Below are 56,569 nucleotides of genomic sequence, written 5' to 3'. Positions count from 1 at the left end.
GATCGCGCGCCCGCAACTGCAAACCCGGCGGCCGTGGCGCACACTGTGGGAACGCATCCAAGAGGCCGACCGGTTGCTCTATGCGGAGATCGCCGACCGTCGCGCCGACCCGCATCTCGAGGAGCGCACCGATGTGTTGGCGATGCTGGTGCGCGCCACCGACGAAGACGGCCGCACGCTCAGCGACCGCGAGCTGCGTGACCAGTTGATGACGCTGCTCGTCGCGGGCCACGACACCACCGCGACCGCACTGTCGTGGGCATTGGAACGGCTCACCCGCCACCCGGGCGCCCTCGAAAAGGCGGTCCGTGCGGCCGATTCCGGCGACGACGAGTACCTCGACGCGGTGGCCAAGGAGACGCTGCGGATCCGTCCGGTCGTCTACGACGTGGGCAGGGTTCTCAAGAAACCGGTGGAATTGGCGGGCTACCGCTTACCCGCCGGCGTGATGGTGGTTCCGGGAATCGGATTGGTGCACAGCGACTCCGAGGTGTACCCGGACGCGGATCGGTTCGATCCCGACCGGATGATCGGTGCGACGCTGAGCCCGACGACCTGGTTCCCGTTCGGTGGCGGCAACCGTCGCTGCCTGGGTGCGACGTTCGCGATGGTCGAGATGCGCGTGGTGCTGCGCGAGGTGCTGCGCCGGGTCGAGCTGGCGACGACGACGGCGGCCGCGGAGTCGCAGAAGGTCAAGCATGTGATCATGATCCCGCGCAACGGTGCCCGCATCCGGGTTCAGGCTCTGCGGCCCGCGCATGTTGCCGCTACTCAGCCAACAGGTTGACCACACCAGCGAACGCCCCCGGAAAGCGTTCTGCGGCAGGCACAACCCGCGACCGTAACGGCGACCCGCTGGCCTCCAGCGCCGCCGCCGTCAACAACCGGTAGCGCCGCGACATCCGGCGCCAACGTCGGTCGTACTGCTGCGGCTGTTGCGCCACAACGCATTCCACCACGAGCGCCGCCGCGCCGAACGCGATGCCGAGGCCCTCACCGGTCAACGCGTCGACATACCCCGCGGCGTCACCCACCAGCATCACCCGGCCTGCCGTCCTGCTGCGCACCCGCTGCCGCAGCGGGCCCGCCGCGCGGTCAGGGCCGTGCGCTCGTTGCCGCACCCGCTGCCGCAGATCGGGAAACGCCGACAGATGCGCGTCGAAACCCCCTCTGCGCGACGTGAGCACCGCGACCCCGACGCAGTCGGCGGCCACGGGCGTGACATACGCCTCCGCATCGTGCGACCAGTACACCTCGACGCAGTCGCTCCACGGCGCCATCACATGATGACGGCGGATACCCCAGCGCCGCCGTCCGCGCGACGGCTGCGCCAACCCCAACGCACTGCGGATCGGGGAGTGCAAACCGTCGGCGGCGGCCAGATACCGCGACTCGAAGCCGCTGCAGCGCACTGAGGTAGCGGTCTGGCTGACCGGCCCGATCTCGCCGTGCACGATGGGCACCCCGGCCGCCGTCGCCGCCTCGAGCAACGCACCGTGCAACGCGGTGCGACGCACCCCGCGACCGGCGCCCGCACGGAATCGGCCGGTGACGCGGTGTCCGCCGTCGATGTAGGTGATGCCGTGAAACGGTGCGCCGGGCGGATCCACACCGAGGTCACCCAACAGCGCGACGGCGTGCGGCATCAACCCCTCACCGCACGCCTTGTCGACGGGCCCGACGCGGCGCTCGACCACGACGACCTCGAGCCCAGCGCGGGCGCCGAGGATCGCGGTGGCCAGCCCTGCCGGACCGCCGCCCGCGACCAACAGGTCGATCACCGCAGAGTCTCCAGTGCGGCGTTCTCGACGCCGATGCGGGTGCGCAGCAGCAACGCGTTGAGCGCCGTGAACATCACCGCCGTCACCCACGCCGTGTGCACCAATGGCAACGCGATCCCTTCGGCGACGACCGCGACGTAATTGGGGTGTGAGATAAACCGGTACGGGCCGCCGGTCACCCGCGACCCGTCGGGAATGACGACGACCCGGGTGTTCCACTGGTGCCCCAGTGTCCTGATGCACCACCAGCGCAGCCCCTGAGCGGCGAGCACCACCACCAGCATCGGCCAGCCCAGCGCAGGCGCCCAAGGGCGGTGCGCCGCCTCCACCAGACACCCGACCAGCAATGCGGTGTGCAGTGCCACCATCACCGGATAGTGCCGCGCGCCGAACTCGAGACCGCCGCGCGCCCGACTCCACGCCAGATTACGTTGGGCGACAACCAGTTCGACGATCCGTTCGGCCGCCACCGCGGCGATCAGCAGCGAATACCACACCATGCTCAGTGCCAGCGCAACAACACGAGTTCAGCGCAGAACCCCGGTCCCATCGCCATCAACAGACCGGGCGTGCCCGGCGCCGGTGGCTTCGCACGCGCGTCGCGCAGGATGTGCAGCACCGACGCCGACGACAGATTGCCGATCTCGCTGAGCGACCGCCACGACAGTTCGAGCGCGTCGTCGTCGAGGTCCAGCGCGGTGGTGATCGACTCGAGAACCCTTGGGCCGCCGGGATGTGACACCCACGAGCCGACGTCGTCGACGGTGAGATCGTGTTCTGCCAAGAAGCCGGTGACATCGTCGGCGAAATGGCGTTCGATCAGATCGGGCAGATCGGGCGACAACACCAGCTGGAAGCCGGAAGCGTCGACGTGCCAACCCATTATCCCCAGCGAGTCGGGGTACATCCGGCTGCGCGTGGCAACCACATCGGGCCCTGCGACCCCGTCGTGCAGGCCGCGCCGATCCCCTACTGCGACCACCGCTGCCGCACCGTCGGCGAACAGTGCGCTGCCGACCAGTGTGGCCATCGTCGGTTCGGCCGCCGCGTACATCAACGAACACAATTCGACCGACACCAGCACCGCGACTTCGTCTGGCGCGCCGCGCAGATAGTCGTGCAGACGTGCGACACCCGCCGCGCCCGCCACGCAACCGAGGCCGAAGATCGGCACCCGGCGGACGTCGGATCGCAGTCCGAGGCGTTCGGCGATGCGGGCGTCCAACGACGGCACCGCGATGCCGGTGACCGTGGTCGTCATGATCAGGTCGACATCGGTGGGCCGCAATCCGGCGTCTTCCAGCGCGCCGGAAAGGGCCGCGCACCCCAACTCGACGGCCTGCTCGATGAACAGGTCGTTGGTCTCGCCGAAGTCACTCAACGTCGCATACCGTTCGAGCGGAAGGACGAGATGCCTGGCGTCGACCTTCGCGCTCTTGTGCAGGCTGCGGATGATCCGCTCATGTCCGGCGAAGGCAGGGTCAGCGATGAACGTGTCGGTGATCTCGTCCTGGCGGTACCGATTCGGGGGGACGATGCCGTTTACGGCCGCGATAACACTCACTACCTAGACACGGGGCCCGGGTCCGGTGGGTTCGATTGCATCTCTGTGCTGTTGCTGTGCAGGTGTGTCACCCTCGCTGAATCCGAGCCGCCGATGCACCGCGACCAGCCAGCGGGGCGCCCACCAATTCCATTGCCCCATAACGTGCATGAACGCCGGCACCAGCACCATCCGCACCAGGGTCGCATCGACCAGTATCGCCAGCGTCAAACCGAGGCCGAACAACTTCATCACCGCGACCTCGGCGGCGATCAACGCCGCGAACGAGATCGACATGATCAGTGCGGCAGCGGTGATGATCCGACCGGTGTGGGCGATGCCGCGCGCCACGCTCTCGTCGTTGTCGGCGCGGGTCTGCCCCGACGCCAGCCAGAATTCGCGAATTCGGGAGACCAGGAACACCTCGTAGTCCATCGACAACCCGAACGCGATGCAGAACAGCAGCACCGGAATGTTGGCCACCAGCGTTCCGGTGGGCGTGGTGCCGAGCGCGCCGAAATGGCCCTCCTGGAATATCCAAACCATCGCGCCGAACGCCGCGGTCAGCGAAAGTACGTTGAGGATCAACGCTTTCAACGGCATCACGACGCTGCCGGTCAGCAGGAACAGCAGCACGAGCATGATGACGGCGATGAGCCCGAGCACCAGGGGCAGCCGTGACGTGATGGCGTCGACGCTGTCGCGGTTGGTCTGCGCCAGGCCGGTCATGTCAACGGCTTTGCCCGCGGGCCCCGGCACGGCGTGCAACCGGTCGAGCTGGGTCTCCGACGCGTCGGAGAACAGCGGAGCCGAACTGTCGACGGTCAAAAAGGCGCTGTTGGCGTTCAGCCCGGTGGGCGACGATGGCGGGCCGACCCACTTACCGTCGATGAACGTCCCGGTCGGCGCCGATACAGCGGATACGTCAGGCACGCGGGACAACTCGGCGGCGTACCGGCCGATCTCGGTGGGGCCGACGCCGGTCATGTCGCCGACGACGACGGTCACCGCGGCGTCGGAGTTGTGTAGGAAGTCCTGGCGTACCTGGTCACCGACTTGATGCGACGACGCCGACTTCGGCAGCACGCGGTCGTCGGGGAATCCCCACCGAACGTTGAAAAACGGTGCGCCTAGGAACAGCAGCAGCGCCACCCCCGCCAAGCCGAGCGGAATCGCCTTGTGCATAACGCAACTCGCCGACCGGTACCAGAACCTCTGCTCGACGGGCACGGGTCGGGTCTTGACGCGACCGCGCATGCGATCGCCCAGCAGCACCAGCGCGGCGGGTGTGACGACGATCGCCGCCAGCGCCGCGAACGTCACGGTCGCCACCCCCGCGTAGGCGAACGACTTCAGGAAGTGCATCGGGAAGAGCACCATGACAGCCATCGACAGCGCGACGATCGTCGCGGAGAACGCGACGGTGCGGCCCGCCGACACCATCGTGCGCAGCACGGCGTCGTCGCGACTGGCGCCCTCAGCCATTTCGTCGCGGAACCGGCTGATCATCAGCAGCGTGTAGTCGATCGCCAACGCCAGCCCCATCGCGGTGGTGAGGTTGAGCGCGAAGATCGACACGTCGGTGGCAAACGCGATCAGGCGCAGCACGGCGAGCGCGCCGAGGATCGACATCACCCCCACCGCCACGGGCAGCGCGGCCCCGACCAGCCCGCCGAACGCCCAGACCAGCACCAGGAAGCTGAGCGGTATCGCCAGCGACTCCATCACCAGTAGGTCACGCTGCGACTGTTCGGTGATCTGCACGTTCACCATCGCGGTCCCACCTGTCCGGACGGTGACGCCGGGGAGGGCGGAGTGGTCGGCCGCCACCTGGTCGGACAGTTCCTTGGCGTAACGCTGCTGGTCATTTTCGTTGCCGATGATGCCTGCGACGATCAAACCCGAGGTGCGGTCGCGGCTGACCAGGTCGGCGGCGGCCGACGGCGGCGCGGTCCACGGAGACGTCACCTGCGCGACGTGTGGCGAACTTCGGAGTTGGTCGACGATGCGGTTGGCTGCCGCGTGAGCTGGTGCGCTGTCCATACCCTCGGGTGTGGAGACGACGATCAGCAATTGCACGTCGCCCTGATGGAATTGGTCGGTCAGGATGCGCGTCGCGCGCGTCGACTCCGACGTCGGATCCTGGAATCCGCTGGCGGACAGGCTCTTAGCAACCGGCACGCCGAAAATGCCGAGCGCGACGGTCAGCAGCACCGCACACGTGATCACCCGTCGCGGTGCGGTGATGGCCACTACGGCGATCCGGCGCAGCAGGGCGTCTCCTCCGCTCAGTCTTCTCGCCCTTAACACGAAAGACGGTCGGCAAGCGTTCAATGTGGCGGGACATGCGGCACCGGTCAGGTGTCCGTAGTGTGGTGTCCACGTGGCGCCGAAGCCAGTTGCTTTGCTGCGCTTTGATTTCGGCAACGTTATGCGTGCATCCAATGTGGGAACACGGGTGTAACACTGCGCGTCGGGGTTCGAAATGGTTAGGACCGAAAGGATGAGCATGACCTCCGCACACGGTGGCTCGCGCCTGGGCACCCGTTTCGGGCCCTACGAGCTCAACGCCCTGATCGGAGTCGGCGGGATGGGCGAGGTGTACCGCGCCTACGACACGGTGAAGGAGCGCACGGTGGCGGTGAAGGTGCTGCGCGCCGAGATGGCCGCGGACCCGAACTATCAGGAGCGATTCCGGCGGGAGTCCCGCGTGGCCGCGCGACTGCAGGAGCCGCACGTCATCCCCGTGCACGACTTCGGCGACATCGACGGCGTGCTGTACATCGACATGCGGCTGGTCGAGGGTGGCAGCCTGAAGGACGAACTGCGGGCGAACGGGCCGATCGAGCCAGGGCGGGCGACTCGGATCATCTCGCAGGTGGCCGCCGCCCTGGATGCGGCACACGCCGACGGCCTGGTCCATCGCGACATCAAGCCGGAAAACGTGCTACTCACGCCCGACGACTTCGCCTACCTGGTGGACTTCGGGATCGCGCACGGCGGCGGCGATGCGAGCATGACGATGACGGGGCTGATCATCGGCTCGTGCGCGTACATGTCCGCGGAGCGGTTCAGCGGCGGGCAGGTCGGGCCGTCGGCGGACGTGTACTCGCTGACCTGCCTGCTCTACGAGATGTTGACCGGACGTCCTCCGTTCGAGACCGGCGACCTGCGGCAGCTGATGACCGCGCACATGTTCTCGCCGCCGCCGAGGCCGAGCATCATGCGCCGGGGGATCCCGCGCGCGTTCGACGACGTGATCGCCAAGGGCATGGCCAAGAAGCCCGGCGACCGGTTCTCGTCGGCGGGGGAGATGGCCAAGGCCGCGACGGCCGCGCTGTCCGGCGGCCCGGTGCCGCCCGCGCCGGCGCCCGTGCCTGCGGCTGCGCCCGGCGCGCCGCCATCGACCATGCAGTTCTCGGCGATGTACGCCAATCCAGCTGGGACGGGATACACGCCGTACCCGCCGCCCGCGCTTCCGGCGCCCGAACCGGTGGCCCGCACGTCGCGGTTCCGAGCCGGTCAGGTGGCGTTGGTGGTGGCGACCATCCTGTTGTTCGGTGTCGCAGTGGTGCTGGCGATGCAGCTGTTCGACGGCGACAGGCAGACCGCGGCGCCACCACCGACGACGACCATGGCGGTGCCGCCGCCTTCGACCACCACACAGACCGAGACGGTGTCGCCGTCCACCACGACGACCACCCCGCCCACCACCACGACGTCGACGACTCCCACCACCAGCGGGACACCGCTGCCCGGCGTTTCGGGCAGCGACGCGCAGGGCTTCGTCGGACACGCCGCCCGGTGCGACGCGGGCAGCACGCCTACCGCGGCGATCAGGACCGCGCAGTCACTGGCCGTGATCTGCCAGACACCGTCGGGCAGCTACTACTACCACGGCGAACGACTGCGCGACGGCGCGAACGTCCGGCTGGCCAACGCCGTGCCCAACGGCGGCGGCTTCGATGTCGTCAATCCAGAGGACGGGGCGAGCTACGAGGTGCGACCCGATCACCTGACCATCCGCAGCAACGGTCATGTGGATTCCAACGAGCCGGCGTTGGAGTACTCGTCGGGCAACGGTTAGGCCCTCGCCCAGTAGTGCGTTCGGCCATCGCCGCCACGTCGTCGGCCCGGCCCATGGACGTGTCGCGTGACGCCTGACGAATGCGGCGTCATCAATACATTCGGCAGCTGCGCAGCGCGTTCAACTGCGCAGCACCGATCATGCCCGTGGTCTTCTCACGTCGGCGGCCCACGCCAAGCCGCAGTCAGGCACCCGACCCGAGCCCGTCACCGCTGACCTGCAGAACCGAAGGCGCGGAACAGGTTCCACGCACACCGTCCGATGTGCCCGAACCCGACGAACCCGATACGCGTGCCGCCCAGGGACCGTTATGTGCGGGCGGGTCGGTGGTCGGTGGACGGGAACTACCCGCTGACGCATCAAGTGAGCAACAAAAGAGTGGGCGTCATCGGCCTGGGTCGGATCGGCAGCGCAATTGCGAAGCGGCTCAGCGCATTTGGATGTGTGATCTGGTATCACAATCGGCACGCAGTCGAGGGTTCGTCTACACCTATGTGGGGTCGCCGGTGGAGCTGGCGGCAGCCGTCGATGTGCTGATCGTCGCGGCGGCCGGGGGCTCCGGCACTACGGGGTTGGTGAGCCGCGAGGTGATCGATGCGCTGGGACTCGACGTGTTCATCGATGAGCCCAAACTGCCGGAGGTGTTGCTGACGATGGACAACGTCGTGGTGCTGCCGCACGTGGCGAGCGGAACGGTGGAAACCCGTGCGGCGATGGAGAAATTGACGCTGCGCAACCTCGACAGCTTCTTGCGGACCGGCACGCTGGTCACGCCGGCTCCGATACCTGCGGCCACGTCGGGGTGACCCTGAACACCCTGTCCAGCAACCTCAGTACTTGTTGCAGGAATTGGCTACCTGCAGAACAAGCCCAGTGTATGGCCCCGCGGCCGGGATACTCTGCACTTGCTGAATCATCTGCTGGCGTTGATCACGAGGTGCGCCGAGAAATGAATGCAACCACCCCACCGCGACGGGGCTGCTCGTGAACTGAGCGGCATCGCCCGGTGAGTTGGCGTTGAGCGCCGCGATGACTTGATCGTAGGTGCATGTCGTGTTCACAACCGAGGTCACGTCGGGTTGCGCCGAGGCGATCCCGGTTCCGAGGCCGAGCGGCAGCGCGATACTGGCAGCGGCTACAACCACTTTCATCCTCGACAGCATGAATTCACGCTAGCACGGCGTGGACGTGCGCAACGAGTGAAGACCGCACCGCCTCGACGGGATCCCCGATCGTTCATTTTCGTTGAGAGAGAACAACTCTCATGGCGTCGGCTCGAAACCGGCGTTAGTTGTCATTTCAAGCAAAGTCCAAAGAACCCACTGAACGGCGAAATAAACGATCCCAGCAACGTTCGAGGGCATACAATCAGCGAGGCTTGCGCAACGGGGGGCGAACCATGACGCACGTACACGCTTTCACCGACGACGCTCTCGGCGAACTCGACGCGGTCGCTCTGGCCGAGGCTGTCAAAGCCGGGCGGGTGACCGGGTCCGAGGTAGTGGACGCCGCCATCGCGCGCACCGAGTCGGTCAATCCGGCGCTGGGCGGCTTGGCGTGTCAGGCGTTCGACCAGGCACGCGCCAAGGTATCGGAGCGAGGTCGGGATGGCGGATTCTTCGCCGGTGTACCGACTTTCATCAAGGACTGTGTCGGTGTGGCGGGGCTGCCGACGAAGTCGGGCTCGGATGCCTGGGTGCCGCACCGGCCCGCGGCCGACAGCAAGTGCACCCGGCTCTACCTGGCCTCCGGGCTGATATCGCTGGGCAAAACCCAGATGCCGGAACTCGGGCTGGCCGGAACCGCCGAACATCCTCGACTGGGCGCGGTCCGCAACCCGTGGCACACCGAATACACCGCAGGCGGTTCCTCATCGGGCTCGGCCGCACTCGTCGCCGCCGGTGCGGTGCCGATCGCGCACGGTAACGACGGCGGTGGCTCGGTCCGGCTGCCGGCCTCCTGCACCGGCCTGGTGGGCTTGAAGCCGTCGCGGGGCAGACTGCCGCTGGACGACAGGGCACGCATTCCGGTTCATCTGCTCGTCAACGGCGTGCTGACCCGGTCGGTGCGTGACACCGCGGCCTTCTACCGCGAGATTGAACGCGACTGGCGCCATCCAACACTGCCGCCGATCGGCGACGTGAAGCATCCAGGCAGGCAACGGTTGCGGATCGGCGTCGTCACCCGTTCGGACAAGCGCGAGTGCAGCCCCGAAGTACGTGAGCTGACGATGAAAACCGCCAGCCTGCTCGAACAGCTCGGCCACCGCGTCGACCACGTCGAAAAGCTTCCGATTCCTTCCACTGTGACCGACGACTTCGTGCTGTATTGGGCCCTGCTCGCCCGGTGGCAGGTGAAGGGCATCCAGCGCGCGTTCGGCGACACGTTCGATCGCAACCGGTTGACCAACCTGACGCGCGGCCTGGACCACTACGCCCGTCACAACCTGCACCGCCTCCCTGCCGCGATACTGCGTTTGCGCGCCGTCCGGCGGCGCACCGCACGGTTCTTCGAGGGCTATGACGTGGTGCTGAGCCCGACGACGGCCGACGCGACGCCGCGCCTCGGCTGCCCCGGCCCGACCGCCGACGCCGCCCATATCATCGACCGAGGGATCAGCTGGAACGCGTTCGCACCGCTGGCCAACATCACCGGCGAACCCGCTATCTCGCTGCCGCTCGCCGAAACCGCGAACGGAATGCCGATCGGTATGATGCTCTCCGCCGACCTCGGACGCGAAGCGCTTCTGCTGGAGTTGGCGCTCGAACTCGAGGAGGCCCGGCCCTTCACCCGAATCGCGGACGGCTAGCCAACCACGTCCTCGACCAGGTCGTCCGTCGTCCATTCCCGCTGCGGCAGAACATCTCTCAACAGCCGCAGCAGCGCGGGATTCGGACTGTCCCCCCGCCACACCGCGTCCAATTCGACGGGCCGCTCCCGGAACGCGCCGATGGAGCGGAATACCACCCCGTCGGGATGCGGCGTCGCCGCCGACGCGGGCACCAGCGCGATACCGATGCCCGAGCGCACCAACACCAGCATCGTGTGCACCTGCGTCACGTACTGCACATAGCGCGGGGTCGCCCCAGCGATCGTGAACGTGCTGATGAGCAACTCATTGAAATACCGCGCCTGCACCGGCGAGTACATGATGACGTCCTGGCCGTCGAGATCGTTGAGCGTCAACTGCCGGCCCAGCGACGCCATCGGATGCGCCTCCGGCAGCGCCGCGATCAACTGTTCGTGCAGCAGCGGCCGCGACACCAGGCCCGGTCGCTTCACCGGCGGCCGCGCCATCCCCAGGTCCAGCTCGCCGGCCATCAGCCCCTCGAGCTGTACCGCCGTCACCATCTCCCGTAGATCCAATTTCACGTCGGGCAGCTTCTCCCGCGCCGCGCCGAGCAGGCGGGGCAGCACGACATGAGCCGTCGCCGCGGTGAACCCGACGACGACGGTGCCCAGGTCCCCTTCGGGGATCCGCTTCACCGTCTGCGCTGCGCCCTCCGCGAGCTGCAGGATGCGCCGGGCATCGGGCAAAAACGCCAGCCCCGCCGGTGTCAGCGTTACGGTCCGCGTCGTGCGATCGATGAGTTGCACTCCGAGCTCGTTCTCCAGCTGCTGGATCTGCCTGCTCAGTGGCGGCTGCGTCATGCGGAGTCGCTCGGCGGCCCGCCCGAAGTGCAGCTCCTCAGCGACGGCGACGAAACAGGACAGCCGGGCAAGCGAAAACACCGATGCACTCCTCGCATCACTGCACGCCAATCGCGTGCCCATTCTGCATCAGTCTAGGCTCCGTCGACCGCCGAGTGTGGGCTCAACGCACGTCTCAGGCACCCGAAGCGTGCGGGTAACCCACGTTCGGCGATATCGCTACCAGCGTGAGCTGAGCGTCTCGAACTGCGGATCGACAGCGGTCCGGACCACGCGGCCGAACTCCTCGGCTTCAAGAGCACGGAATTCGCCTGTGCCGCACGCGATGAACACACCGCCGGGGCCGGCGTCGACGCCGCTGCCGACATGTCGCGCCAGCAGGTCGAGATCGACCTCGCCGGTCTCGTTGATCGGTGTCACGGGTCAGTCTTGTGTGAGTCGGCCGTCGATGCGCCGCCACAGGTGGTCGGGGTTGCCGTCGGCAATTGCGCTCGGCAGCAGCGCCTTCGGCGCGTTCTGGTATGCGACCGGGCGCAGGAAGCGCTCGATCGCGCGCGACCCGACGGACGTGGTGCGCGAGTCCGACGTCGCAGGGTATGGGCCACCGTGCACCATGGCGTGGCCGACCTCGACACCGGTGGGCCAGCCGTCGAACAGGATTCGGCCTGCTTTGAGCTCGAGCAGAGGGACCAGCTGACGAGCCTCGTCGTAGTCGGATTCGTCGGCGTGCACGGTGGCAGTCAGCTGGCCCTCGATGTTCTCCGCGACGGTGCGCATCTCGGCCGCGTCGGCGCAGCGCACGATCAAGCTGGACGAGCCGAAGACCTCGGCCTGCAGGGCCTCGGTCGACAGGAAGCTTTTCGCATCGGTCGCGAACAGGGCAGCGCGGCAGGTGGTTTGGTTATCGTCGGCGCCGCCGCGCACGACGAGATCGGCCGCGCCGCTGAGCGCATCGACACCGGCGGCGTAGTTCGACGCGATGCCCGGCGTGAGCATCGGCGTCGCGGGCGCTTGCGCCACCGCGTCGCGGGCCGCACCAAGGAACGTGTCGAGGCCGGGGCCGTTGACAGCGATCACCAGGCCGGGGTTGGTGCAGAACTGGCCGGAGCCCATGGTCAGGGACGCGACGAATGCCCGGCCGAGGTCCGCGCCATGGGTCGCCAGCGCGCCGTCGAGCAGGAACACCGGGTTGATGGAGCTCATCTCGGCGTACACCGGGATGGGTTCGGGACGGCCCGCGGCCGCGGCGACGAGAGCCATTCCAGCGGTACGGGAACCGGTGAAGCCGACGGCCTTGATGCGCGGGTCGGTCACGAGCGCGATACCCAGCCCGGGTCCGGAACCGTACAGCAACGAGAACGTGCCTGCGGGCAGTCCGCTGTCGGTGACGGCTTCGGTGATCGCGCGGCCGATCAACTCCGAGGTGCCCGGGTGGGCGTCGTGCGCCTTGACGACGACGGGGCAGCCTGCGGCCAACGCCGACGCAGTGTCGCCTCCTGCAACCGAGAACGCCAACGGGAAATTGCTGGCGCCGAATACGGCCACCGGTCCGATGGCGATGGAGCGTTGCCGAACATCAGGGCGGGGCAATGGCTTCCGGTCCGGAAGCGCGGGGTCGATGCGGGCCTCGTTCCAGCTGCCTTCACGCAGCACGTCGGCGAACAGCCGCAGCTGACCGGTGGTACGGCCGACCTCGCCGGTGATCCGGGCTTCGGCGAGTCCGGATTCAGCGACGGCGCGGGCGATGACGTCGTCGCGGATGGCCTCGATATTCGCCGCGATCGCCTCGAGGAACCCCGCGCGCTGCTCCGACGATGTCGAACGGTAGGCCGCGAAGGCCGCAGCGGCGGCCGCACAAGCGGCGTCGACATGGGACTCATCGCCGTACGCGTAGGCGGGCTCGAGGTCCTGGCCGGTGCTCGGGTTGAACCCGCGGATCGGCGTGCCGGCGCCGCGCACAGTTGAACCGGCGATCAGCATCTGACCAGTCAGGCGCGAGGTGTCGGACATCGTTGCAGTCATATCAGCAACGGTAGGAGGCATATCAATGCTTGTCCAAAACCGATATAGGCCCGAATAATGCAACGCATGCATTAATGGCTCGACCACCGCGCGACGCGCGGTTTCGCCTGGCGCGACGCGGGGTATCGAGCAAACCTGACGGCAAGGTCACCCGACGAACAGCTGAGGTGAAGGACTGTCGGCTCCCGCCGAAGACTTTAATCTGGTGTGGAGCACCCGAAGACGGTCGGCAAGCGAAGGAATCCAGCAGGCATGGCACCGTTGAGTACCGGCGATGGGTTCGCCGACGTTGTCGTCACCGCGATAACGTCGACCACATCGCTTGCGTCGGACGCAGAAAAGACGTGGCAGTTATTGCTCGAAGGGCACAGCGGCATTCGCGAACTGGACAAGCCGTTCGTGCCCGAGTTCGAATCGCCGGTGCGCATCGGCGGTTCGCTGCAGGAGAACTTCGACGAGCACCTGAGCCGTGTCGAACTGCGACGGCTCGCGTACATGCAGAAGATGTCGCTGGTCTTGGGCAGGCGGCTGTGGGAGCTCGCAGGAACTCCCGACGTCGATACCCGGCGGTTGATGATCTCCATCGGCCTGGCACTGGGCAGCACGCAGGAGATCGCGGAGCAGTACGACATGTGGAAGGAAAAAGGGCTGCGCGCGGTGTCGCCGCTGGCGGTGCAGATGTACATGCCCAACGCGCCCGCCGCCGCCGTCGGACTCGATCGCGAGGCCAAGGCGGGCATCATCTCGCCGGTGATGGCGGACACGTCGGGCGCCGCGGCAGTCGCGGAGGCGTGGCGGCAGATTGTGCTCGGTGAGGCTGACGTCGCGATTTGTGGTGGCGTGGAAACGCATATCGAGGCGGTCCCGGTCGCGTCGTTCTGGCAGATGGGGCTGTTGTCCACCAACAACGACGATCCGGAAGGGGCCTGCCGGCCGTTCGACAAGGACCGCGACGGCATGGTGCTCGGCGAGGGCGGCGCGCTAATGCTGATCGAGACGGAGGAGCACGCGAAGGCCCGCAACGCGCCGATCCTGGCTCGGGTGATGGGTGCGGCCATGACGTCGGACGGCTACGACAACGTCGAGCCGGACCCGACCGGCGAACAGGCCGCCGCGGCCATCACCCGCGCCATCGAACTGGCCGGGTTGACGCCGTCCGACATCGACCACGTCAAAGCGCACGCCACCGGAACGGCGCTCGGTGACCTGGCCGAGGCGCGCGCGATCAGCCGGGCGTTCGGCGACCACAAGCCCGCGGTCTACGCCCCCAAGGCCGCGCTCGGTCACTCACTCGGCGCGGCAGGGGCGGTGGAGGCCGTGCTGACGGTGCAGGCGCTGCGCGACGGCGTCGTGCCGCCGACGCGCAATGTGAAGCAACTCGATCCCGAGATCGACCTCGACGTCGTCACCGGCGACGCGCGGCGCGCCGATTACCGCTACGCGGTGGCCAATTCATTCGGGATGGGCGGCAACAACGTCGCGCTGGTCTTCGGTGCCGCGTGAGCATGCTCAGGGCTTGACGAGCGTGAACTGTCCCAACTCGCTGATACCGCGGTTGAAGAAGTCCGAGCATCCGGTCAGGTAGCGCATGTAGCGCTGATAAACCTCTTCGGACGTGGCGGCCACGGCCTCGTCGTGCGCGGCCTCCAGATTGGCCGCCCATGTGTCGAGGGTCCGCACGTAATGCTCGTTCAGGTACTGCGTGTGCTCCAGCGAAAGCCCGGCGGCGCCTGAGTATTCGGCGATGTCTTCGTCGCACGGGATGGCGCCGCCGGGGAAGATCTCCTTGGCGATGAAGCGCATGAACTTCAAGTCCGACATGGTGATCGGAATGCCCATGTCGGGCCAGCGCTTCAGCGGATGCCCCAGGATCGTCTGCAGGACCATCCGGCCGCCGGACGGCAGACTGCGGAAGCAGGTTTCGAAGAAGGCGGCGTAGCGGTCCTTCGGGAAGGCCTCGAACGCCTCGATGCTGACGATGCGGTCGACAGAGCCGCTGAACTCCTCCCAGCCCTGCAGGGACACGTTGCGCGAGCGCTCCGATTCCATCTCCTGCAGCAGGTGCTGGCAGTACACGCATTGGTTCTTGCTCAGCGTCAGGCCGATCACGTTGACGTCGTACTTCTCGACGGCGCGTTTGAGCACCGAGCCCCAGCCGCATCCGACATCCAGCAGCGTCATCCCCGGCTGCAGGTCGAGTTTGTCCAGTGCGAGATCGATCTTGGCCATCTGCGCGTCTTCGAGCGACATGTCGTCGCGCTCGAAGTAGGCGCAACTGTACGTCCGCGAGGGGTCCTGGAAGGTCCCGAAGAAATCGTCGGAAAGGTCGTAGTGGGCTTGTATTTCCTCGAAGTGCGGACGCAACGGTGTCGAACTCGCGTTGCTATTGGCCACTGTTATCGACCTCCTCCGGACAGATCGCTGTGCGATCGCTGACGGACCGACCCCCCCTTTGTTCTACCTCAGGGTTCGTTCATCGGCCCAATCAACCCTTCTCGCATGTGAACTGGCAAACATCGGTGTAGCCGTTGCGGAAGAGATCGGCGCAGCCGGTCAGGTACTTCATGAAGCGTTCGTAGATCTGTTCGGACGTGATCGCGATGGCCTCGTCCTTCTTCGATTCGAGATTAGCCGCCCAGGTGTCGAGCGTCCGAACATAGTGCGGCTGAAGGTGTTGCTCACGTGTCACGGTGTAGCCGGCCGCCGCCGCGTGCTCCTTCACCATCGACGCCAGCGGCAGCCGGCCCCCCGGGTAGATCTCGTCCATGATGAACTTGATGAAGCGAACGTTGGACATCGTCAGCGGCAATTTCTTGGCTTTGATCTCCTCGTCGCTCGGAATGATGATCGTGTGCAGCAGCATCACTCCGTCGTCGGGCAGCCAACTGAACGTGTTCTTGAAGTAGTCGTCGTACTTGTTGAAGCCGAAGTGCTCGAAGGCGCCGATCGACACGATCCGATCGACCTGGCCCTCGAACTCCTCCCACGGCTGTAGCCGGACTTCCATCTTGCGGTCGCTCTTGAGGTTGGCGAACCAGTAGTCCTCGATGTGGCGCTTCTGGTTCTCCGACAGCGTCAGACCGATGACGTTGACGTCGTATTTCTCCACGGCGCGGGCGATGGTCGACCCCCAACCGCAGCCGATGTCGAGAAGCGTCATCCCGGGCTGCAAACCGAGCTTGCCGAGAGAAAGGTCGACCTTGGCCATTTGCGCCTGCTCGAGCGTCATGTCGTCGCGCTCGAAGTATGCGCAGCTATACGTCTGCGTGGGGTCCTGCCACAATTTGAAGAAGTCGTTCGAAATGTCGTAGTGGAACTGGACTTCCTTCTTGTCCGAGCCGCGGGTCTGCGCCGCTGACTTGGACAGCCACTTGGACTGTGCGGGTGAGACCGGTTTGACCTGGGTTTCACGGCTGGTTTCTGCCACTGTGCATCCTGTCCGGCGGTCGAAACGGGCGGTTGGTTTCAGTGTCAGCTGCTTGGACACTTGAGCCGAGATTACGCCTGTCGTTCAAGATCGTTGGCACTCAACCGAAGTGAGTCCTGAATTGAGGTTGCGGAGCAAATACTCTCTAATCCTGGACGGCTTTTGCCAGCGCAACATACTTCGTCAGCGCGGCGGCGTCGGAGAGTTCGCGCACGGCCTGGTGTACGACTCGGACGAGCACCCAGGCGCGGGCTTTGTCCTCGTCGAAGCCTGCCGCGTCGACCAGCGTGTAGAAGCGTCGTCGCAGGCCGTCGCGGACGCCGCCAGCGAGCTCGTCCCACCGGTGGGAGAGCATCGGCGCGAGCTCGTAGTGTGGATCGCCGTTCGCGGGCCGCGGCGCGATCGCCAGCCACGGTTCCCGATCGGCGGCAAGGACGTTCGCGTAGTGAAGGTTGCCGTGGACGACGGTGTCGGCCGGCTGGCCGACCAGCTCGCGGCTCAGCGAAACCGCCTGCTCGACGAGGCGGTGCGGGATCGGCGCGCTGCGCGGCAAGGCCTCGAATTCGCCGAGCCACTGCTCGAGAGATGACGTGATGGTGGGCAGTTGGGGCAGGGCGGCGACGTGGAGCCGACGGTAGAGGCCGGCCACCACCTCGCACGCCTCGATGTCGGGCAAGGTTTCCAGGCTGTCCGGATGCAGCCGCTCCAGCAGCACGGCGTGCTGTCGCGGATCTGCGGACAGTAGCCGCACCGCGCCGGCGCCGCCCCATCGCCGCAACACCAGGTGCTCGTGCTCGGAGCCGCCGCCGATCTTGAGGACGGCGGGCACGCCGTCGGACGTCGTCACGGGCAACACCACCGAACCGGGCCTGCTGGTCGGTTCCCCGTCGCTGCGCAGCCGCCACTGCTCCAAGAGGTCGGTCACCGGGCGGCTACTGACCCGTCTCGCCCTCGACTTGGCACCGGATCCACTCGAGATTGGCCGCCATGTTCTCCTGCCATTCGGATAGCCGCCGGGAGATGATCCTGGCCTCCTTGTCCGGCTGCGCGGCGATGCCGGGCGTCAACCCCGACGGTCCGGGACCCATCCGGCCCCACTGCCGGATCAGCGCACCGTCGCTGGTGGGCTCCACCTCGAAACCCCATGTGGCGCTGACTCCCTCGGGGCCGACGACGTTCCACACCCACCGGCGCTGGTCGTCTACCTCGACGACCTCGCAGACCGTTTCCCACTCGCCGAACGCGTCGTGGGTGCTGCGGCCGCGGAAGCGGGCGCCGACTTCGACGCGATGGGGGCCGTCGACCCATTCGGTGGACTGCAGTTCGTTGGAGCACCGCTCGGACAGCGTGATGTCGGTGACGTAGCTCCAGGCCGTCGCCGGATCGCACCGCACGCGCTGCGTCACTTCTATGGTGGGCTGATCACGGTAACGCACCGTTGCAGCATGCCACGGTCGGAAAGCGAGGCACCCGGGTGAAGGTCGGCGCAATCATCGAACCCCGGTTGCCGGGCGCAATGGAGTTCGCGGTCGAGGCGGAGCGGCTCGGCGTCGACTCGTTGTGGACGCCCGAGGTGTGGGGCTATGACGCCTTGACCGGGCTGGCGTACGTCGCCGCCAAGACGTCGACGATCAAACTGGGAACCTTTGTGGTGCAACTGGGTTCGCGAAGCCCCGCGATGCTGGCGACGTCGGCGCTGAGCCTGCAGGAGTTGTCGGACGGCAGGTTCCTGCTGGGCGTCGGCACGTCGGGACCGCGGGTGATGGAGGGTTGGCATGGCGTGCGGTTCCACAAGCCGGTGGAGACCACCAGGGAAACCATCGAGATCGTCAGGATCGTCAGCCGCGGGGACCGACTCGAGCATCCCGGCGAGATCTACCCGCTACCGCTGCCGGACAGCAGCGGGGCGGCGCTGAGGCCGCAGGTCCGGCCCAGGCACGTGCCGGTGTTCGTGGCGGCGATGGGCCCGCGCAACCTGCGCCTGACCGGCGAGATGGCCGACGGGTGGCTGGGCAACGCGTTCATCCCGGAAGCCGCGGAGGTGTTCTTTTCTCCGCTGCGCGAGGGCGCGCGGAAGGCGGGACGGAGGTTGGCGGATCTCGATCTGGTGGCGCCGGTCGCGGTCGAGTTCCACGACGACGAAGCCGCCGCTTCGGCCGCGGCGCGCAGGCATGCGGACGGTTATGCGTTCACGATCGGGGCGATGGGCGCCAAGGGCCGCAACTTCTACAACGACGCGTTCACGCGGTTGGGTTACGGCGACGAGGTCGCCAGGGTCGCCCAGCTGTGGCAGAGCGGAGACCGCGACGAGGCGCGTCGGGCGGTACCGCTCGACCTCGGCCGGCTGACGAATCTGGTTGGCACACAAGAGCAGATCGAGCAGCGACTGAAATTGTATCGAGAAGCGGGCATCAGCACCCTGCTGGCGAAGATCGAAGGTGACTATGAGTCGCACCTCGCGACGTTGGAGCGGTTGCTCGCCGCAGTCGGCTAGATGGCCATCGGTTGGCCGTCGGTGCCGTGCCAGGCGTCGGCGGCCTCCTGCAGCGGCAGGCCGAGGGCGTTGCACAGGCCGATCACGGTGCCGAAGCTCGGGCTCGGCAGCCGTCCGACCTCGATCTTGCGCAGCGTCTCGGGGGAGATGCCCGCGTTGCGCGCGATGGTCTCCGGGTCGCGTCCGGCCCTGGCCGTCCTCATCAGCGCGCCGAGGCGTTGGCCGGCTCGCACCTGCTCGGGGCTCAGCGGTACGCGCACCATGCCGGTTAGCATAGCGGTATAAAAATACCGATGCTGGATGGATGTGGCACATGATCGAACTGAAGACGGCGGCCGAGATCGACAAGATGGCAGTCACCGGGGCATTCGTCGCGGAGACGCTGGCGATGCTGTCGTCGGAGGCTGAGCCCGGGGTGAACCTGATGCAGCTCGAGCATCACGCCCGCGAGCTGATCGCCGCGCGCGGTGCGACGTCGTGCTACTGGGATTACGCGCCGTCGTTCGGGCGTGGCCCGTTCAAGAACGTCATCTGCCTGTCGGTCAATGATGCTGTGCTGCATGGGCTTCCGCGCGATTACGTGTTGCGCGACGGCGACGTGTTGAGCCTTGACTTCGCGGTGTCGATTGACGGTTGGGTGGCCGATGCCGCGGTGACCGTGATCGTCGGCGAGGCGGCCGACGCGGAGGACAAGGCGCTGGTCTCCTCGACGCGCAGAGCGTTGGACGCGGCGGTGGCGGCGGCGGTGCCGGGCGGTCGACTCGGCGACATCTCGGCGGCCATCGGTGAGGTCGCTGCCGATGCCGGTTATCGGGTCAACACCGAATTCGGCGGGCATGGCCTTGGCCGCACCATGCACGAGGATCCGCACGTGCCCAACCTCGGGAGGCGCGGGCGTGGGCTGCTGCTGCAGCCGGGGATGACTCTGGCGCTCGAGCCGTGGTGGGCGCGCGGCAGCAACCGGCTGGTGATGGATCCCGACGGGTGGACGCTGCGCTCGGCGGACGGGTCGAACACCGCGCACTGCGAGCACACCATCGCGATCACCGAATCCGGCCCACGTGTGCTCACCGCGGCGTACGCCCGCGAATCCCAGTAGCGGGCCTGGTCGATCGCGTCAGAGCCCGCCGAGATCGTCGGGCACATCGACGGCATGCTCCCGAAGCGCATCCAACGGCACCACGTCCAGCGTGCGCTCATGGGTGCTGGCCAGCACCACCGGAGCGGCGCATCCGTCCTGATAGGCGCGGAACCAATTGGCCGCGGTGACGCACCAGCGGTCGCCCGGCGTCAGGCCGGGAAAGCGGTACTCGTGCCGAGGTGTCGACAGATCGTTGCCGATCGACCGCTGATGTTCCAGGAACTCCGCGGTCACCACGGCACAGATCGTGTGCCTGCCGATGTCCTCCGGACCCGTCGAGCAGCAGCCGTCGCGGTAGAAACCGGTCATCGGCTCGGTCCCGCACGGCTGAAGCGGTTCACCGAGCACATTGATCTCAGGGGTCTCGGACATCAGGCAGGCGTCAGCTTCACCGCCACCAGCGGCTCCCGTTTGGCCGCTTCCCTGAACTCGTCGACCGTGGGGATCCGACCGTCCCGGAACTGCAGCCCCATCATCCGCTGCGCGCGCTTGACGCCGTAGTTCTCGGCGACCTTGTGCGCCAATTCCGCGACGGCCCCGGGGTCTTCGATGAGCTCACCGTGCATGACCTTCGTCGTGCCGTCGAGCAGCACTTCGGCCGGCGCCCCGTTGCGGAAGTTCTTCGTCCACGTCGCGCCGGCAAGCGCATAGAGCGTGCTGTCGATTCGGTGCGCGCTCACCGGAATCGAGTACCGATTGCCCGACTTGCGGCCCGTGAAGCTCAGCACCATCAACTGCTTGCGGGCGGCGCCGGCAAGCGGGGTGCGCAGCAAGAACTTCAGCGCGGGGTTGACCGCGCGGAGAAGCCGCTCAGGCGGATGCGATGACGTAACCGCTGGTGACTGTTCTGGCATGAGCCCACGGTAGGACTACCGCGGCGCGTGTGGGGCGCGATTCACCGGCGACCGGTTCGGCCGTCCTCCCGGACCAAATCGACGATCTCGCGGTTCCAGGCGTTGTACCGCGCATGCCTCAAGCCGCCGCGGACCAGCGCGACCACCAGGGCTGCGATGCCAGCAGCGCACAACCAGAGTCCGACCGCGGCGACCACGGCGTCGGCGCCTGCTTGCCACGACTGCGCGGGCGGGCTGACCTGCCGGCCGTCCTTGTCGACCCAGATGTCAACCTGCGAACCGTCTTTCACCGGTGCGCGGTAAGTGACCAACCCGGCGGTCTCGATGTCACCCGCTTGCCAGCGGGCTTCCACGCGCGCCGCGGTGCCCCGAGGGTTCGGCTTGCTGTCGGCCGTCGCGGTGGCGGCGACCCGATGCCGGTCAAGGTTCTGCTCGGCGTACATCTTGGCGTGTTCGTCGTGAACCGCGGTGCCGACCGCACCCGCGAATGGAATGACGGCCAGCAAAGCCACGACGGCGACGGCCAGCACAGCGACCTCGACGCGGTCAGAAGAGCGAACAAGCGGGTTACGGCCTCGCGCCTGGGCTAACCGCCACCGCCACCAGGACACTGTCAACCACTGCATGACACACCCTCCTCGGTCAGTCGCGCACCAGGGTGTGGATAGACCAGTCTGGGAAACTCAAACCCATACCGCGCCGCCGCTGTGAGACGTGGACACAGCCAGCTTAGCGTTGACTAACTTCGAATTGGCCTGTATATGACGAGCGCCACGACTTTCCGGCAAACGTGATGTAGCTTCAAACGGCACAGCGGGGACAGCCGCTGCCTAGGAGTAAGCGGTGGATGCGACACCATTCGGGCACTATCAGCTGCAAAAGCTGATCGGCCGGGGCGGTATGGGAGAGGTCTACCGGGCCTATGACACCAAGACCGACCGGATCGTCGCGCTCAAGGTACTTCCCCATCATCTGGCCGAGGACGCCACGTTCCAGCAGCGGTTTCGCCGCGAATCGCAGGCTGCCGCCGGTCTGAGCGACCCGCACGTGGTGCCGATTCACGGCTACGGCGAGATCGACGGCAGGCTCTATCTGGACATGCGGCTGATCGAGGGCCGCAACCTCGGCACCATGCTCGAGGACTCCGAGGGCAAACCGCTCGGAGCGGCCTTCGCGGTCAACGTCGTCGAGCAGGTGGCCACGGCGTTGGACGCCGCGCACAGTGCCGGCCTGATCCACCGCGACGTCAAACCGTCGAACATCCTGATCACCGACCGCGACTTCGTGTACCTGATCGACTTCGGGCTGGCCCGCACCGCCGGGGAGAAAGGCCTGACGACAGCGGGCAACACGCTCGGCACGCTGGCCTACATGGCGCCGGAGCGGTTCGAGGGCGCTCAGATCGATCCGCGCGCCGACATCTACGCGTTGACGTGTGTGCTCTACGAGTGCATCACCGGGCAGCGACCGTATCCCGCGGAGAGCTACGAGCAGCAGATCAAGGGACACATGGTGGCACCGCCGCCGAAGCCTTCTGAGCTCGATCCGAAGTTGTCGGCGTTCGACGACGTGATCGCCAAGGGCATGGCCAAGAAGCCGGTGAAGCGCTATCAGACCGCGGGCGAGTTGGCGGCCGCGGCCCGGCGGGCGTTGGAGACGCCGGTGCGGTCGTCCGGACGCTCGGGCAGGCATTCCAAACAGCGGTCGGCGGGGGGCATGTCGCGACGCGCGTTGGTGATCGCCGCCGCGGTGGTGTTGGTCGCCGCGCTCGGCACGTTCGGGGTGCGGCAATGGACCGGTTCGCGCGGCGGTGACGCGCGGCCGGCCGGCGTTGCCGAGAGTTCGGCGACCCCGGCACCGGTGACCGGCGCGGTGCCCGAGCTCGCGGCGACGGTGCCCGAGGCGATCAAGTCGACCGGCCGTCTGGTGATCGGCGTCAACGTCCCCTATGCGCCAAATGAATTCAAGGACTCGTCGGGTCAGATCGTCGGCTTCGACGTGGACCTGATGAACGCGGTCGCCAAGACGCTGGGGCTCAAACCCGACTACCGCGAGACGGGTTTCGAGGCGATCATTCCCTCGATCCGCGCCGGCGACTTCAATGTCGGGATGTCGTCGTTCACCGACACCAAGGAACGTGAAGGCTCAGCGGACTTCGTCACCTACTTCCAGGCAGGCACGCTGTGGGCGCAAAAGGTCGGCGCAGGCGTGGATCCGGACAATGCGTGCGGGCTTCGCGTCGGCGTGCAGTACGCGACGATCCAAGAGACTGAAGAGATTCCGGCGAAGAGCCAGGCGTGCACCGAAGCGGGCAATGCGGCCATCGAGAAGGTCGTCTACGTCAGCCAGGACGACTTGAACGCCGCGCTGATCGGCGGGGAAGTCGATGCGATGTCGGCGGATTCACCGGCGACGGGTTTCGCCGTCAAGACGTCGGGCGGCGTGCTGGAGCCCGCGGGCGAGATCTTCGACACCGCCCCGTACGGATGGCCGGTGGCCAAGGAATCGGGGCTCGCGGAACCGCTGAAGCGGGCGCTGGAGCATGTGATCGAAACGGGGGAGTACCGCACGATCGCCACGATGTGGGGTGTCGAGAAGGGGATGATCACCTCGCCGGTGATCAACGGGGCGGTTCGCTGACAAATCGCCGGGGTGTAGATTGGTGGTAGGCCGCCGTTCGCCCGACGCACGATCTCGGCCGAACCGACATGGTTAAGGACCAGTATGGAATCGTCCGGTTTGTTTTCGCATCCCTATGTGCCCGAAGCGGTTTCGAACAAGGAGTCGTCTGCCGACCCGGTGCAGGCTCCCGTCTTCTCGGACCGCCCTGACTCGACTGCTGATACGCCGCCGTCGTCATGAACGGCTTGACCGGGACGCGGCGGTTGGCCCGTCCCGTCAGGCTGGCGCTCGCCCAACAACTGGGGCATGCCATCGATGGAGCGTGGTGGCCCTATACGTCCTCACTCGCCGACGAACTCCCTCAACTCATCAGCGCATTGCACAAACCGCTCGGCGAAATCGTTGACATCTGCATCAACTGGTCGGCCATGCAGGGGCCGCGGGAACTCTACGAAAGTGTGTCCGGACCCAAGGCGGCGCGCGTCGGCCATCCGGGACGTCAGCGCCTGATGGTCGTCGAGGGTCGCCTCGGCTGCGCGAATCTCCTTGTGGTGCCGCATATGACGTCGCAACCGCTGGGCATCATGGTGATGCGGCGCGCGGCCGCGAGGTCGTTCTCGAGCGCCGAACGCGGCACCGATCTGTTCGAGATCGCCGAATGCGTGATGCGCGCGGCGCAACTCGAAAGTGCTTCGTGGACAACGCGTATGCGCGCCGGTGCCCTTCCTCCGCAGGACGCCTAGAAACGCCAATGGGCTGGCACGGAGTTGATCCGTACCAGCCCATTGTGAAGTCTGGGTCGCTCACACGGTGGAGACGCGTACCGCCTGGGGGCCCTTGGCTCCCTGCTCGACCTCGAATTGGACGCGCTGGTTTTCCTCGAGGGTGCGGAAGCCGCTGCCCTGGATCTCGGAAAAGTGCACGAAGACATCCTTCGCGCCGTCGTCAGGCGTGATGAAGCCGAAGCCCTTGTCGCCGTTGAACCACTTCACAGTTCCCTGTGCCATTTACTTACTTCTCTCATTTCAATGCGGATGTACCAAAAACATCCGCGCATCACGGTAGCAGGGCCGGTCAGACGGCGCTGCGTTGTGAAGTTCTTGCGCCGGGATTACGGCGGCGTCGTGACCCTGATCGGCGCGGGCGCGTGGGATTGGGCGTGGGCGCCGCCGCCTTGGGTGCCGGCGCCCGATAAGGGGCGCGTTCGCCTGCCACCGCATCCACGGCGGCCGATTCGGCCGTCACTTCCTGCGGTGTGACGCGAATGCCTGCCCGGCGCAACAGGGCCTGCGTTTCGCGGCGTTGCTCGGGCAACACGACTGTGACGACATCGCCCGAATTGCCGGCCCGCGCAGTCCTGCCGGACCGGTGCAGATACGCCTTGTGCTCGGCGGGCGGATCGATGTGAACCACCAACTCGATCCCGTCGACGTGCACGCCTCGCGCGGCGATGTCGGTGGCAACCAGCACACGTACGTCGCCTGCGGAGAACGCGGCGAGGTTGCGGTCGCGCGCGGGCTGAGAAAGGTTGCCGTGCAAGTCAACTGCGGGCACCCCGGATTCGGTGAGTTGTTTGGCGAGCTTGCGCGCCTGATGTTTGGTGCGCATGAACAGGATTCGGCGTTCGCTGCCGGACGCCAGCCGGTGCACCAGTTCCTTCTTGGCCTGCACGCCGGCGACGTGGAACACGTGGTGTGTCATCGCGGGCACCGGTGACTCGGCAGTGTCGACAGAGTGCAGCACCTCGTTGCGCAGGAAACGCTTGACGAGTTTGTCGACGCCGTTGTCCAGGGTGGCGGAGAACAGCAACCGCTGCCCACCGCTCGGGGTCGCGGCCAGGATGCGGGTCACGCCGGGCAGGAACCCGAGGTCCGCCATGTGGTCGGCCTCGTCGATGACGGTGATCGCGATCGCGTCGAGGCTGATCAGGCGTTGCTTCATCAGGTCCTCGAGGCGGCCGGGGCAGGCCACCACGATGTCGACGCCGGATTTCAGCGCCGCCACCTGCTTGCCCTGCGGAACGCCGCCGAAGATGGTCGTCACCCGCATCCGGTAGGCGGCGGCCAGCGGTTCGAGGGTCGCGGTGATCTGGCTGGCCAATTCGCGGGTCGGAGCAAGCACCAGGCCCGACGGCTGTGACGCACGTCGCCTGGTGCCGGCCAGCCTGCTCACCAACGGAATGGAGAAGGCAAGCGTCTTGCCGCTGCCCGTCTTACCCCGGCCCAGCACATCGCGGCCGGCGAGGGTGTCGGGCAGGGTCTGGATCTGAATGGGAAACGGACTGGTGATGGCACGCGCAGCGAGCACATCGATCAGTGGTTCGGACACGCCGAGATCGGCAAAAGTGTTGGGAGTACTAATTTTTCGGTGTCTTTCAGTCAGCACAGGGTGGCGAGATTACCGGTGGGCAACATCGATCGCCGCGTTACGAATCGCGCTAGTGGGCGCGGGTGAGAAGAAGCGTTTCACGACGTGTCGGCCGTATTCGAGCGGCCGACGTTGACACCAGCCTAGCAGGTGATCGTCCGACGCTTGACCGTCGCACCTACGGGTACACCAGCGACCACCGTCGTCGACCGTCAGGAATTCGTTGTGAGTGACACAAATCAGCGCCATCTCGGCACGTCGGACAGCCCCATCGAGGACGCGTTGGAAGAAGCGTTCGGCCGCATGATCGACGAAGGCACGCAACGCCTGCATCGCACGTGGCGAGAGGTGTTGGTGACAGGGTTCTTCGGCGGCACCGAGGTCGCGATGGGGGTGTTGGCATACGTGTCGGTCCTGCGGGCCACCCATGACCCGCTGCTCGCCGGGCTGGCGTTCTCGATCGGATTCCTGGCGCTGATGCTGGGCCGCAGCGAGTTGTTCACCGAAGGCTTCCTGGTGCCCGTCACCACTGTGGTCGCCAAGCGCGCCAGCATCTGGCAGATGCTCAAGCTGTGGGCAGGCACCCTCGCCGCGAATCTCGCTGGCGGATGGGTGCTGATGTGGCTGATCATGCTCGCGTTCCCGCAGTTGCACGAGCAGGTCGTGGAGTCGGCGGCCCATTTCGCGACGGCGCCGATGACCATGCAGAACCTCGCGCTGGCGGTGCTCGGCGGGATGGTCATCACGTTGATGACCCGCATGCAGCATGGCACCGACGCGGTGATCGGCAAGATCGCGGCGGCCGTCGCCGCGGCCTTCCTGCTGGCGGGTCTGCAGTTGTTTCATTCGGTGCTCGACTCGCTGCTGATCTTCGGCGCACTCATCACGCAGGACGCGCCGTTCGGTTATCTCGATTGGCTGGCCTGGTTCGGCTACACGGTGGTCGGAAACGTGGTCGGCGGCTTGGTCCTCGTGACGTTGCTGCGCCTGCTGCGGAGTAAGGATCGTTTGGAGGAGGAGCGTGTCGCCGCCGACAACTAGTCGAAGGTGACCCGCACATGCTGAGATTCCTTGGCCCGCTCCGCTTTTGCGCGTCGCGCGTAGGTCTTGCGATCGGCGCGCGTCAACTCGACGTTGTCCGTGAATTGTGTCAGCAAGGCGCGGGGATGCAACCGGTCCACCCGCACCACGTTGACTTCGGCGCACAGCACCAATGTCACCGACACCAGGAACAGGAACGCGAGCATGCCCAGCACCAACGCGAATACGCCGTTGGTCGCACTCGCGGTCTTCACCGTGTGCGAGACGTAGCCCGCGCCGAACCATTGCAGCAGCTGCCAGATCACCGCGGCGGCCAGCGCGCCGGGCAGTACTTGTGTCCAGCCGAGACGGCGGGCGGTGGTGACCTTGAACAGCACCATACAAATTGCGGCGTTGATGACCACCGCGGCGACGACGAGTCCCGCTGAACTGACTATGCCGAAGGAGTCGGTCGCATGGCCGATCGACGAAATCGCGGTTGCGGCAATCGCCGCCGAGCCGAGCACCACCAACATCAGTAGACTCCGCAGCCGCGACCGGATCGGATCGGGCCGCTTGTGGCGCGGCACCGCCCACACCGAGTCCATCGCGTTCTGGATGGCCTGCCCCACCCCCAGCCCTCCGTACAGCGCACCCGCGATGCCGACGACAACGGCGCCGACGCCTCCGCTGAGCGCGTGCGGTTCCTGTAATTGGTCGCCGATGACGGGGAACTGGCTCAGCGCGGAGCTGAGCAGCTGGTGCTGCAACTCCGGGTGGCCGACGAGGATGACGCCCAATGTGGTGGTCGACAGCAGCAGGAGGGGGAACAACGACACGAAGGCGTAGTAGGTGATCAGCGCGGCGAGGTAGCCGCCCTGATCGTCGAGATACTTGTAGAGCACGGCGATGGTGAAGCCGACCGCGCGACTGTGCTGCTGTAGGCGATCCAGCCAGCGCACCATCACTTCACCTCGATGCCCGCCGTACCAAAGTGAACCGGTGATACCCACTGCAGCGGGCGGTCAACCAGGGGGATTGGTGCCGGACCGCTGCGTACGATTGCACCGTTCGCCGGCAGAATAGGACGCACGATGAAGACTCCGCTGACGCTGGCGTGGCTCGTCGTGCTGTTCATCACCACCCGCGTGCAGAGGTCGGCCGGTCGCAGGGGATCGCGTCGGCTGCAGCGCGAGCATTCCACCAACCTGCACCGGCTGCGGACCGAACCCCTGCGGGTGCTGGCGACGAGCATGTTCTGGCTCGACGACCGCAAGTGGTGGCCGTACCTGCCGGTGTTCGTTGGCATCGTCGCGCCTGCCGAGCACCGGTTACGTTGGTGGCGTTGGCTTTTCGTCGGTCTGACAGCGCACACCGTCGGCACCTACGCGGGCCAGGGCTATCTGCGGCTGATGATCCGACTCGGCAGGGCGCCGCGGCGGTTGGTCGCCGCCCGCGACGTTGGGGTGAGCTACTTCGTTTTCGGGGTGGCGGGTGCGCTGTCCGGGTACCTGCGGACGCCCTGGCGGCTACGTTGTCAGGCGACTACGGTCGCCGCCCTGACCGGCAATGTGGCGCTCAGACCGACGTTCACGGAAGTCGGGCACTTGACCGCGTTCGTCGTTGGCCTGGCGACCATTCCGCTAGCGCCGGACCGTGAACGTCTTGCCTATCCGGCTCTCAGGGCCGCAACGCAACCCGGACACACCCCTCGTCCTTCTTCTTGAAGAACTGACCTACTCCTTCGCGGTGTCCACCAGGCCCGTGAGGTTCGCTTGCGACTACCCGTCGGATCTGCCCCAAAACGTTTGTTCTCCAATCGTTCGGGAACTGCACCGCAATGTGTAAACGTTTGACGATCTTCGCGGCGACCGGCGTCATGGCCGTCACCGTCGCCGCCTGCAGCAGCGACGACTCGAACAAGGCGCCGCCGACGCCGACGAGCACGACGACGACGCAGTCGCCAACGCCAACGCCCACACCCGCGCCGACGACGGGTGGCCAGGCGCCCGCCACGTCGCCCGGTGGCGGTGGGGCTCCGGCTCAGACGCCGCAACAACCCGCCTCCGGTACCCGTGGGCCGAACGAGAGCGTTGCGCCCTCGGTCAGGGCGCCCGGTTCGGGTGCGCCGAACCAGGACAACAGCGGCAACCCCGGCGAGGGCCCCGCCGGTGGAGGCACGGGCGGCGCCGGAGGTGTCGGCGGTGGAGGCGGATAGCCTCAGCGCACCACGATCGTGTGTTCCCCTCGGGGGACAAGTTCACCAATCACCGGCGCGCCGGAAATCTCACCGGCGACCAACAATCCACCGGAGGTCTGCGCGTCGGCCAATAGGAGCGCCTCATCCTCACCGATATCCGACAGGTCCACATGCGGGCGCACCCATTCCAGGTTGCGCCGGGTTCCGCCGCTGACGTAGCCCTCCTTCAGCGCTTCTCGGGCACCGTCGATGTAGGGGACCGCGGTCGAGTCGATCACCGCCGTCACACCGCTGGCGCGGGCCAGCTTGTGCAGATGCCCTAGCAGGCCGAAACCCGTTATGTCGGTAGCGCATTCGGCGCCCGCGTCCAGTGCCGCCTGCGATGCCGCGGCGTTCAGCGTCGTCATCACCTCGATGGCTTCAGGACATACCTCACCGGTCGCCTTGTGCCTGCTGTTGAGCACCCCGATGCCTAGCGGCTTCGTCAACGACAACGGCGTCCCCACCTTACCGGAGTCGTTGCGCAGCAGCCGGTTCGGGTCCGCGATCCCGGTGACCGCCAGCCCGTACTTCGGTTCGGGATCGTCGACGCTGTGCCCACCGGCCAGGTGGCAACCTGCCGCGTTGCACACGTCCAGTCCCCCGCGCAGCGCCTCGGCGGCCAACTCGAACGGCAGCACGTCGCGTGGCCAGCCCAGCAGGTTGACCGCCACCACGGGGCGTCCGCCCATCGCATACACATCGGACAGCGCGTTGGTCGCGGCGATGCGTCCCCAGTCGTAGGCGTCGTCCACGACGGGGGTGAAGAAGTCCGTCGTCGCGATCAGCGCGCGGTCACCGTCGATGCGCACAGCAGCCGCGTCGTCACCGTCGTCCAGACCGACCAGCAGTTCGCCGAACGGCTCCCGTGGCCCCGCCGTCGTCAACCCGCGGACCACGTCTTCGAGCTCTCCCGGCGGGATTTTGCAGGCGCAACCGCCGCCGTGTGCGTACTGGGTCAACCGGTATGTCATGCCTCCAGTGTGCTGCCTGCAATGATGTCACCGATGGCCCGGGAGGCGTATTCGGTCTGGTGACCGGCGCGGTCTTCAAAATCGCTGAGCGGCAGGTCCTGTCGCTGGCGGGTTCGATTCCCGTCCGCCTCCGCCATCACGCCACCCAGACGATGTCGCCGTTCGCGCCCATTCGGGCGCCTTCGGAGGGCGGGTGGGCGACGAGTCGGCCGTCGTGCATCAAGTGGCGTACCTGCAGTGAACGGCGGAGCACTGCCACGTCGGCGACGATGCGCCGGTGACAGCGCCACCACACCGCCTCACTGCACATCATCGCGGTGTGCTGTCGCTGGGCCTGCTCCGCCAACTGGGCGAACGCCTCGGCGAACGGGGTGGTCCTGGTGTATGCCGCGTAGGCCGCGAACTGGCGGACTTTCCACCAGGTGTCCTCGGGCGGCGTGCCCGCGGGCAGCGTCCGGCGTCCACCCAGTCGGGGTTCCCACCGGTACGCCAGGCCTGCGTCGGCGGCCCACGCGGCGATCGCGGAGGTTTCCACGTCAGGGTTGTGTCTGCTGTTCGGGTAGCGGCGGATATCGACCAGCGCCTCGACGCCGGCCCCGCGTAGCAGCTTGACCAGCGCGTTTCTGTCGAGCGCGCCGTGGCCCACCGAAGTCAGCACCCCATCGGTATACCCCGCGTCCCGCGACGAGTAGAACGGTGTGATGGACGACCGCCGTCGGCGTGTGCCCCGCACCGATGTGCTGCTCGCCGATCCTCGGCTCGTCGAGGCGGAACGGACGCTCGGCCGAACATTGGTCAAAAGCATTGTCGTCAAAGCGCAACAGCGGGCGCGCGCCGGTGAGATCGAACCGGAGCAGGTGGCCGACCAGGCGGTCGCGGCGTTGCCGGCGGCCGCGGCGAGCCTGCGACCGGTGATCAATGCGACGGGTGTCGTGGTACACACCAATCTCGGCCGTGCGCCCCTGTCGCAAGCGGCGGTCGATGCAGTGGTGACCGCAAGCGGCGCCACCGACGTCGAATTCGACCTGGAAACCGGGCGCCGGGCCCGCCGGGGCCGCGGTGCGCTGGCTGCCCTGGCCCGGGCGGTGCCGACCGCCGGCGGCGTGCACGTCGTCAACAACAACGCCGCGGCGCTGCTGCTCACCGCGATGACGTTGGCCCCCGGTAAGGAAATCGTCGTCAGCCGCGGTGAGCTGATCGAGATCGGCGACGGCTTCCGATTGCCTGAGCTGATGGTGTCGACGGGGTCGCGGATCCGCGAGGTCGGGACCACCAACCGCACCCACTTGCGCGACTACGCCGACGCCATCGGCCCCGACACCGGCTTCGTGCTCAAGGTGCACCCGTCGAACTACCACGTCAGCGGCTTCACCTCGGCTGTCGGCATCGCCGAACTCGCCGCGCTGGACGTTCTGCTGGTCGTTGACATCGGCTCGGGTCTGCTCACTCCGCACCCGCTGCTGCCCGACGAGCCCGACGCCACCACCGTGCTGCGCGACGGCGCCGACCTCGTCACCGCCAGTGGCGACAAACTGCTCGGCGGCCCGCAGGCCGGGCTGCTGTTCGGTACGGCGGAGTTGATCGAGCGGTTGCGACGGCATCCGGCGGCCCGGGCGCTGCGTGTGGACAAGCTCACGCTTGCGGCGCTGGAGGCGACGCTCGTCGGCCCGCCGCCGCCGGTGGCGCAGGCGCTCGACGCCGACCTGGCCGAGTTGCGCGCCCGGGCGCAACGCCTGGCCGGCCAACTTCCCGGCGCGAGGGCCGTCGACTGCGTCGGGGCGGTCGGCGGTGGCGGCGCCCCGAATGTCGAGTTGCCCAGTGCCGCGGTCAGTCTGCCGGAGTCCTATGCCGCGCCGCTGCGCCTCGGCAGCCCGGCCGTGGTCGGGCGTCTGGAGGCCGGCCGGTGCGTGCTGGATCTGCGTACGGTCGACCCCTTGGACGACGACCGGTTGGTCCAGGCGGTGCGGGCGTGTATGTCGTAGCGACCGCGGGTCACGTCGACCACGGGAAGTCGACACTGGTGCAGCGGCTCACCGGCATGTGGCCCGATCGGCTCGCAGAAGAACAGCGCCGCGGGCTGACCATCGACCTCGGTTTCGCGTGGACGTCGTTGGGCGGCAAGCAGATCGCATTCGTCGACGTGCCCGGCCACGAGCGCTTCGTCGCTAACATGCTGGCCGGTGTCGGCCCGGTACCCGCCGTGATGTTCGTCGTCGCGGCGACCGAGGGGTGGATGCCGCAGTCGGAGGAACACCTCGCCGCGGTGCGGGCGTTGGGCGTCGAGCATGTGCTGGTGGTGATCAGCAAGGCCGACCTGGCGGATCCGGCGCGCGCCGTCACGCAGGTGCGTGAGCGGCTGCCCGGCGCGCCTGTGACGCTCGGCACCGACATGGATCAGGTTCGGGCACAACTACTTTCGTTGGTTGATGGGTTGCCGCTGCCTGACCGTGCCGCAGATGTGCGGCTGTGGGTCGACCGCTCCTTCACCGTGCGCGGGGCCGGCACCGTGGTGACCGGGACACTCGCCGCGGGCACCATCCGCGTCGGCGACGAACTGGAGCACGCGGGACGGCACGTCACGGTGCGGGGAGTGCAGTCGCTGGGCCGCGACGAAACCGAGGTGGGCGCGGTGGCGCGGGTCGCGGTCAATCTGCGCGGGGTGGACCGTCAACTCATCGGCCGCGGCGACACGTTGCGGACGCCGGGCGCCTGGGTGGACACCGCCGAACTGGACGTCGCGTTGCGCGAAGCGTGCGAATTGCACCGGAAACTAATGCTGCACATTGGGTCGGCGGCGGTGCCGGTGTTCGTGCGGCCGCTCGGGGAGGCGGCGGCGCGGCTGCGACTGGCGCATGCTTTGCCACTGCGTGTCGGCGATAGCGGGCTGCTGCGTGACCCCGGCGAGCATCGTATCGTCGCGGGCATCGAGGTGCTCGACGTGCGGCCGCCCGCGTTGCGCCGCCGCGGCGCTGCACGGGAGCGCGCGGTCGAGTTGGCCACCGGCCGCGCCAGGCCCCCGGTGTGCGCCCGCGCAGACGAGTTGCGCGCCATGGGTTTTGAAGCGTCCGGGCAGCCGGTCGGCGATTGGATCGTGGACCCGCAGTGGTGGGCCGAGCGACGTCAGCAGGCGACGACGGCGGTGAAACGATGGGTGGCCGAGCACGACGTGGCGGCGGGCATGCCGCTGGAGACGGTCAAGCAGCAGACCGGCCTCCCGTCGACCGAACTCGTGGCTCACCTGCTCGACGGCACCGGACTCGAAGTGGTCGAAGGCCGCGTCCGCACACCGGGATCCGGTCTGCCGCCGCGCATCGACAAGGCGCTGCGCACTCTGGAGGAGTGGTTGGGGGCCGAACCGTTCCGGGCGCCCGACTCCGATGAACTGGAGGAGATGAAGCTGGGCCCGCAGGAGTTGGCGGCGGCGGTCCGGGTCGGGCGGCTCACCCGGATCGCGGACGGTGTGGTGCTCGGACCCGACGCGCTGGACCGCGCCGCCGACATTGTGCGGTCGCTGCCCCAGCCGTTCACCGTCGCCGAGGCGAAGCGCGCGCTGGGAACCACCCGGCGAGTCGCGGTGCCGTTGCTGGAACTGCTCGACGCGAAGCGGATCACGAGGCGAAACGACAACAGCACACGAACGATGGTTTGATCGTGGGGTAGGCGGGCAAGGAAGGACGTCATGGACCTCAGGGGCTTGTTCGAGTCGTGGCCGGTGTTCCGGCAGCTCACCGGCGACGACCGGTTGGGTCGCGGCAAAGCCGCCCAATCCACGCGCTCGCTGGCGTTGACGCCGCGCACCGCCGAAGCCGATCACGTCGCGCATTCGGTCTGCCCATTCTGCGCCGTTGGCTGTGCGCAGAAGGTGTATGTCAAGGACGACAAGGTCGTACAGATCGAGGGCAACCCCGACAGCCCGATCTCGCGAGGCCGGCTGTGTCCCAAGGGTTCTGCCAGTAAGCAGCTCGTCACCGGCCCACAGCGGCTGACCAAGGTGCGCTACCGCGCGCCGTATGCCACCGAATGGCAGGAGATCGACCTCGACCGGGCGATGGACATGGTCGCCGACCGGGTGCTCGACGCCCGTGAGAAGGGTTGGCAACAGTTCGACAAGGACCGCAACACGCTGCGCCGGACCATGGGCATCGCCAGCCTCGGCGGAGCGACGCTGGACAACGAAGAGAACTATCTGATCAAGAAGCTCTTCACTGCGCTGGGCGCGCTACAGATCGAGAACCAAGCCCGTATTTGACACAGCGCCACGGTTCCCGGTCTGGGAGCCTCCTTCGGTCGAGGCGGGGCGACGGACTATCAGCAAGACCTCGCGAACGCCGACTTCATCGTCATCATGGGCTCGAACATGGCCGAGGCCCATCCGGTCGGTTTCCAGTGGGTGATGGAGGCCAAGGCGCACGGCGCGCGGGTGGTGCACATCGACCCGAGGTTCACGCGCACCAGTGCGGTCGCTGACCGCCATGTGACTCTGCGCGCGGGCAGCGACATTGCATTCCTCGGCGGGGTGATCAACTACATCCTGTCCAACGAGCTGGACTTCCGGGAGTACGTCACCGCCTACACGAACGCGTCGTTCCTCGTCGACGAGCAATATCGCGACTCCGAAGACCTCGAGGGGTTGTTCTCCGGTTACGACGACGAGTCGGCCGCCTACGACCCGGCTACGTGGCAGTACGAACAGACCGACGCGGAATACGGCGGATCGGCTGCCAAGGAGCACGCCGCACCGGATCAACACGGTTCTGGCGGTGCCCCGATAGAAGGTGCCGCGCAACGCATTCCGTCGGATCCGACGCTGCAGCACCCGCGCTGTGTCTATCAGATCCTCAAGCGCCACTTCGCCAGATACACACCGGAGATGGTCGAGCGGGTGTGCGGTGTGCCTGCCGACGAGTTCCTGGAGATCGCGAAGGCGTGGGTGGCGAACTCCGGGCGGGAGCGGACCGCTGCCCTGGTGTACAGCGTCGGCTGGACACAGCACTCGCTGGGCGCGCAGTTCATCCGCGCCGGGTCGATCATCCAGTTGCTGCTCGGCAATATCGGCAGACCGGGCGGCGGCGTGTTCGCGCTGCGCGGCCACGCCAGCATCCAGGGCTCGACCGACGTGCCGACGCTGTTCAACCTGCTGCCCGGCTACCTGGCGATGCCACATGCGGGCCAGGAGACGCTGTCGGACTACCTCGACGACATCATCGGCAGCAACCAGAAGGGCTTCTGGCACAACGCAGATACCTACATGGTCTCGCTGCTCAAGGAGTACTGGGGGGAGCACGCCACCGCCGAGAACGACTACTGCTTCGATTACCTTCCGCGGATCAACGGCGACCACGGCACCTATCGGACCGTTATGGACATGGTCGACGGCAAGGTGTTCGGCTACTTCCTGCTCGGCCAGAACCCCGCCGTCGGGTCGGCGCACGGCCGACTGCAGAGAATGGGGATGGCCAACCTCGACTGGCTCGTCGTGCGCGACCTCGTCGAAATCGAGAGTGCGACGTTCTGGAAGGACGGCCCGGAGGTCGAGACCGGCGAGATGTCGCCGGAGACCTGCCGCACCGAGGTGTTCCTCTTCCCGGCGGCGTCGCATGTCGAGAAGGCGGGCACGTTCACCCAAACGCAGCGCAAGCTGCAGTGGCGCGAGAAGGCCGTCGAACCGCCGCGCGACGCCCGCTCGGAGTTGTGGTTCTTCTATCACCTCGGCCGCATCCTGCGCGAGAAGCTGGCCGACTCGACCGACGAACGGGACCGCCCGCTGCTGAACCTCTCCTGGGACTACCAGATGGAGGGCGACGAACCGTCGGGTGAGGACGTGCTGCGGCGCATCAGCGGTGTCGACCTGACGACCGGGCGGGCTGTCGACGACTACATGTCGCTGAAGGCCGACGGCTCCACGATGTGCGGATGCTGGATCTACAGCGGGGTCTACAAGGATGACGTCAACCAGTCGGCGCGGCGCAAACCCAACGACGACGCCGAATGGGGCTGGGTCTGGCCGATGAACCGGCGCGTGCTGTACAACCGGGCGTCGGCCGATCCGCAGGGCAGGCCGTGGAGCGAGCGCAAGAAGCTGATCTGGTGGGACGAAAACAAAGGGGCCAAGGGGGAGTGGGTCGGCGACGACGTCCCCGACTTCGAGAAGACCAAGCCGCCGGACTACCGGCCTGATGACGACGCGGTCGGGGTGGCGGCGTTGCGCGGCGACGACGCGTTCATCATGCAGGCCGACGGCAAGGCGTGGCTGTTTGCGCCCAACGGCGTGCTCGACGGCCCGCTGCCAACGCATTACGAGCCGCACGAATCACCGGTGCGCAACGCGCTTTACAAGCAACAGGGCAACCCGGCGCGCAAGGTGTACGGGCGCGCGGACAACCCGTCCAACCCGTCACCGCCGGAACCGCATGGCGAGGTGTTCCCGTACGTGTTCACCGCCGCGCGGCTGACCGAGCACCACACGGCGGGCGGGATGAGCAGGCAGCTGCCGTACCTGTCCGAGCTGCAGCCTGCGTTGTTCGTCGAGGTGTCACCGGAGTTGGCCGCCGAACGTGGCCTGTCGCACATGGATTGGGCGCACGTGATCACCAGCCGTACCGCGGTGGACGCGCGCGTGTTCGTGACCGACCGGATGCGGCCGCTGCGCGTCGAAGACCATGTCGTACATCAGATTTGGATGCCCTACCACTGGGGCAACGTCGGGCTGATCGACGGTGACGTGGTCAACGACCTGCTGGGCGTCGTCGTCGACCCCAACGTGTTCATCCAGGAGAGCAAGGTCGCGACGTGTGACATCCAGCCGGGGCGGCGTCCGCGTGGGCCCGCGCTGCTGCAGTACATCGCGATGTATCGGGAGCGGGCCGGGATCACGATCGAGACGGGCACGGATCTGGACACCACCGGGCTGTCCACCGAGCACACCGAGGAAAACCCATGAGCGACAACAGCTTTTACGGACCGCTCGCTGACCCGGCTGGCAATGCGGGGTATTCGGAGCACCCGGAGCGGGTCGGGTTCTTCACCGACACGTCGGTGTGCATCGGGTGCAAGGCGTGTGAAGTGGCGTGTAAGGAGTGGAACGAGGTGCCCGACGACGGGTTCGACCTGCTGGGTATGTCGTTCGACAACACCGGGATGCTCGGCGCGAACTCGTGGCGGCATGTGGCGTTCATCGAACAGCCCTCGCAAGTCGATCTGGGCATGCCGGGCTTCGGGCGGCCAGGCGATGTGTCCGGCGCCGAGACGCGCACCGACTTCCGCTGGCTGATGAGCAGCGATGTGTGCAAGCACTGCACGCACGCGGGCTGCCTGGATGTGTGTCCGACGGGCGCGTTGTTCCGCACTGAGTTCGGCACTGTCGTTGTACAGCAAGACATCTGCAACGGCTGCGGCTATTGCGTATCGGGCTGCCCGTACGGAGTGATCGAACGGCGCGAAGGTGACGGCCGGGCGTGGAAGTGCACGCTGTGTTACGACCGGTTGCACGACGGGCTGGAGCCGGCATGCGCGAAGGCGTGTCCGACGGAGTCGATCCAGTTCGGACCGCTCGACGAACTGCGCGAGCGGGCCGCGTTGCGGGTGGAGGAATTGCATTCCCGCGGAGAGACTTCGGCACGGCTGTACGGACACGACCCCAACGACGGCGTCGGCGGCGACGGCGCGTTCTTCCTGTTGTTGGACGAGCCGGAGGTGTACGGGCTGCCGCCGGACCCGGTGGTGCCGACGCGGGACGCCGCCGCGATGTGGAAGTACGCCGGAATGGCGGCGTCGGCGTTGGTCGGGTTGGCGGTTTCGGCGTTTGTGAGGACTCGATGAAGGAACAGCTGGCGGTGCCGCGGGCGGAGTTCCGCTCGTACTATGGGCGGCCGATTCTCAAACCGCCCGTGTGGAATTGGATGATCGCGGCGTATTTGTTCTGCGGCGGGTTATCGGCGGGTTCGGCGCTGCTGGCAGCGGGGGCCGACGTGACAGGCAGGCCGGGGCTGCGGCGCGGTTCGCGGGTGGGCGCGTTGATCAGCATCGTGGCGAGCTTGTACTTCCTGGTCGCGGATCTGGGTCGTCCTGAGCGGTTCCATCACATGTTGCGGGTGGCGAAGCCGAGTTCGCCGATGAGCATGGGCACCTGGATCCTGACGGCGTACGGACCCGGGGCCGGGTTGGCTGGTGTCGCGGAGTTGATGCCGGGCCGACTGCGGCGTACGTGGCTGGGCCGGTTGGTGTGGTGGCTGGCCAGGCCAGCCGGTGTGTGGGCCGCGGCGACGGGGCCGGGTGTGGCGTCGTATACGGCAGTGTTGTTGTCGCAGACCGCGGTTCCGGCGTGGCGTGAGGCGCATCCGTATCTGCCGTTCGTGTTCACCGGTTCGGCGGCGGCAAGCGGAGGCGGTTGGGGGATGGTGGTCGCGCCGCACGGCGAGTCAGGCCCGGCGCGGCGGATGGCGATCGCGGGAGCGGGCTTGGAGGTCGCGGCGTCACGGCTGATGGAGAAGCGGCTAGGGCTGTCGGCGGAGGCGTACACGACCGGGAAGGCACACCGATTGCGGCAGTGGTCGGAGTATCTGACCGTCGGGGGAGCGCTCGGAGCGGCGGTGAGCCGGCACCGCGCGGTGACGGTGGCGTCGGGCCTGGCGCTGTTGGCAGGCAGCGCATTACAGCGGTTCGGGGTGTTCGAGGCGGGCGTGGAGTCGACGCGCGACCCGAAGTATGTCGTGGTTCCGCAGCGGGAACGGCTGGCGGCCGGGCGGCCGGCGCGTGGCGACCGGTCTGCCCGGCTCTGAGCGACATTGTCGCTGCGGCGGGCGCACCGGCTGATCATTGTTCGAATTGCGCACCTCTGGGCGGCAGTGTCGCTAAAAGCGTTGTCTGCCTATGCTTTTGGGTCTAAGCGCTTGACACGCGATTTAGTTGTCGCTGGGGGGTGGTTGGGGTTCGTAGGGGTCGTATCATCACCAGTCGGCGCGTTCGCCGATTGGGCCGGTGCAGGGCGGCACGTCGGGTGGGGGTGTGGTCGGTGTTCGCGCGAGTGAGCCCGAGTCGAGTCGGTTTCCGTCGCTGTCGGTGACGACGAGTTTGTCGGCGGGGCCTCTGATGGTGATGCCGCCTTTGTGGTGCAGTCGGTGGTGGGATGGACACACGACGAGCACTAGGTTGTCCAGCTCGGTCAGCCCGCCGTTTTCCCAATGGATGATGTGATGGGCATGCAACCCCCGCGTCGCCCCACACCCGGGCACCGCGCAGGTGGGGTAGCGGTGCTCCAACGCCCGCCGCAACCGCCGGTTGATGGTCCGGGTGGCGCGTCCGGCGCCGATCACCTGCCCGCACCGCTCAAACCACGCCTCACACGTGGCATCACACGTCAGGTATTGACGATCGGCATCGGAGAGCAGCGGCCCGAGATGCAGGTTCGCGATGCGCTGCTCGATATCGACGTGCACCACCACGGTGGTGCGCTGCCCCTGCGGGCGCCGTACCGCTTCAACATCCCAACCGGACTCGACCAACCGCATGAACGCTTGCGGGGCATTGAGCAGTGGCGGGCGCGCTTCGGCGGTGCTGGCACCGTGATCCTGTTTCCATCCGTTGAACAGCGCATCGCGGTGTGACGCCAACGCCGCATCGAAGGTGGCCGCCTGAGCAGAGGGCAGGGTGATCCGGTATTTCGTGCACGTCTCGTCGGAGGTCTTGCCGAACGACGCCTCCGGCGCCGGCTTCGGCTCAGCCTCGGGCCGCGGTTCGAGTGTGACCGCCTTGCGGAGTTGGCTGATCGTCGCGACGGCAGCCAGTTCGGCGTAGTGCGCGTCGGATCCGTCGGCAGCGCGCGCGGCGATCACCCCGACCTGATCCAGCGACAACCGGCCCTCCCGCATCGCCGCCGCACACCGAGGAAACTCCTCCAGCCGGTCGGCGACCGTGGTGATGGTGTGCGCCGTGGTCGTCGACAAGCCCGGTCGCCAGGCCATCAACGCCGACACCGACCGTGCTCCGGTCGCACCCCACAACATGTCCCGCTCGATCTGCGCCGCGATATGCACATGCGCCCATCAATGGCATTACGCTGACCCGCAAGCTCCGCCAACTCCTCGAATAGCACCTCAAGACGAGCGCTGCGGGGCACCACAGCGTCGTCAGAAGATGCAATCGAAGACATGAGCCCATCATCGCCACAAGCTGAGACACGAGGCACGATTCGCCCCGCGAATACCAACATCCTGTGGATGAATTCGCGCCTGGGGATAAGCATTTGGAGAAAGTGGCGTAGCCCACTATTGAGCGACACGGTCGCTATCGCCGACTTTGTCGCCAGGAGCCGGGCAATTCGTGAATTGGCGCTTAACTCTGGATGAATGGTTCAGCGGCCTGCCCCACGTCGGCAGTTGTCCGTCGAACGCCCACGTCGGCTCGAGTGGCGTAGCCCACAATTCAGCCGACAATTAGTGAAATGGCGCACAGCCCTTGATGAATCGGCCAGCGATTGTGCCTGAAATGCCGATCGCGATACCGGCTAGCTGGAATACCGCTTTGGACGTTCACCGTGACGACATCGATTTAACAGTGGCGCAATATAGACGTGTCAGCCCAAAGGAGAAGAAATGAAACTGAGTTACGTCGCACCGCTGGCCATCGCTACCTTTGCCGCGGCAATCGGACTGGCGCCCCTCGCCTCCGCGGATGCAACCGTGCACCAGAACAATGGCAACACCGAGATCACCGCAACTCCAGGTGTCGCCGCCCACGAAGCTGCCCAACAGCAGCAGCCTTTCGGTGGTGCCGAAGGCGCACTGATCTTCCACCACTAGGAACCAGCATCGCGATGGGGCCGGACGTGACCGCGTCCGGCCTTTTCCGCTTGATAGCGTCAGGAATTGATGACCACTCCATTCTCGTGGCAGCTGCCGTACGCCTGGCCGCGTAAGCCACTGTTGGCACGCAACATCGTCGCGACCTCACAACCGTTGGCCGGGCAGGCCGGTCTGGCGATGATGGCGGGTGGCGGCAATGCGGTCGACGCGATCATTGCGACCGCGATCACACTAACCTTGGTGGAGCCTGTGTCCAACGGCATCGGATCCGATGCGTTCGCCATCGTTTGGGACGGACGGCAACTGCACGGATTGAACGCGTCGGGCCGGTCACCGGCGGCGTGGACACCGGAGTACTTCACCGAGAGCGCCGTGCCCGTAATGGGGTGGAACTCGGTGACGGTGCCCGGTGCGGTGTCGGCGTGGGCCGAGCTGCACGCGAAGTTCGGCAAGCTGCCGTTCGCCCGGTTGTTCGAGCCCGCGATTGACTACGGCCGCAATGGTTTTCTGGTATCGCCGACGGTCGCCGGGCAGTGGGCCGAGCAGGTGCCGCTGTTCGCGGGACAGCCGGGCTTTGCCGACGCGTTCATGCCCGACGGGCGGGCGCCGCGACCCGGAGAACTGTTCAAGTTGCCGGAGCACGCCGCCACTCTGGAGAAGATCGCTGACACCAATGGTGACGCCTTCTACCGCGGCGAACTGGCCGAGGCGATGGAGGCGCATTCGACGGCCAACGGCGGCGCGCTGCGCGTGGCCGATCTGGCGGGACACCGCGCCGACTGGGTCGGCACCATCACCGGCGACTACCGCGGTTACACGGTGCACGAGATTCCGCCCAACGGCCAGGGCATCGTGGCGTTGATCGCGCTCGGCATCCTGCAGCACTTCGACATCCCTTCGCTGCCGGTCGATTCGGCCGAAAGTGTGCACCTGCAGATCGAGGCGGTGAAGCTGGCCTTCGCCGACGCGCTCGCCTACGTGTCCGACGGCGACCACATGGCGGTCACCGCACAGCAGTTGCTCGACAAGGGCTACCTTAAGCAGCGGGCCGATCTGATCGACCGACACCAAGCGAAACCCGTTGTGGCGGGCCAACCCCGCGGCGGAACGGTGTACCTGACCGCTGCGGACGCTGGCGGCATGATGGTGTCGATGATCCAGTCCAACTACATGGGGTTCGGATCGGGTGTGGTGGTGCCGGGCACCGGCATCTCGCTGCAGAACCGCGGCACGGGTTTCGTCGCCGAGCCGGGACACCCGAACCAGGTCGGGCCGGCAAAACGCCCATACCACACCATCATTCCCGGTTTCGTGACGAAGGCAGGTGCACCCGTGATGAGCTTCGGCGTGATGGGCGGCACCATGCAACCGCAGGGCCACGTCCAGGTGATGGTGCGCATCGCCGACTACGGGCAGAACCCGCAGGCGGCCTGTGACGGCCCACGCTTCCGGTGGATCGGCGGACAACAGGTCAGCGTCGAGGGCGGATTCCCGCCCGCCACGTTGGACGGACTTCGCGAGCGCGGACACGAACTCGTTACCGTCGACGACTACAACCAGTTCGGAAGCTGCCAGGCGATCTGGCGACTCGACGGCGGCTATGTCGCGGCTAGCGACCCGAGGCGCGACGGCCAGGCCGTCGGCTTCTAGCCCGTTACGGCAGAACCGTTTTCATCAGCATGACGTTGTAGGCGGTCCACTCCGACAGGTTGAAATACAGTTCCCTGCCGGTCGACCAGGGATGCAGGAACGGCGCATAGATGCCGCCGGGAAACTGCATCGACGGCACGATCATCTGCTCGGGACCCCAGGGTCCCTGCGGTGCGGAGGCCGTCCTGAAGACCACGTCGTTCATGCCATTGCAATACATCATCAGGTACTGCTTGAGGTAGGTGTTGAATTGGGCCGACATCTCGCCCACCGGCCCGGGAACCACCGGCGTCGCTGCCGCCGGATTGCCTGGCACCCAGGCGTTCTGGTCGGAGTTCCAGTACTCGTACTTGGTCACGTCCGCGATCGCGCTCGGCGCGACACGTGCGACGTATGCCGATCCGCCGCGGCCTGCGGGCGTGCCGAACGAATAGATGTAGGGGTCGCCGGGACCCGGCTTGAGGAACGCGCCCTGCTGGAAGTTCTCATTCCCCGCGACGTGCCGGGCGCCGGGAATCGCGTCCGGCCTCGGCGTGCGGACGGACCCGGGGTAAACACCCCACCGTTCACCGTTGTCCGGTGACACCGCGATCGCCGAGTAGTTGGTTGTCCACGCGCCGTTGGCATCCCAACTCTTGATGGACATGTAGTTGATGTACTGGTTGCCGCCGACCGAGATGCCTGCGGTCGGGATGATGCCCGTCTCGTCGGGCGCCCATTTGGTGCTGTTGATGATCTGCTTCGAGATGCCGCGCGCCCACATCGGTGAGTTCGCCACATTGACCGTGTTGGACAACCCGCCGTCCTGGCTGCGCATCAGCACGTTGTACCGCCACTGGTGGCCGGGGACGCTGCAGTAGCCGGACGTGTCGCCGAACGCCATCAGAACTTGGTGAGAACCGTTGTCCCACATGATGCCCAGGTCGGTACCGGAGACGGCGAACCGGGACAGCGTGTTGTTCGGGCTCTCCGGCCCAGTCACCCAGCCGACGAGCGACGTTCCCGGCGGTGACGGTGGCCCAGCGGGTGCTGGTGCGGGAGCTGCCTCCGGAACAGGTTGCGCCGCAATGGGTGGCGCTGGTTCGGTGGCCGCGGCGGGAGGCGGGGGCGGCGGGGCGACGGCCGCCTGTTGCTGCACGCGCGCGGAGCGCTGACCCATCAGGTTCATCACCGCCGAGGTGATGGGCCCGATCTTGGGCAGTGGCGCGGCGGTGTTGGCGTACGCGGGCCGGTGGCCTCGTGGCGGGCCGCCGTTGGTGGGCAGTGGTTGGGCCGGCGCCTCGACCTGAGGCTGCCCCGCTGCTGCGGCATCTGTGCAAGGCTCCGCGTTCGTCGGTGAGGCGACCCCGATCGCGATACAGAGCACGATCGCGGACGCCACCGAGATCGAGGCGATTCGCGGACGCGGCGACATGACACACCTTTCGCAGGGGGCATGACGTCGCTTTGACGTCAGGAGTCGACTGCTGTGACAGTAGTGATCACTGGTGTCGAAGTGATCATCGGTGCGCTGATAGGTATACATCCGTGACCGTGTCGCTATACATCGATGTAATTCTGCAATCGGTCAGCAATCAGCAAGCAGGTTGCTGACGGAGCCGTCAAATGGGCCATGTTTCCAGGCCAAACGGGCTAAATGTTCGATAACGGATCTTTGCTTTACCGCGCATGGGGACATTTGGTGTGTTCCCATCGGTGGATGTCTGTGAGGCAGCGCTGGCCCGACGACGTGTCCACCGACCTGGTACCGGTGCGCGCGGCGCAGGAACCCGTCGACGAGTCGCGACGCGACATTCCGCTGTGGACGCTGAAGTTGCTGCTCATCGCCGTGGCTGTGGGTGTCGTGGCGGCGTCGGTCGCCGTCATCGTGCATATGACCGACCGCTCGGCAGCCGACGGACCGACCGCAGCAGCGGGCGGGGACTGCCTCACCTGGCCGCCCGGCGAGCCGGAGCGCGCCGCTCGGGTCGACTGTTCCGACGAGCACCTATTCGAGGTGGTCGGTGCGGCGTCACCTGACGGCCAGCAGGCCTGCATGCAAGCGGTCGAGCGCAGCCTCGGGTCACGCTACGAACCGAATGGGCGCTTCGTCGTCGGAGCGGCGTCGGTGTCCGGCCAGTCGATGTGCGGCTTGCAGTTGCCGAGCAACGGTGTCGCATCGGTGTCGTTCAAGGGCCGCGTCGTCGACCAGGACCAGTCCCGCGTCTGGCCGACGGGCACCTGTCTTGGGATCCGGGACGGCAAGACGACCGACGTCGCGGTGGAGTGCGGTCTGCCCCATGCGTTGGAAGTCACTCGGACCGTTGACCTTTCCACCCATTTCGGTCAGTCGGCGCCGTCGACCGCTGCTCAGGACGCGGTGGTGCGTGAGGTCTGTGGTGCGGCGACGTCGGCGTACCTGGCGCCGGTGCCGCTGGCGGACACCGGACTGTCGGTGCGCTATCAGCCGATCGATGCGGCCGGATGGGCGGCGGGCAGCCGCAAGGTGGCGTGCCGCATCGGGGCGCCGAAAGACGGCGGCGGGTGGGCGACGTTGGTGCGCAGTGCGAAAGACGGCGTTGTGGTCGATGGGCGGCGCGGCGTAGCACTGCCCGCACCAGCACCCGAACCGCCCGCGCCCGCCGAACCGGCCGCCGCCGTCGAGGCGGCCGCCCCGATAAGCGAGACGCCGGCACCGTCGACCGCCGTCGAAGTGCCGGTCCGGGTGAACCACGAAACCGACGAATCTTTCACTCCCGCAGCGCCCGTGCCGCAGATGTCAGGCGCGCAGAGCCCGACGGCGGTGCCGCATCTGGACGGCGCGGAGGCCCCAGGACCGATCCCGCACATGACGGGACCCACGGTGCCGGGGCCGGTGCCCCACATGGTCGGCTCGGTGGCGCCTGGCCCGGCGTCGGGCGCGCTACCGGCAGAGCGGGCTGCGGACTCGGCCACCCCGTAGGCTTTGCTGGGTCGCGGTCTTCGTCGGGATTCCGGTGCTGGGGCCGATGGTGGTGCGCCGACTGCGGACAATTCGCGGACCGGTTTTGGCGGGCACGGCCAAAGTGTTGTCACTCAAGCGGTTTGGTTCGGTTGCGGTCGACGGTCCCGCGGTCTACCACAAGGACGGTCGCGGTCGAGGTGAGCCAGACCAACCCGCGCAAGGTCCGGCTCGGTAGAAGTCTGCCGGGCCGGACCCTTTAATGCCCCGTCATTTCGTCCTCATGCTCCTCGACGAGCCAGCGCGCCACGTCGACAAGCTTGATGTTGGTTTCCTTGGACGCTTTGGCCAGCAGGTTGAACGCTTGTAGCCCGGTCAGGTGGTCGCGGTGCATCAGCAAGCCCTTGGCCTGTCCGATGACGTCGCGGCTGGCCAATGCGGCTTGGAAGTTCGTCTCCGCGGTGGCACCGATCATGGCGACGGCCGCGTGCTGGGCGAGGATCGTGCCGACGTCCACCGAATCGTCGGAGAAGACGTCGGGCTCGCCTGCATACAGATTCAGCGCGCCGAGGGTCTCCGAGCGGACGAAGAGTTGGAATGACAGCAGGCTGCGGACGCCCAACTCCGTTGCCTGCTGTGCGAATTGAGGCCACCTGAGGTCCGTCGTCATGTCGGCGATGTGGACGGTTTGGTGTTCCCGCAGCGCCGTCAGGCACGGTCCATCACCGAGTTCGGACTGCAGGTCATCCAGTTTGGCGACGATCGGGTCGGTGGGAACCTCGGCGAAGACCCGGCGTGCGTGAATCCTCGAGATGCCCGCCCACCGCGCGCCGGGCACGATATGCGCGGCGGCGTCGACGATCGTGTGCAACGTGTCCGCAGTCCCACTCTGCGCCTGCATGTCGACGGCTAGATCACCGAGGAGGCGTGCCAGCCGGTGGTGAACATCACCGCCCATGAATAAAAGCGTAGGTCGGCCGCCTCGACAGCGGACCGGATCGGCACGTCAGGTTTGATTCCGCCGGGCGGGGATATATAACTTCCAGCGGGCGAAAGGGACGACGGTGGCGATCAATATTCCGGCTGAGGACAGCGCATTGGCGATCTGTCCGGCATGCGGATATCCGACATGGGGTAGCGGGCTGTGTGCGCCGTGCGCGCCGACGGTAGCGGACACGATCGAGGTGGCCGCCGACGTCTCGGACTTCAACCCCGCCGCCTGAGGTTGTCCACGGACTACTTGTTGTACGCCGTACTGCCTTCGACTGCATGGGTGGTGCTGATCAACTTGGCGTAGCAGTGATCGCGATCCAAGCCGTTGCTAGTGCACCACGCCAAGGCTTGATCGGCGGTCGGAAACCCGGCGCCGACGATGGTCACCCAGAAGTCCGATTCGGAGAACGTCGACCAACTGCCTGACCACAGCAGTCGGACGTCGGGATAGCGTGCTCGGAGCTGTTGATGATCGGCCAAGATCATTTCGTTTGTCCACGTGGCGCCTTCTGCGACCATGCCGACCCGTTTCGAACTCAACTGCGGCACCCAGCGGTCCGCGACGGCGTTGACGACCGCTGGCTGGTCGCCTGCCGCGACGGCGCGCAGTTGCGCTCCAACGATGTCGCTGGCGGGAAGCGTCACCGGGGTCGGAGTCAAGGTCCGCGGCGGCGAACTGATCTTTGTCGTCTCGACGATATTGGCCAAAAGCGATGGCACCGTGGTCTTTCCGCCGATCTGGGTGTCATAGGTAACCGCACCCTGGACTTCCGCGAACATCGTCACGACGTCGTCTTCGACGAAGTTCGCGACCATGCGCGCATCATGCGCAGTAATAAGGGTGTTCTGGTCGTAGTCGTACGGATCTGTCGTCGGCGAAGGACCAGTGTCCGCGCGGAACGCCGTCGCCCCGGTCGCCGCGTCGAATTGCGTGATCACTCCGTACACGACGATCTTGCGGCCCGCCCACGAGTCTGGGTTCTTGGCCATCATGGCGAATTCCCGCGCGGTCAACGGTGTGTAGGTCGACCGGTCCAGGCGTTCGGCTTCCCGGGCACGGTTGCGTTCAGCCTGTCGGCTGGCGGGCTCCCGCACCGTCGTCGCGGCGCTGGGCCCGCTCGCATTGGGCGAGGGCGCCGCGCTCGGAAGAACCGGCGGCAAGGGATCCGGCCTGCTCAGCTGCAGGCCGAGCACCACTCCGACCGCCAACACAAGCACGGCGACCACGCCGGCAACCGAAGCGGCCAGCACCGGACTTCGCTTGCCGCGGTTGATATCTGGGTCGTCATAGTCCGAAGGCCACGGGACGATCTCGGGTTGGTTGTCAGGATACTGCGGGTAAACCATGAGGTTTCTTTCTGCTGTTGACGTGCGCTATTCGCCGAGCGGTCCTTGGACGAACCCGCTGTTGATCGACGGCCGGTGATCTGCCTCGTCCTCGAGGAAGTACCAGCTGGCGTTCAACGTCAGACTGATGCGCGACTGGGTGTGAACCGTGACTACGTTCGGGTTCCGGTCGAGAGCGCTGCGGAGGGCGGAGCCTGTCGCCGAGGCAATCACCCTGGCGGCGACAGGCAGGTTGCCAGGCATCGAAATATCTCCCCATCCGGCGACAAGGTCACTGAGTCCAAGAGAAGGTTTCTTCTGATCCTGAAGGCGACCTAACCTGGTGGAATCCACAGGGCTGGCCCACCGCAATCCAAGCTATTCGGATCTGCACCGACAGGAATCGGGTGTTTCCCTACGTTTGCTGAAGCGCTGGGTGGCGCTGCGATCGCCGGTGCCGGTCAGGCCACCGTCATCGCTTCGCGCGCCATCACCTCGGCGGCCGCCCGCTCGCCGGAGCGCACCGCTCCGTCGATGAACCCGTACATGGCAGCCGATGTTTCGGTGCCTGCCCAATGGATGCGGCCGCACGGTTCGCGTAACGCGGGGCCGAACTCGGTGAGCACGCCCGGCGGGGTGTGGCTGATCATGCCGCCGCCGGAGTAGCGCTCAACACTCCAGTTGTGTTCGACGTACTCGACCGGCATCCGCGCCTTGTCGCCGAACCGCTCGGCGACCGCGGCCAGCACCGCCTGCCTGCGTTCGCCGTCGGGCAGCTTGGTCATTCGGCGCGCGACGGGTCCCTCCGTGATGACGGTAAGCACGCCGGGTGTCGCCGTGTCGGTGCAGGAATCGATGGTCAGGTTGGCCATCGATCCCGGTGCGAACGACTGACCCGACAGGCCGTCGGCTCGCCAGAACGGCTCGTCATAGATCAGTGCGATCTTGTACACCGCCCCCGACGGCATCCGTTGGTGCAGCAGCGAGCGGTCCATCGAAAGCATTGGCTCGTAGATGATTTGGCTTGCGATCGCGATCGGCACCGCCACGACGGCGCGCAGCGCGCGGATCAACATGTCGTCTGACCGGACACTCACCCCGTCGTCGTCCTGACTGATGCTGCGCACCGGCTGCGACAGATGTATCGCGTCGCCGAGTTCGGCCGCGACCGCCCGGTGGATGGCGCCTATGCCCCCGACCGGTCTGGCGTCCTCGGCGGCATCCTTGACACCCAGCACGAACCGCGGGCCGCCCGCCGAGGCCATCTGGTAGAGCACGAACAGCAATGAGATCTCCGAGGCGGCCGACGTGTACAGCCCGGCGATGGAATAGTCGAGCAACTGGTGCGCGGCCTTGGACAACGAGTGCCTGTCCAACCAGGCGCCCCAGCTGAGTTGATCCCATTTGCGTGCCTTGGGCGCTGCCCACGGAGCTTCGACCGGGATCGTCTTGCACATCTGCGTCAGTTCCAGGAACACCGCGCCGATGTTCGCCACCGCCCACGGGTTCATCGAGAACGGGATGGTCCCCTGGTATCGGTACTTCTTGCCGTCGACGAACATCATCGCGTCGCCCTCGACGTACTGCTTGTAGCTCGGCACCCCGAACTCGGTCATCAAGCGATAGATGGCGTCCTGGCCCGGGCCGATCCAGGCGCCGCCGCGGTCGATCCACACGCCGTCGTCGCGCGTTTCGGTGAACGTGCGACCGCCCACCCGGTCGCGGGCCTCCAGGAGCGCCACCGAGTGCCCCGCCTGTTTCAGCCGCAGCGCGGCGGTCAACCCCGCGAACCCGGCTCCCACCACGCAATAGTCCACGTCGGCCATCGGGCCCCCTCGCCTCGAATTGGTGTCATTGTCACCCTCGCAGCGGGGTTATGCTGGCTGCTGGCGCAATTTGCTCGGCACATGAGGAGAGGTCGTGCCTGACCAAGTCAGGGTTACTCCCGAGGACTTGCGCATGTCCGCTGCCTCTGTCGACGTCCATGCGGACACCATGAAGGTCCGCCAATTCGAAGCGGACGGCCGGATGGAATCGGCCCAACCTGGTTTGCCCGCCGGGTCCGCGGCGGCGTTGACGGGCGCCGTGGCCAAGTGGCAGGCCGACACCACGGCCATCTTCGGCCGCATGGTCGACCATTCGAACGGCCTGCGCACCGGCGCGGCCGCCTATCAACAGACCGACACCGAAACGGCGAGCGACCTCGATCTCGGGCTGTAGCGGTGACGCTGTCCGTCGCCGATATCGACCGCTGGAACCCCGGGGACGTCCGCGAGGTCTTCAACGCCACCCGCAGTCGGGCCGAAGCCGCCAGGGAAGCCGCCAACGGCATCGCGCAACTCCCGGCGTTCGGCACCTGGGGCGGCGATGCGTCGGCGGCCGCCAAAGATGCGATCGGACAGACCCGTAAAGACCTCGACGCACACGGCAACGAAGCCCTGGCGGTGGCCCGGGCGGCCGACCGGGCGGCCGACGACATCGAGGCCCTCAAGGGCAAGTTGGCCAACCTCCGCGACCGCGCCCACCAGCTGGGCATGGAACTCGACGCGGCATCCAATTCCTTTGTCCCCGCGGCCGGTTCGAGCCTGACGGCGACGGACGTGGCGCTTGCCGAAGCCGAGCTGCAACCCCAGCTGGCCGCGCTACTGGCCGAAGCCGCCGCCATAGACGACGAGCTGGCGCAGGCCATCAACATGGCCACCGGCAAGACACCGATCCCGCAGACCGGTCTGCCGGTCGGGGTCGGGGGGTTGACGCCCACCCAGGTCGCCAGCGACGCCAACGAAGCGCGGCTGGAGCGGGAACGCGCCAGCACCCAGGCGCGGGTCGACCAGTTGCAACACCAGATCGACGAGCTGGCCCGGCAGGCCTACACCACCGGCGACCACAGCACCGCGACGTACGACCGGCTCAACGAGCTCAAAGATCAATTGTCCAGTACCAAAAGCTATCTGGGTGATCTGAACGCGGTGCACGACGCGCTCGGGAAAGCCCCCGAGACGTACTTGACCGTATTCGACCCGCGCACCGCCACCGGCAAGCACGTGCTGGCGGCGGTCGCGGTCGGGAACCCCGACACCGCGCGCAACGTCTCGGTCACGGTGCCCGGCCTCGGCTCGAATACCCAGGAGACCCTGCCGGGCATGGTCAGCGAGGCGCAGAACCTCCGACTCGAGGCGGAACGCCAGATGCGCAATGCCGGGATGCCCGGATCGGCGGCGACCATCGCGTGGATGGGCTACGACCCGCCGCCCAACCCGCTGAACACGCTGAGTCCGCGGGACGCGTTGGCGACCATCGGTGACGGGCAGGCGCGCGCAGGTGCTGACAGCTTGTCGTCGTACCTGGAACAGGTACGCGCCAACAATCCGACCGGACACATCACGCTGTTCGGACATTCGTACGGGTCGCTGACGTCGTCGTTGGCGTTGCAGGAACTCAATGCCCAAGGGCTGCACCCGGTCAACGACGTGGTGTTCTACGGGTCACCGGGCCTCGAGCTGACCAGTCCCGACCAATTGGGGCTCGGCGCAGGGCATGCTTATGTGATGCGCGGTGTGGATGATCCGATCGCAACCGCCGTCGCGGAGTTGGCCCCGCTGCACGGGTGGGGCGTCAACCCCTACGACGGGATGTTCCCGCAGTTGTCGGCGCAGGCCCGGTTGGACCCCGGCGGGGTGTTGCGTGAGGGCGTCCAGACCCATTCGGACTACGCCCGGCTCGGAAGCGACAACCAGTTGCGGATGTCCGGTTACAACCTGGCCGCGGTGATGGCGGGCCTGCCCGACAACGTGGCGATGGCGCCGCCGCCGCCGGCGCCGATCCCAGCGCCGCAGCCCCCATTGATACCGGGGGTGCCCCGCCGATGACACGACGAAAGTTGGCTGCGGGCCTGCTCATTGGAGCGCTGTGCATGACCGCGTGCGGCTCGTCGACCAGTACGGGGGAGACCAGTGTGAAACCAGCTGACCCGACCCAGCTCGAACAGAAGCTGCAAGCCAAGCCGTCTCTGGAATCCGCGCAGACGGAATACCAAGCGGCGGTGCAGAAGATGGCCGCGGACATCGCGGCGCTGACGCCGGGCACGACGTGGCACATCGAGCAGACCACGTGGGTGGGTTGTGGCGGCGACTATGCACAGACGAAGGGAAAGCAGGCTTACGTCATGGCGGTGTTCAGCGGGCCGATTCCGGACAATGTCTGGCCGCAGGCGCTGCAGATCGTCAAAGACGGTGCCGCGCAACAGGGCGCGACGCAATTCGGGACGTTCAAGGACAATCCCGGCGATCACGACATCTACCTCGCCGGGCCCGACGGCGTCGAATTTCGGCTGGGCACGCAGAAGGCATCCACGCTCACGGCCAAGTCCGATTGCCGATTGAGCAAGAGCTAACAGCTAAAATTGTTGCAGAATCCGGTGTTTCGGATGCAGCTGGTCTAATCGCGACCGGCGGCCGGGTGGCCGTGGCGGCGGGAGAGCGGCTGCCAGTGGACCTGTATTACGGCGAAGAGGAACGCGGTGCTGATGCCGAACAACAGCACGCCGTTCACCGCCTCCAGTGCACTGATCATCCGGAACCGGGGCGGCAATGTCAGTCCCGGTAGTTCGAAGGTGGTCATGGTGGATAGGGCGTAGACGGATGCTTGTCCGAATGAATCGAGCGCGCCGAGCCACCAATACGCCAAGGCCCACAACACGCCCTCCAATCCGTGCAAAGCGGTCAGCATGAGTGCGATGGTTGCGATGTGCATGATCACGGTCGGAATGGCGCGCCGCAGAGCAGGTCGTTCGTCGACTCTGGCGCGAATCCTCGTCTCCAGGCCGAGCGCCATGAACACCACCGCGGTGGTGTGTATCGCGATGGTCAGCACGGTGAGCGTGAGGCCGACGACCCAACTCGGGAGATCCACTCGTTCTCCCTACCACCATCAGATCGGCAAGCAGGCGCATCCACCGAAGTCGAGCGGCCGAGAAGCCTAGTTGGGCAGGCTGGCGGGTATCCACGCGCAGGCATGGCGCAGAAGGTGCGGAGGACACGCGATGGGCGACTACGGTTTAGCGGGGTTGTGGCTTCTTCTGGTGCTGTCCCTTGTCGCGGCGGTAGCCGTCGCGGCCGCCAGCATGTGGCTGGCGGATCGCACCCTTTCTGAACCGGTCAGTGAAGGGCACAACGGGGCGCTGTCGCCGTTCTTGACCTGCGTCGGCCTCGTCTACGGCGCACTGCTTGGATTCGTGATCGTGGTCGCCTGGGAGCAGTTCTCGTCTGCGGAGACCAATGTCTCCAACGAGGCGTCCACTTTGATCACGATGTACCGCCAGACAGTCGGCATGCCCGCCGAAGAGCAGACCCAGATGCGGGTGCTGCTGCGCAAATACACGGATGCCATCGCGGGTCCCGAGTGGGCGAATGCGATGCGCGCCGGCACGGGGACGGAAACAGCCCGCGATGCGCTCAATGAGATGTACAGAGTGCTCGGCGGCGAGAAGTCCAGCGTTGGGTCGAGCCCGATCAGTCAGAAGTTCCTCGACCAGCTAACGACTTTGGCGTCGCAGCGCAACCAGCGAATCCTCGACGCCAAGCCGCGGATCCCGGGGCTGCTGTGGACCGGGCTGCTTTTCGGCGGCGTCGTTCTGCTGGGCCTCGGGGGGTTCATGCGGCTTGGCAGTCTTCGCGCGCATTTCGGGTTGCTGAGCGCGGTCGCCGTCCTGCTGGGCTTGCTGCTGTTCATCGTCTTCTGGCTGGACCATCCCTTCGGCAACGAGCTAGGGGTGACTTCTGCGCCGTTCGAGCAATCGCTGAATGTTTTCGACTCGGTCGACCGGGGGACGTGAGCGGGTCATGACCCGAGTGGAAGGCGCTGCTGATCACCGCCCCGATGCCCATGTCGGGATCCGCCGACCCACGGGCCCTTCGGGTGGGGATACCACGGCGGGTTTTGCACCCGCGGGTAGTACAGGATCGGTGGTTGAAGAATGGGCGGAAGCCAGGGTATGGACCATCGCACGACCGGTCCCACGCAAGCCGTAACATCCCCTCTCAGAAGTGCGGACACTCGACGAATCTTGATGCGCGCCAGTCCTTTCTGTGTACGCGGGCCGGGCGTTAAGGTTCGGCACATATTGCGGTACCTTCAACACACGCCACCATGCCAGATCCGATCAGGGTAGATCCGCGAACAGCCGCGGCAGCGGCTGCGGTCCCGTTCGACGCCAACGCCGACGAAGTCAGCGCATGGTGGGCATCGTTGAGCCAGCCGGCGCGCGATCGGCTGATCGCCGAGCATCCGCCGGCCCTGGGTAATCTCAACGGAATTCCGGCAATCGTGCGTGACACGATCAACACCGCGGTGATGAACGACGACCTGGCCCGTGTTGCGGACGTCGCGGGCCGCCTCGACGTACCGGTCGACGCCGTCATGAAAAGCCCTCCGCAGTACGGGCTCTCAAACGACGATGTCGTGCGTTATCGCAACGCCGGCCAGGCCAAGAGCGGCCTGGACCACGACAGGGGATCCGACCCCGGCAATCCGCGGCCGGTGATGTTGTGGGCGTACGACCCGGTGGCGTTCAACGGGCAAGGCCGTGCTGCGATCGCGATCGGCAACCCCGACACGTCGGAAGACATCGCGGTCGTCGTGCCGGGAGCGGGTAGCAGCGTCGCGGGTGGCTGGCTGTCTGCAGGGCACAACGCCGCGATCAATCTGTATGACCGGACGGTGGTTGCGCAACCGGACGTTGACACATCGGTGATCGCATGGATGGGATACGACGCTCCGGACGGTTTCGACGATCAGCGAATCGGGACGCCGTGGCTGGCACGTGAGGGCGGCGCGCGGTTGGCCCAGGACGTCAACGGTCTGTGGGCGACGCGCGACAGTGCAACTGCACCGCATCTGAGCGTGATCGGGCACTCTTATGGGGCAACGACTGTCGCGGACGCCTTCGCCGGCAGCGGTATGCGCGCGAATGACGCAATACTGTTGGGAACTCCGGGCACAGACCTGGCCCGTCGAGCCGCCGACTTTCAACTCGACGGCGGCGAGGTGTATGTCGGTGCGGCGTCGACCGATCCGGTGAGTTGGATCGGGGCCTCGGGCAGCGTGCCGAACAAGCTGAACGAATGGCTTGGTCATCCGTTCGGCCGCTACGCAGGGCTGGGCATCGACCCGGCCGGCGACGGCTTCGGCTCGGTCCGCTTCAAGGCCGAGGTGCCGGGCGCCCACGCGTTGAACCTGCGCGACCATTCGCACTACTACGACGTGGGTGGGGAGGCGCTGCGCAGCATGACGCATATCGTCACGGGTGACGGTGATGCGCTCTCGCGGGAAGGCTTGGTGGCGCGAGGCAGACGCCAACCACACTTCACCACGCCACGTGAGCTGACTATTCCCGGGCTAGGACGAATTCGATTGCCGCACATCGACACTCGAATCCCTGGCACGCCCGCGTACATCGACCCGGAGGCGGCACGTCAGTGAGTCGGCAACGGCACCAACATGAGAAGGAGACTCTTGGATGTTTCCAACACAACCGGATAGTTTTGAGGGTTCGACGCTGTCCGACGCGGAGGCGATGGCGCAGGTGATCGAACCGGCCAGGGAGATCGTCAGGGCGGCCGGCCTGATGGATGTCACCGGCGGTTTCGCTTTCGAGTCCTGCAACGACCAAGGCGTGGCCCCGTTTCGGGGGCGGGTGGAGATGAGTTTCGCGGTGCCTGGCGGGATGGAACCGGATGACTATTTCTCGGGCATCGCCCTGGCAATGGTCAGTCAGGGTTGGGCCGACGGCCCGCCGCCGGGAACGTGTCCGCCGGGTGTGGTCGTACACACCGCAACGGTCATGGCGATCATCGACAGGGCGGCCGCCTCCGGGCGTGGCTCAGCGACCCTGTGCGGGCTGTGCCGCAACCTGACGGATCACCGCCTTGACGGCAAGACGGTCGGCACCGACATCACTGATCGGCTGCGCTGAGTGCGTCAGCCCCCGCACACCGCGGGAGGTATCCACACGGACACAACTGGTGGTATCCATGCGCACGGTCCGTAGTAGCCCACGTTTGGCCCATAGCCGTATCCGGGCGCACCGGCCCAGGGGTAACCCGGGGCGCCACCCCAGTCGTAGCCAGGCCCATAGCCCCAGTTATCCAACGGGATTCCACCGTGGATCGATGTCGTGACTGCCGGAGCAGCGAATGGCGCGTCAGCATTTGCCACACCCGTCGTCAGCCCGAGCCCGGTAACGGCCAGCGCGCTGGCCATGCCCATGATTTTCAGGTAGCCCATGGCAACTCCCTGCGGAATCCATGGCTATGACTCTGAGCCAATGAGCACAGAAAGTTTGTCGCCTGGGGCTAGAGTCACTAGCCATTTCTGTTGTACCGACCCGCTGTCGATCATATCTGGTGACGGGGGAAATGTCGGCTTGGTTCAGTGTTGTGACTCCGCCGAGGGCAGTGCGACCATACCCGTGTGGGTCGTCTGCCACGAAAGCTCCTCGCCGTCGGCGTGGTGGTGCTCGGACTCACGACGGGATGCTCGCCCAGCACTGCCGAGTATCCGGGCATGCCCACCAGCACCAGTGCACCGTCGACGGCGCACCCTCCGGTCGCAGCGCCCCCCCCCCCCCCCCCCCCCCCCCCCCCCAGACAGAAAAAAGACA

General features: G+C 66.6%; 52 protein-coding genes, 1 tRNA gene and 4 pseudogenes (1 of these 57 cut by a window edge). 28 read left to right on the top strand and 29 right to left on the bottom strand.

All coding sequences use genetic code 11. The annotated features are described in order from the left end of the window. Positions 1-787, top strand: partial view of a cytochrome P450 gene (locus A5724_RS24415; protein WP_067808465.1) — the 3' portion only. 554 nt of this gene lie to the left of the window's left edge; only the last 787 of its 1,341 coding nucleotides appear in the window; its start codon lies beyond the left edge, outside the window; the stop codon is at positions 785-787. Here A5724_RS24415 and A5724_RS24410 read toward each other — a convergent pair. The 4 genes from A5724_RS24410 to A5724_RS24395 are packed head-to-tail and all read right to left on the bottom strand — an operon-like array spanning position 768 to position 5,598. Next, positions 768-1,781, bottom strand: a complete 1,014-nt coding sequence (locus A5724_RS24410; RefSeq protein ID WP_067808463.1) for an NAD(P)/FAD-dependent oxidoreductase — start codon at positions 1,779-1,781, stop codon at positions 768-770. The two genes, A5724_RS24415 and A5724_RS24410, sit on opposite strands and share 20 nt — an antisense overlap. Continuing rightward, the gene (locus tag A5724_RS24405) at positions 1,778-2,281 is read right to left on the bottom strand and encodes an isoprenylcysteine carboxyl methyltransferase family protein (RefSeq protein ID WP_067808460.1); all 504 of its coding nucleotides are present in this window, start codon (positions 2,279-2,281) and stop codon (positions 1,778-1,780) included. The genes A5724_RS24410 and A5724_RS24405 overlap by 4 nt, the downstream gene beginning before the upstream one ends. 2 nt (positions 2,282-2,283) lie before the next feature. Further along, positions 2,284-3,345, bottom strand: coding sequence for a type III polyketide synthase (locus A5724_RS24400; protein ID WP_067808458.1), 1,062 nt, complete (start codon positions 3,343-3,345; stop codon positions 2,284-2,286). A gap of 3 nt (positions 3,346-3,348) precedes the next feature. After that, a complete protein-coding gene (locus tag A5724_RS24395; protein ID WP_082965261.1) occupies positions 3,349-5,598 on the bottom strand; it encodes an MMPL family transporter in 2,250 nt (749 codons plus the stop codon). Between the two features lie 235 nt (positions 5,599-5,833). Between A5724_RS24395 and A5724_RS24390 the strand changes: the two genes are divergently transcribed. Then, a complete protein-coding gene (locus tag A5724_RS24390; protein ID WP_067808773.1) occupies positions 5,834-7,411 on the top strand; it encodes a serine/threonine-protein kinase in 1,578 nt (525 codons plus the stop codon). A gap of 156 nt (positions 7,412-7,567) precedes the next feature. On the opposite strand, the pseudogene A5724_RS35210 reads toward A5724_RS24390, so the two are convergent. Beyond that, positions 7,568-7,716, bottom strand: a pseudogene (locus A5724_RS35210) (hydroxyacid dehydrogenase); the annotation flags it as partial. Between A5724_RS35210 and A5724_RS33325 the strand changes: the two are divergent. After that, a pseudogene (locus tag A5724_RS33325) lies at positions 7,715-8,217 on the top strand (NAD(P)-dependent oxidoreductase); the annotation flags it as partial. The pseudogenes A5724_RS35210 and A5724_RS33325 sit on opposite strands and share 2 nt — an antisense overlap. A gap of 24 nt (positions 8,218-8,241) precedes the next feature. On the opposite strand, the gene A5724_RS24380 reads toward A5724_RS33325, so the two are convergent. Further along, positions 8,242-8,574, bottom strand: coding sequence for a hemophore-related protein (locus A5724_RS24380; RefSeq protein ID WP_067808453.1), 333 nt, complete (start codon positions 8,572-8,574; stop codon positions 8,242-8,244). 236 nt (positions 8,575-8,810) lie between these two features. Between A5724_RS24380 and A5724_RS24375 the strand changes: the two genes are divergently transcribed. Further along, complete coding sequence (locus A5724_RS24375) at positions 8,811-10,220, top strand: amidase (protein WP_067808451.1); 1,410 nt, start codon at positions 8,811-8,813, stop codon at positions 10,218-10,220. Here A5724_RS24375 and A5724_RS24370 read toward each other — a convergent pair. From A5724_RS24370 to A5724_RS24360, 3 genes and pseudogenes are all read right to left on the bottom strand, one after another. Then, a complete protein-coding gene (locus A5724_RS24370; RefSeq protein WP_067808771.1) occupies positions 10,217-11,143 on the bottom strand; it encodes a LysR substrate-binding domain-containing protein in 927 nt (308 codons plus the stop codon). The genes A5724_RS24375 and A5724_RS24370 overlap by 4 nt on opposite strands. 171 nt (positions 11,144-11,314) lie before the next feature. Continuing rightward, positions 11,315-11,482 (bottom strand): annotated as a pseudogene (locus A5724_RS24365) (dihydrodipicolinate synthase family protein); the annotation flags it as partial. A gap of 3 nt (positions 11,483-11,485) precedes the next feature. After that, positions 11,486-13,084: an aldehyde dehydrogenase (NADP(+)) gene (locus tag A5724_RS24360; protein WP_067808447.1), complete on the bottom strand. Its 1,599-nt coding sequence runs from the start codon at positions 13,082-13,084 to the stop codon at positions 11,486-11,488. 252 nt (positions 13,085-13,336) lie between these two features. On the opposite strand from A5724_RS24360, the gene A5724_RS24355 reads away from it, so the two are divergent. Further along, positions 13,337-14,587: a KasA/KasB family beta-ketoacyl-ACP synthase gene (locus tag A5724_RS24355; protein ID WP_067808445.1), complete on the top strand. Its 1,251-nt coding sequence runs from the start codon at positions 13,337-13,339 to the stop codon at positions 14,585-14,587. Between the two features lie 6 nt (positions 14,588-14,593). Here A5724_RS24355 and A5724_RS24350 read toward each other — a convergent pair whose 3' ends face one another. The 4 genes from A5724_RS24350 to A5724_RS24335 form a co-directional block, all read right to left on the bottom strand. Further along, positions 14,594-15,478 (bottom strand): cyclopropane mycolic acid synthase family methyltransferase, encoded by an 885-nt coding sequence (locus tag A5724_RS24350; RefSeq protein WP_156752436.1) that lies wholly within the window; start codon positions 15,476-15,478, stop codon positions 14,594-14,596. A 91-nt stretch (positions 15,479-15,569) separates the two neighbouring features. Continuing rightward, a complete protein-coding gene (locus tag A5724_RS24345; protein ID WP_067808443.1) occupies positions 15,570-16,511 on the bottom strand; it encodes a cyclopropane mycolic acid synthase family methyltransferase in 942 nt (313 codons plus the stop codon). A 145-nt stretch (positions 16,512-16,656) separates the two neighbouring features. Next, positions 16,657-17,436, bottom strand: coding sequence for an aminoglycoside phosphotransferase family protein (locus A5724_RS24340; protein ID WP_067808442.1), 780 nt, complete (start codon positions 17,434-17,436; stop codon positions 16,657-16,659). A gap of 7 nt (positions 17,437-17,443) precedes the next feature. Next, positions 17,444-17,947, bottom strand: a complete 504-nt coding sequence (locus A5724_RS24335; RefSeq protein ID WP_067808440.1) for an SRPBCC family protein — start codon at positions 17,945-17,947, stop codon at positions 17,444-17,446. 38 nt (positions 17,948-17,985) lie between these two features. On the opposite strand from A5724_RS24335, the gene A5724_RS24330 reads away from it, so the two are divergent. Continuing rightward, positions 17,986-19,005: an LLM class flavin-dependent oxidoreductase gene (locus tag A5724_RS24330; protein ID WP_232004962.1), complete on the top strand. Its 1,020-nt coding sequence runs from the start codon at positions 17,986-17,988 to the stop codon at positions 19,003-19,005. Here A5724_RS24330 and A5724_RS24325 read toward each other — a convergent pair. Beyond that, positions 19,002-19,268, bottom strand: coding sequence for a helix-turn-helix transcriptional regulator (locus A5724_RS24325; protein WP_067808437.1), 267 nt, complete (start codon positions 19,266-19,268; stop codon positions 19,002-19,004). The two genes, A5724_RS24330 and A5724_RS24325, sit on opposite strands and share 4 nt — an antisense overlap. 50 nt (positions 19,269-19,318) lie before the next feature. Between A5724_RS24325 and map the strand changes: the two genes are divergently transcribed. After that, the gene (map, locus tag A5724_RS24320; RefSeq protein WP_067808765.1) at positions 19,319-20,104 is read left to right on the top strand and encodes a type I methionyl aminopeptidase; all 786 of its coding nucleotides are present in this window, start codon (positions 19,319-19,321) and stop codon (positions 20,102-20,104) included. Positions 20,105-20,122: 18 nt separating this feature from the next. Here map and A5724_RS24315 read toward each other — a convergent pair whose 3' ends face one another. The 3 genes from A5724_RS24315 to A5724_RS24305 are packed head-to-tail and all read right to left on the bottom strand — an operon-like array spanning position 20,123 to position 21,626. Continuing rightward, entirely contained in the window at positions 20,123-20,518 is a 396-nt protein-coding gene (locus tag A5724_RS24315) for a DUF2237 family protein (RefSeq protein ID WP_067808435.1), read from the bottom strand. After that, complete coding sequence (locus A5724_RS24310) at positions 20,518-21,000, bottom strand: hypothetical protein (protein ID WP_067808433.1); 483 nt, start codon at positions 20,998-21,000, stop codon at positions 20,518-20,520. The genes A5724_RS24315 and A5724_RS24310 overlap by 1 nt, the downstream gene beginning before the upstream one ends. A gap of 41 nt (positions 21,001-21,041) precedes the next feature. Then, the gene (locus A5724_RS24305; protein ID WP_067808431.1) at positions 21,042-21,626 is read right to left on the bottom strand and encodes a hypothetical protein; all 585 of its coding nucleotides are present in this window, start codon (positions 21,624-21,626) and stop codon (positions 21,042-21,044) included. 217 nt (positions 21,627-21,843) lie between these two features. On the opposite strand from A5724_RS24305, the gene A5724_RS24300 reads away from it, so the two are divergent. Beyond that, positions 21,844-23,640 (top strand): bifunctional serine/threonine-protein kinase/transporter substrate-binding domain-containing protein, encoded by a 1,797-nt coding sequence (locus A5724_RS24300; RefSeq protein ID WP_067808429.1) that lies wholly within the window; start codon positions 21,844-21,846, stop codon positions 23,638-23,640. Between the two features lie 218 nt (positions 23,641-23,858). Beyond that, entirely contained in the window at positions 23,859-24,365 is a 507-nt protein-coding gene (locus A5724_RS24295) for a DUF5994 family protein (protein WP_067808428.1), read from the top strand. A 60-nt stretch (positions 24,366-24,425) separates the two neighbouring features. Here the strand turns inward: A5724_RS24295 and A5724_RS24290 are convergent, their stop codons facing one another. Together A5724_RS24290 and A5724_RS24285 are read right to left on the bottom strand one after the other, a co-directional pair. Beyond that, complete coding sequence (locus tag A5724_RS24290; protein WP_067808426.1) at positions 24,426-24,629, bottom strand: cold-shock protein; 204 nt, start codon at positions 24,627-24,629, stop codon at positions 24,426-24,428. 67 nt (positions 24,630-24,696) lie between these two features. Further along, the gene (locus A5724_RS24285; protein WP_067808764.1) at positions 24,697-25,983 is read right to left on the bottom strand and encodes a DEAD/DEAH box helicase; all 1,287 of its coding nucleotides are present in this window, start codon (positions 25,981-25,983) and stop codon (positions 24,697-24,699) included. A gap of 231 nt (positions 25,984-26,214) precedes the next feature. On the opposite strand from A5724_RS24285, the gene A5724_RS24280 reads away from it, so the two are divergent. Continuing rightward, positions 26,215-27,030 (top strand): formate/nitrite transporter family protein, encoded by an 816-nt coding sequence (locus tag A5724_RS24280; protein WP_067808759.1) that lies wholly within the window; start codon positions 26,215-26,217, stop codon positions 27,028-27,030. Here A5724_RS24280 and A5724_RS24275 read toward each other — a convergent pair. Next, positions 27,027-27,974 carry a YihY/virulence factor BrkB family protein gene (locus A5724_RS24275; RefSeq protein WP_067808761.1) on the bottom strand — a complete coding sequence of 316 codons (948 nt, stop codon included), beginning with the start codon at positions 27,972-27,974 and terminating at the stop codon, positions 27,027-27,029. The two genes, A5724_RS24280 and A5724_RS24275, sit on opposite strands and share 4 nt — an antisense overlap. A 129-nt stretch (positions 27,975-28,103) precedes the next feature. On the opposite strand from A5724_RS24275, the gene A5724_RS24270 reads away from it, so the two are divergent. Further along, complete coding sequence (locus A5724_RS24270; protein ID WP_156752435.1) at positions 28,104-28,736, top strand: rhomboid-like protein; 633 nt, start codon at positions 28,104-28,106, stop codon at positions 28,734-28,736. A 125-nt stretch (positions 28,737-28,861) separates the two neighbouring features. Then, a complete protein-coding gene (locus tag A5724_RS24265) occupies positions 28,862-29,227 on the top strand; it encodes a hypothetical protein (RefSeq protein WP_156752434.1) in 366 nt (121 codons plus the stop codon). Between the two features lie 2 nt (positions 29,228-29,229). On the opposite strand, the gene selD is transcribed toward A5724_RS24265, so the two are convergent. Continuing rightward, positions 29,230-30,222, bottom strand: coding sequence for a selenide, water dikinase SelD (gene selD, locus A5724_RS24260; protein ID WP_067808421.1), 993 nt, complete (start codon positions 30,220-30,222; stop codon positions 29,230-29,232). Between the two features lie 41 nt (positions 30,223-30,263). On the opposite strand from selD, the gene A5724_RS24255 reads away from it, so the two are divergent. Further along, positions 30,264-30,358, top strand: a tRNA-Sec gene (locus tag A5724_RS24255). Here the strand turns inward: A5724_RS24255 and A5724_RS24250 are convergent. Continuing rightward, on the bottom strand, positions 30,359-30,880 hold the full coding sequence (locus tag A5724_RS24250) for a DUF488 family protein (protein ID WP_067808419.1): 522 nt from the start codon (positions 30,878-30,880) through the stop codon (positions 30,359-30,361). Between the two features lie 43 nt (positions 30,881-30,923). Between A5724_RS24250 and selA the strand changes: the two genes are divergently transcribed. Genes selA through nrfD form a run of 5 tightly spaced genes read left to right on the top strand, consistent with a single transcriptional unit; the run spans position 30,924 to position 38,999 of the window. After that, complete coding sequence (selA, locus tag A5724_RS24245; RefSeq protein WP_067808417.1) at positions 30,924-32,204, top strand: L-seryl-tRNA(Sec) selenium transferase; 1,281 nt, start codon at positions 30,924-30,926, stop codon at positions 32,202-32,204. Next, the gene (gene selB, locus A5724_RS24240; protein ID WP_067808415.1) at positions 32,192-33,871 is read left to right on the top strand and encodes a selenocysteine-specific translation elongation factor; all 1,680 of its coding nucleotides are present in this window, start codon (positions 32,192-32,194) and stop codon (positions 33,869-33,871) included. Before selA ends, selB begins: the two co-directional genes overlap by 13 nt. Positions 33,872-33,901: 30 nt before the next feature. Further along, positions 33,902-37,162: a formate dehydrogenase gene (gene fdh, locus A5724_RS24230; protein WP_156752433.1), complete on the top strand. Its 3,261-nt coding sequence runs from the start codon at positions 33,902-33,904 to the stop codon at positions 37,160-37,162. Continuing rightward, positions 37,159-38,040, top strand: coding sequence for a 4Fe-4S dicluster domain-containing protein (locus A5724_RS24225; RefSeq protein WP_067808411.1), 882 nt, complete (start codon positions 37,159-37,161; stop codon positions 38,038-38,040). The genes fdh and A5724_RS24225 overlap by 4 nt, the downstream gene beginning before the upstream one ends. Then, positions 38,037-38,999 carry an NrfD/PsrC family molybdoenzyme membrane anchor subunit gene (gene nrfD, locus A5724_RS24220; RefSeq protein WP_067808409.1) on the top strand — a complete coding sequence of 321 codons (963 nt, stop codon included), beginning with the start codon at positions 38,037-38,039 and terminating at the stop codon, positions 38,997-38,999. The genes A5724_RS24225 and nrfD overlap by 4 nt, the downstream gene beginning before the upstream one ends. A 168-nt stretch (positions 39,000-39,167) precedes the next feature. On the opposite strand, the pseudogene A5724_RS24215 reads toward nrfD, so the two are convergent. After that, positions 39,168-40,369 (bottom strand): annotated as a pseudogene (locus A5724_RS24215) (DUF222 domain-containing protein). A 442-nt stretch (positions 40,370-40,811) separates the two neighbouring features. Here A5724_RS24215 and A5724_RS24210 point away from each other — a divergent pair. Together A5724_RS24210 and A5724_RS24205 are read left to right on the top strand one after the other, a co-directional pair. Continuing rightward, positions 40,812-41,018 (top strand): hypothetical protein, encoded by a 207-nt coding sequence (locus A5724_RS24210; RefSeq protein WP_067808407.1) that lies wholly within the window; start codon positions 40,812-40,814, stop codon positions 41,016-41,018. 69 nt (positions 41,019-41,087) lie between these two features. Then, the gene (locus tag A5724_RS24205; protein ID WP_067808405.1) at positions 41,088-42,671 is read left to right on the top strand and encodes a gamma-glutamyltransferase family protein; all 1,584 of its coding nucleotides are present in this window, start codon (positions 41,088-41,090) and stop codon (positions 42,669-42,671) included. A 4-nt stretch (positions 42,672-42,675) separates the two neighbouring features. Here the strand turns inward: A5724_RS24205 and A5724_RS24200 are convergent, their stop codons facing one another. Next, positions 42,676-44,085, bottom strand: coding sequence for a DUF4185 domain-containing protein (locus A5724_RS24200; protein WP_067808403.1), 1,410 nt, complete (start codon positions 44,083-44,085; stop codon positions 42,676-42,678). A gap of 285 nt (positions 44,086-44,370) precedes the next feature. Between A5724_RS24200 and A5724_RS24195 the strand changes: the two genes are divergently transcribed. Next, complete coding sequence (locus A5724_RS24195; RefSeq protein WP_197518770.1) at positions 44,371-45,612, top strand: septum formation family protein; 1,242 nt, start codon at positions 44,371-44,373, stop codon at positions 45,610-45,612. A gap of 238 nt (positions 45,613-45,850) precedes the next feature. Here the strand turns inward: A5724_RS24195 and A5724_RS24190 are convergent, their stop codons facing one another. Then, positions 45,851-46,549, bottom strand: coding sequence for a GAF and ANTAR domain-containing protein (locus A5724_RS24190; protein WP_067808399.1), 699 nt, complete (start codon positions 46,547-46,549; stop codon positions 45,851-45,853). A 106-nt stretch (positions 46,550-46,655) separates the two neighbouring features. Between A5724_RS24190 and A5724_RS33900 the strand changes: the two genes are divergently transcribed. Further along, positions 46,656-46,814, top strand: a complete 159-nt coding sequence (locus A5724_RS33900) for a hypothetical protein (RefSeq protein WP_156752432.1) — start codon at positions 46,656-46,658, stop codon at positions 46,812-46,814. Positions 46,815-46,827: 13 nt separating this feature from the next. Here the strand turns inward: A5724_RS33900 and A5724_RS24185 are convergent, their stop codons facing one another. The 3 genes from A5724_RS24185 to A5724_RS24175 all read right to left on the bottom strand — a co-directional run bounded on the left by A5724_RS24185 (position 46,828) and on the right by A5724_RS24175 (position 49,736). Beyond that, positions 46,828-47,931: a hypothetical protein gene (locus A5724_RS24185; RefSeq protein WP_067808396.1), complete on the bottom strand. Its 1,104-nt coding sequence runs from the start codon at positions 47,929-47,931 to the stop codon at positions 46,828-46,830. A 27-nt stretch (positions 47,932-47,958) separates the two neighbouring features. Further along, positions 47,959-48,174, bottom strand: coding sequence for a hypothetical protein (locus A5724_RS24180; protein ID WP_067808394.1), 216 nt, complete (start codon positions 48,172-48,174; stop codon positions 47,959-47,961). A 197-nt stretch (positions 48,175-48,371) separates the two neighbouring features. Then, positions 48,372-49,736 carry a flavin monoamine oxidase family protein gene (locus A5724_RS24175; RefSeq protein ID WP_067808392.1) on the bottom strand — a complete coding sequence of 455 codons (1,365 nt, stop codon included), beginning with the start codon at positions 49,734-49,736 and terminating at the stop codon, positions 48,372-48,374. A gap of 94 nt (positions 49,737-49,830) precedes the next feature. Here A5724_RS24175 and A5724_RS24170 point away from each other — a divergent pair, with 94 nt between their 5' ends. Genes A5724_RS24170 through A5724_RS24160 form a run of 3 tightly spaced genes read left to right on the top strand, consistent with a single transcriptional unit; the run spans position 49,831 to position 52,303 of the window. Next, a complete protein-coding gene (locus A5724_RS24170) occupies positions 49,831-50,130 on the top strand; it encodes a type VII secretion target (RefSeq protein WP_156752431.1) in 300 nt (99 codons plus the stop codon). Between the two features lie 2 nt (positions 50,131-50,132). Then, positions 50,133-51,779: an alpha/beta hydrolase gene (locus A5724_RS24165; RefSeq protein ID WP_067808388.1), complete on the top strand. Its 1,647-nt coding sequence runs from the start codon at positions 50,133-50,135 to the stop codon at positions 51,777-51,779. Further along, positions 51,776-52,303 carry an LppA family lipoprotein gene (locus A5724_RS24160; protein WP_067808386.1) on the top strand — a complete coding sequence of 176 codons (528 nt, stop codon included), beginning with the start codon at positions 51,776-51,778 and terminating at the stop codon, positions 52,301-52,303. Before A5724_RS24165 ends, A5724_RS24160 begins: the two co-directional genes overlap by 4 nt. Before the next feature lie 44 nt (positions 52,304-52,347). Here the strand turns inward: A5724_RS24160 and A5724_RS24155 are convergent, their stop codons facing one another. Then, entirely contained in the window at positions 52,348-52,821 is a 474-nt protein-coding gene (locus A5724_RS24155; RefSeq protein ID WP_067808384.1) for a hypothetical protein, read from the bottom strand. Between the two features lie 130 nt (positions 52,822-52,951). Here A5724_RS24155 and A5724_RS24150 point away from each other — a divergent pair, with 130 nt between their 5' ends. From A5724_RS24150 to A5724_RS24140, 3 genes are all read left to right on the top strand, one after another. Next, positions 52,952-53,743, top strand: a complete 792-nt coding sequence (locus tag A5724_RS24150) for a DUF4239 domain-containing protein (protein ID WP_067808382.1) — start codon at positions 52,952-52,954, stop codon at positions 53,741-53,743. 314 nt (positions 53,744-54,057) lie between these two features. After that, on the top strand, positions 54,058-55,389 hold the full coding sequence (locus A5724_RS24145) for an alpha/beta hydrolase (protein ID WP_067808380.1): 1,332 nt from the start codon (positions 54,058-54,060) through the stop codon (positions 55,387-55,389). A 37-nt stretch (positions 55,390-55,426) separates the two neighbouring features. Beyond that, positions 55,427-55,882, top strand: a complete 456-nt coding sequence (locus A5724_RS24140) for a hypothetical protein (protein ID WP_067808379.1) — start codon at positions 55,427-55,429, stop codon at positions 55,880-55,882. Positions 55,883-56,569: the final 687 nt, after the last annotated feature.

The organism is Mycobacterium sp. ACS1612 (assembly GCF_001667505.1).
Taxonomy (GTDB): domain Bacteria; phylum Actinomycetota; class Actinomycetes; order Mycobacteriales; family Mycobacteriaceae; genus Mycobacterium.
Note: the sequence above shows the minus strand (reverse complement) of the source record. Positions and strands in the feature narration are given on the sequence as shown.

Excerpts from the sequence above, each read along its gene's own strand:
- A5724_RS24405 (WP_067808460.1), bottom strand. The coding sequence starts at position 2,281 with ATGGTGTGGTATTCGCTGCTGATCGCCGCGGTGGCGGCCGAACGGATC.
- A5724_RS24390 (WP_067808773.1), top strand. The coding sequence starts at position 5,834 with ATGACCTCCGCACACGGTGGCTCGCGCCTGGGCACCCGTTTCGGGCCC.
- A5724_RS24380 (WP_067808453.1), bottom strand. The coding sequence starts at position 8,574 with ATGCTGTCGAGGATGAAAGTGGTTGTAGCCGCTGCCAGTATCGCGCTG.
- A5724_RS24375 (WP_067808451.1), top strand. The coding sequence starts at position 8,811 with ATGACGCACGTACACGCTTTCACCGACGACGCTCTCGGCGAACTCGAC.
- A5724_RS24360 (WP_067808447.1), bottom strand. The coding sequence starts at position 13,084 with ATGACTGCAACGATGTCCGACACCTCGCGCCTGACTGGTCAGATGCTG.
- A5724_RS24355 (WP_067808445.1), top strand. The coding sequence starts at position 13,337 with ATGGCACCGTTGAGTACCGGCGATGGGTTCGCCGACGTTGTCGTCACC.
- A5724_RS24325 (WP_067808437.1), bottom strand. The coding sequence starts at position 19,268 with ATGGTGCGCGTACCGCTGAGCCCCGAGCAGGTGCGAGCCGGCCAACGC.
- map (WP_067808765.1), top strand. The coding sequence starts at position 19,319 with ATGATCGAACTGAAGACGGCGGCCGAGATCGACAAGATGGCAGTCACC.
- A5724_RS24315 (WP_067808435.1), bottom strand. The coding sequence starts at position 20,518 with ATGTCCGAGACCCCTGAGATCAATGTGCTCGGTGAACCGCTTCAGCCG.
- A5724_RS24310 (WP_067808433.1), bottom strand. The coding sequence starts at position 21,000 with ATGCCAGAACAGTCACCAGCGGTTACGTCATCGCATCCGCCTGAGCGG.
- A5724_RS24305 (WP_067808431.1), bottom strand. The coding sequence starts at position 21,626 with ATGCAGTGGTTGACAGTGTCCTGGTGGCGGTGGCGGTTAGCCCAGGCG.
- A5724_RS24295 (WP_067808428.1), top strand. The coding sequence starts at position 23,859 with ATGAACGGCTTGACCGGGACGCGGCGGTTGGCCCGTCCCGTCAGGCTG.
- A5724_RS24290 (WP_067808426.1), bottom strand. The coding sequence starts at position 24,629 with ATGGCACAGGGAACTGTGAAGTGGTTCAACGGCGACAAGGGCTTCGGC.
- A5724_RS24275 (WP_067808761.1), bottom strand. The coding sequence starts at position 27,974 with ATGGTGCGCTGGCTGGATCGCCTACAGCAGCACAGTCGCGCGGTCGGC.
- A5724_RS24270 (WP_156752435.1), top strand. The coding sequence starts at position 28,104 with ATGAAGACTCCGCTGACGCTGGCGTGGCTCGTCGTGCTGTTCATCACC.
- selD (WP_067808421.1), bottom strand. The coding sequence starts at position 30,222 with ATGACATACCGGTTGACCCAGTACGCACACGGCGGCGGTTGCGCCTGC.
- selA (WP_067808417.1), top strand. The coding sequence starts at position 30,924 with ATGGACGACCGCCGTCGGCGTGTGCCCCGCACCGATGTGCTGCTCGCC.
- A5724_RS24225 (WP_067808411.1), top strand. The coding sequence starts at position 37,159 with ATGAGCGACAACAGCTTTTACGGACCGCTCGCTGACCCGGCTGGCAAT.
- nrfD (WP_067808409.1), top strand. The coding sequence starts at position 38,037 with ATGAAGGAACAGCTGGCGGTGCCGCGGGCGGAGTTCCGCTCGTACTAT.
- A5724_RS24210 (WP_067808407.1), top strand. The coding sequence starts at position 40,812 with ATGAAACTGAGTTACGTCGCACCGCTGGCCATCGCTACCTTTGCCGCG.
- A5724_RS24205 (WP_067808405.1), top strand. The coding sequence starts at position 41,088 with ATGACCACTCCATTCTCGTGGCAGCTGCCGTACGCCTGGCCGCGTAAG.
- A5724_RS24200 (WP_067808403.1), bottom strand. The coding sequence starts at position 44,085 with ATGTCGCCGCGTCCGCGAATCGCCTCGATCTCGGTGGCGTCCGCGATC.
- A5724_RS24195 (WP_197518770.1), top strand. The coding sequence starts at position 44,371 with ATGTCTGTGAGGCAGCGCTGGCCCGACGACGTGTCCACCGACCTGGTA.
- A5724_RS24190 (WP_067808399.1), bottom strand. The coding sequence starts at position 46,549 with ATGGGCGGTGATGTTCACCACCGGCTGGCACGCCTCCTCGGTGATCTA.
- A5724_RS24185 (WP_067808396.1), bottom strand. The coding sequence starts at position 47,931 with ATGGTTTACCCGCAGTATCCTGACAACCAACCCGAGATCGTCCCGTGG.
- A5724_RS24180 (WP_067808394.1), bottom strand. The coding sequence starts at position 48,174 with ATGCCTGGCAACCTGCCTGTCGCCGCCAGGGTGATTGCCTCGGCGACA.
- A5724_RS24175 (WP_067808392.1), bottom strand. The coding sequence starts at position 49,736 with ATGGCCGACGTGGACTATTGCGTGGTGGGAGCCGGGTTCGCGGGGTTG.
- A5724_RS24160 (WP_067808386.1), top strand. The coding sequence starts at position 51,776 with ATGACACGACGAAAGTTGGCTGCGGGCCTGCTCATTGGAGCGCTGTGC.
- A5724_RS24150 (WP_067808382.1), top strand. The coding sequence starts at position 52,952 with ATGGGCGACTACGGTTTAGCGGGGTTGTGGCTTCTTCTGGTGCTGTCC.
- A5724_RS24145 (WP_067808380.1), top strand. The coding sequence starts at position 54,058 with ATGCCAGATCCGATCAGGGTAGATCCGCGAACAGCCGCGGCAGCGGCT.
- A5724_RS24140 (WP_067808379.1), top strand. The coding sequence starts at position 55,427 with ATGTTTCCAACACAACCGGATAGTTTTGAGGGTTCGACGCTGTCCGAC.